At 40.5% G+C, this 57,671-nt stretch carries 55 protein-coding genes (1 of these 55 running past the window's edge); 6 read left to right on the forward strand and 49 right to left on the reverse strand.

Going from position 1 to position 57,671, the window contains the following annotated elements; all coding sequences use genetic code 11:
- Positions 1-79 precede the first annotated feature (79 nt).
- The 12 genes from LRA01S_RS04415 to gdhA form a co-directional block, all read right to left on the reverse strand.
- Positions 80-2,416 carry an endonuclease MutS2 gene (locus LRA01S_RS04415; protein WP_061774410.1) on the reverse strand — a complete coding sequence of 779 codons (2,337 nt, stop codon included), beginning with the start codon at positions 2,414-2,416 and terminating at the stop codon, positions 80-82.
- A gap of 8 nt (positions 2,417-2,424) precedes the next feature.
- Positions 2,425-2,985 (reverse strand): CvpA family protein, encoded by a 561-nt coding sequence (locus tag LRA01S_RS04420; RefSeq protein ID WP_061774411.1) that lies wholly within the window; start codon positions 2,983-2,985, stop codon positions 2,425-2,427.
- A gap of 154 nt (positions 2,986-3,139) precedes the next feature.
- On the reverse strand, positions 3,140-3,604 hold the full coding sequence (locus tag LRA01S_RS11210; RefSeq protein WP_303620937.1) for an FAD-dependent oxidoreductase: 465 nt from the start codon (positions 3,602-3,604) through the stop codon (positions 3,140-3,142).
- A gap of 421 nt (positions 3,605-4,025) precedes the next feature.
- Positions 4,026-4,454 carry an iron-sulfur cluster-binding protein gene (locus LRA01S_RS11400; RefSeq protein WP_082785386.1) on the reverse strand — a complete coding sequence of 143 codons (429 nt, stop codon included), beginning with the start codon at positions 4,452-4,454 and terminating at the stop codon, positions 4,026-4,028.
- Positions 4,455-4,527: 73 nt separating this feature from the next.
- Positions 4,528-5,307, reverse strand: coding sequence for a DUF4097 family beta strand repeat-containing protein (locus LRA01S_RS04440; protein WP_061774414.1), 780 nt, complete (start codon positions 5,305-5,307; stop codon positions 4,528-4,530).
- A gap of 66 nt (positions 5,308-5,373) precedes the next feature.
- Positions 5,374-5,892 (reverse strand): DUF1700 domain-containing protein, encoded by a 519-nt coding sequence (locus LRA01S_RS04445; RefSeq protein ID WP_061774415.1) that lies wholly within the window; start codon positions 5,890-5,892, stop codon positions 5,374-5,376.
- Positions 5,889-6,200, reverse strand: a complete 312-nt coding sequence (locus LRA01S_RS04450) for a PadR family transcriptional regulator (protein ID WP_061774416.1) — start codon at positions 6,198-6,200, stop codon at positions 5,889-5,891. Before LRA01S_RS04450 ends, LRA01S_RS04445 begins: the two co-directional genes overlap by 4 nt.
- Positions 6,201-6,375: 175 nt before the next feature.
- A complete protein-coding gene (locus LRA01S_RS04455) occupies positions 6,376-6,975 on the reverse strand; it encodes an SdpI family protein (RefSeq protein ID WP_061774417.1) in 600 nt (199 codons plus the stop codon).
- Positions 6,965-7,246, reverse strand: coding sequence for an autorepressor SdpR family transcription factor (locus tag LRA01S_RS04460; protein WP_061774418.1), 282 nt, complete (start codon positions 7,244-7,246; stop codon positions 6,965-6,967). Before LRA01S_RS04460 ends, LRA01S_RS04455 begins: the two co-directional genes overlap by 11 nt.
- A gap of 101 nt (positions 7,247-7,347) precedes the next feature.
- Entirely contained in the window at positions 7,348-8,511 is a 1,164-nt protein-coding gene (locus LRA01S_RS04465) for an MFS transporter (RefSeq protein ID WP_061774419.1), read from the reverse strand.
- Between the two features lie 355 nt (positions 8,512-8,866).
- Positions 8,867-9,865, reverse strand: coding sequence for a catabolite control protein A (gene ccpA, locus LRA01S_RS04470; RefSeq protein ID WP_061774420.1), 999 nt, complete (start codon positions 9,863-9,865; stop codon positions 8,867-8,869).
- Between the two features lie 296 nt (positions 9,866-10,161).
- On the reverse strand, positions 10,162-11,511 hold the full coding sequence (gdhA, locus tag LRA01S_RS04475) for an NADP-specific glutamate dehydrogenase (RefSeq protein ID WP_061774421.1): 1,350 nt from the start codon (positions 11,509-11,511) through the stop codon (positions 10,162-10,164).
- 157 nt (positions 11,512-11,668) lie between these two features.
- Between gdhA and LRA01S_RS04480 the strand changes: the two genes are divergently transcribed.
- From LRA01S_RS04480 to LRA01S_RS04490, 3 genes are all read left to right on the forward strand, one after another.
- Positions 11,669-12,757, forward strand: a complete 1,089-nt coding sequence (locus LRA01S_RS04480; RefSeq protein WP_061774422.1) for a M24 family metallopeptidase — start codon at positions 11,669-11,671, stop codon at positions 12,755-12,757.
- A 204-nt stretch (positions 12,758-12,961) separates the two neighbouring features.
- Complete coding sequence (locus tag LRA01S_RS04485; RefSeq protein WP_061774423.1) at positions 12,962-15,097, forward strand: ABC transporter substrate-binding protein/permease; 2,136 nt, start codon at positions 12,962-12,964, stop codon at positions 15,095-15,097.
- Positions 15,097-15,837, forward strand: a complete 741-nt coding sequence (locus LRA01S_RS04490; protein WP_061774424.1) for an amino acid ABC transporter ATP-binding protein — start codon at positions 15,097-15,099, stop codon at positions 15,835-15,837. The genes LRA01S_RS04485 and LRA01S_RS04490 overlap by 1 nt, the downstream gene beginning before the upstream one ends.
- A 169-nt stretch (positions 15,838-16,006) precedes the next feature.
- Here the strand turns inward: LRA01S_RS04490 and LRA01S_RS04495 are convergent, their stop codons facing one another.
- Positions 16,007-16,711 carry a glucosamine-6-phosphate deaminase gene (locus LRA01S_RS04495; RefSeq protein WP_061774425.1) on the reverse strand — a complete coding sequence of 235 codons (705 nt, stop codon included), beginning with the start codon at positions 16,709-16,711 and terminating at the stop codon, positions 16,007-16,009.
- Between the two features lie 108 nt (positions 16,712-16,819).
- On the opposite strand from LRA01S_RS04495, the gene queA reads away from it, so the two are divergent.
- Positions 16,820-17,851, forward strand: a complete 1,032-nt coding sequence (queA, locus tag LRA01S_RS04500) for a tRNA preQ1(34) S-adenosylmethionine ribosyltransferase-isomerase QueA (protein ID WP_061774426.1) — start codon at positions 16,820-16,822, stop codon at positions 17,849-17,851.
- 86 nt (positions 17,852-17,937) lie between these two features.
- On the opposite strand, the gene LRA01S_RS04505 is transcribed toward queA, so the two are convergent.
- The 5 genes from LRA01S_RS04505 to LRA01S_RS04525 all read right to left on the reverse strand — a co-directional run bounded on the left by LRA01S_RS04505 (position 17,938) and on the right by LRA01S_RS04525 (position 24,646).
- Positions 17,938-18,846 (reverse strand): DMT family transporter, encoded by a 909-nt coding sequence (locus LRA01S_RS04505; RefSeq protein ID WP_061774427.1) that lies wholly within the window; start codon positions 18,844-18,846, stop codon positions 17,938-17,940.
- Between the two features lie 54 nt (positions 18,847-18,900).
- Entirely contained in the window at positions 18,901-19,896 is a 996-nt protein-coding gene (locus LRA01S_RS04510) for an aromatic acid exporter family protein (protein ID WP_061774428.1), read from the reverse strand.
- Between the two features lie 126 nt (positions 19,897-20,022).
- Entirely contained in the window at positions 20,023-21,450 is a 1,428-nt protein-coding gene (gene purF / locus LRA01S_RS04515; RefSeq protein ID WP_061774429.1) for an amidophosphoribosyltransferase, read from the reverse strand.
- A 461-nt stretch (positions 21,451-21,911) separates the two neighbouring features.
- The gene (gene ispG, locus LRA01S_RS04520; protein ID WP_082785387.1) at positions 21,912-23,048 is read right to left on the reverse strand and encodes a flavodoxin-dependent (E)-4-hydroxy-3-methylbut-2-enyl-diphosphate synthase; all 1,137 of its coding nucleotides are present in this window, start codon (positions 23,046-23,048) and stop codon (positions 21,912-21,914) included.
- A gap of 158 nt (positions 23,049-23,206) precedes the next feature.
- Positions 23,207-24,646: an NCS2 family permease gene (locus LRA01S_RS04525; RefSeq protein WP_061774431.1), complete on the reverse strand. Its 1,440-nt coding sequence runs from the start codon at positions 24,644-24,646 to the stop codon at positions 23,207-23,209.
- A 262-nt stretch (positions 24,647-24,908) separates the two neighbouring features.
- On the opposite strand from LRA01S_RS04525, the gene LRA01S_RS04530 reads away from it, so the two are divergent.
- The gene (locus tag LRA01S_RS04530; RefSeq protein ID WP_061774432.1) at positions 24,909-25,721 is read left to right on the forward strand and encodes a Cof-type HAD-IIB family hydrolase; all 813 of its coding nucleotides are present in this window, start codon (positions 24,909-24,911) and stop codon (positions 25,719-25,721) included.
- A gap of 261 nt (positions 25,722-25,982) precedes the next feature.
- On the opposite strand, the gene LRA01S_RS04535 is transcribed toward LRA01S_RS04530, so the two are convergent.
- Positions 25,983-28,382, reverse strand: a complete 2,400-nt coding sequence (locus LRA01S_RS04535) for a YhgE/Pip domain-containing protein (RefSeq protein ID WP_061774433.1) — start codon at positions 28,380-28,382, stop codon at positions 25,983-25,985.
- Between the two features lie 152 nt (positions 28,383-28,534).
- On the opposite strand from LRA01S_RS04535, the gene LRA01S_RS04540 reads away from it, so the two are divergent.
- A complete protein-coding gene (locus LRA01S_RS04540) occupies positions 28,535-29,071 on the forward strand; it encodes a TetR/AcrR family transcriptional regulator (RefSeq protein ID WP_061774434.1) in 537 nt (178 codons plus the stop codon).
- 7 nt (positions 29,072-29,078) lie between these two features.
- On the opposite strand, the gene LRA01S_RS04545 is transcribed toward LRA01S_RS04540, so the two are convergent.
- The 30 genes from LRA01S_RS04545 to LRA01S_RS04690 form a co-directional block, all read right to left on the reverse strand.
- Entirely contained in the window at positions 29,079-29,675 is a 597-nt protein-coding gene (locus tag LRA01S_RS04545; RefSeq protein ID WP_061774435.1) for a 3'-5' exonuclease, read from the reverse strand.
- Between the two features lie 132 nt (positions 29,676-29,807).
- A complete protein-coding gene (locus LRA01S_RS04550) occupies positions 29,808-30,173 on the reverse strand; it encodes a DUF1304 domain-containing protein (RefSeq protein ID WP_061774436.1) in 366 nt (121 codons plus the stop codon).
- A gap of 223 nt (positions 30,174-30,396) precedes the next feature.
- Positions 30,397-31,032 (reverse strand): nitroreductase family protein, encoded by a 636-nt coding sequence (locus tag LRA01S_RS04555; protein WP_061774437.1) that lies wholly within the window; start codon positions 31,030-31,032, stop codon positions 30,397-30,399.
- 13 nt (positions 31,033-31,045) lie between these two features.
- Positions 31,046-31,453 (reverse strand): MarR family winged helix-turn-helix transcriptional regulator, encoded by a 408-nt coding sequence (locus LRA01S_RS04560; protein ID WP_061774438.1) that lies wholly within the window; start codon positions 31,451-31,453, stop codon positions 31,046-31,048.
- Positions 31,454-31,553: 100 nt separating this feature from the next.
- The gene (locus LRA01S_RS04565; RefSeq protein ID WP_061774439.1) at positions 31,554-32,660 is read right to left on the reverse strand and encodes an SLC13 family permease; all 1,107 of its coding nucleotides are present in this window, start codon (positions 32,658-32,660) and stop codon (positions 31,554-31,556) included.
- Between the two features lie 337 nt (positions 32,661-32,997).
- Positions 32,998-33,651 (reverse strand): phosphate signaling complex protein PhoU, encoded by a 654-nt coding sequence (gene phoU / locus LRA01S_RS04570; protein WP_061774440.1) that lies wholly within the window; start codon positions 33,649-33,651, stop codon positions 32,998-33,000.
- A gap of 30 nt (positions 33,652-33,681) precedes the next feature.
- Positions 33,682-34,308, reverse strand: coding sequence for a class I SAM-dependent methyltransferase (locus LRA01S_RS04575; protein WP_096824044.1), 627 nt, complete (start codon positions 34,306-34,308; stop codon positions 33,682-33,684).
- Positions 34,301-35,059 carry a phosphate ABC transporter ATP-binding protein PstB gene (gene pstB, locus LRA01S_RS04580; RefSeq protein ID WP_061774442.1) on the reverse strand — a complete coding sequence of 253 codons (759 nt, stop codon included), beginning with the start codon at positions 35,057-35,059 and terminating at the stop codon, positions 34,301-34,303. Before pstB (LRA01S_RS04580) ends, LRA01S_RS04575 begins: the two co-directional genes overlap by 8 nt.
- Before the next feature lie 80 nt (positions 35,060-35,139).
- A complete protein-coding gene (gene pstB, locus LRA01S_RS04585; protein ID WP_061774443.1) occupies positions 35,140-35,943 on the reverse strand; it encodes a phosphate ABC transporter ATP-binding protein PstB in 804 nt (267 codons plus the stop codon).
- A 134-nt stretch (positions 35,944-36,077) separates the two neighbouring features.
- A complete protein-coding gene (gene pstA / locus LRA01S_RS04590; RefSeq protein WP_061774444.1) occupies positions 36,078-36,965 on the reverse strand; it encodes a phosphate ABC transporter permease PstA in 888 nt (295 codons plus the stop codon).
- Positions 36,965-37,888 carry a phosphate ABC transporter permease subunit PstC gene (pstC, locus tag LRA01S_RS04595; protein WP_061774445.1) on the reverse strand — a complete coding sequence of 308 codons (924 nt, stop codon included), beginning with the start codon at positions 37,886-37,888 and terminating at the stop codon, positions 36,965-36,967. The genes pstA and pstC overlap by 1 nt, the downstream gene beginning before the upstream one ends.
- 81 nt (positions 37,889-37,969) lie before the next feature.
- Complete coding sequence (locus tag LRA01S_RS04600; RefSeq protein ID WP_061774446.1) at positions 37,970-38,830, reverse strand: phosphate ABC transporter substrate-binding protein PstS; 861 nt, start codon at positions 38,828-38,830, stop codon at positions 37,970-37,972.
- 179 nt (positions 38,831-39,009) lie between these two features.
- Complete coding sequence (locus tag LRA01S_RS04605; RefSeq protein ID WP_061774447.1) at positions 39,010-39,885, reverse strand: phosphate ABC transporter substrate-binding protein; 876 nt, start codon at positions 39,883-39,885, stop codon at positions 39,010-39,012.
- A gap of 247 nt (positions 39,886-40,132) precedes the next feature.
- Positions 40,133-41,146 carry an NAD(P)/FAD-dependent oxidoreductase gene (locus tag LRA01S_RS04610; protein WP_061774448.1) on the reverse strand — a complete coding sequence of 338 codons (1,014 nt, stop codon included), beginning with the start codon at positions 41,144-41,146 and terminating at the stop codon, positions 40,133-40,135.
- Positions 41,147-41,159: 13 nt separating this feature from the next.
- Positions 41,160-42,200, reverse strand: a complete 1,041-nt coding sequence (locus LRA01S_RS04615; protein WP_061774449.1) for an ABC transporter substrate-binding protein — start codon at positions 42,198-42,200, stop codon at positions 41,160-41,162.
- A gap of 31 nt (positions 42,201-42,231) precedes the next feature.
- Positions 42,232-42,993 carry an ABC transporter ATP-binding protein gene (locus LRA01S_RS04620; RefSeq protein WP_061774450.1) on the reverse strand — a complete coding sequence of 254 codons (762 nt, stop codon included), beginning with the start codon at positions 42,991-42,993 and terminating at the stop codon, positions 42,232-42,234.
- A 2-nt stretch (positions 42,994-42,995) separates the two neighbouring features.
- A complete protein-coding gene (locus tag LRA01S_RS04625; RefSeq protein ID WP_061774451.1) occupies positions 42,996-44,063 on the reverse strand; it encodes a FecCD family ABC transporter permease in 1,068 nt (355 codons plus the stop codon).
- A 392-nt stretch (positions 44,064-44,455) separates the two neighbouring features.
- Positions 44,456-46,096 carry a glycosyltransferase gene (locus LRA01S_RS04630; RefSeq protein ID WP_061774452.1) on the reverse strand — a complete coding sequence of 547 codons (1,641 nt, stop codon included), beginning with the start codon at positions 46,094-46,096 and terminating at the stop codon, positions 44,456-44,458.
- Positions 46,097-46,109: 13 nt separating this feature from the next.
- Positions 46,110-47,279, reverse strand: a complete 1,170-nt coding sequence (locus tag LRA01S_RS04635; protein WP_061774453.1) for a nucleotide sugar dehydrogenase — start codon at positions 47,277-47,279, stop codon at positions 46,110-46,112.
- A 326-nt stretch (positions 47,280-47,605) separates the two neighbouring features.
- Positions 47,606-48,076 carry an SsrA-binding protein SmpB gene (smpB, locus tag LRA01S_RS04640; protein ID WP_061774454.1) on the reverse strand — a complete coding sequence of 157 codons (471 nt, stop codon included), beginning with the start codon at positions 48,074-48,076 and terminating at the stop codon, positions 47,606-47,608.
- Positions 48,077-48,090: 14 nt separating this feature from the next.
- A complete protein-coding gene (gene rnr, locus LRA01S_RS04645; RefSeq protein ID WP_061774455.1) occupies positions 48,091-50,394 on the reverse strand; it encodes a ribonuclease R in 2,304 nt (767 codons plus the stop codon).
- Between the two features lie 212 nt (positions 50,395-50,606).
- Positions 50,607-50,843, reverse strand: a complete 237-nt coding sequence (gene secG / locus LRA01S_RS04650) for a preprotein translocase subunit SecG (protein WP_031365773.1) — start codon at positions 50,841-50,843, stop codon at positions 50,607-50,609.
- Positions 50,844-51,026: 183 nt separating this feature from the next.
- Positions 51,027-51,950 (reverse strand): thioredoxin-disulfide reductase, encoded by a 924-nt coding sequence (gene trxB / locus LRA01S_RS04655; RefSeq protein ID WP_061774456.1) that lies wholly within the window; start codon positions 51,948-51,950, stop codon positions 51,027-51,029.
- Positions 51,951-52,193: 243 nt separating this feature from the next.
- Positions 52,194-52,418, reverse strand: a complete 225-nt coding sequence (locus LRA01S_RS04660) for a DUF4059 family protein (RefSeq protein ID WP_061774457.1) — start codon at positions 52,416-52,418, stop codon at positions 52,194-52,196.
- On the reverse strand, positions 52,418-53,179 hold the full coding sequence (locus tag LRA01S_RS04665) for an amino acid ABC transporter ATP-binding protein (RefSeq protein ID WP_061774458.1): 762 nt from the start codon (positions 53,177-53,179) through the stop codon (positions 52,418-52,420). The genes LRA01S_RS04660 and LRA01S_RS04665 overlap by 1 nt, the downstream gene beginning before the upstream one ends.
- Positions 53,176-54,018, reverse strand: coding sequence for an amino acid ABC transporter permease (locus LRA01S_RS04670; protein ID WP_239519177.1), 843 nt, complete (start codon positions 54,016-54,018; stop codon positions 53,176-53,178). Before LRA01S_RS04670 ends, LRA01S_RS04665 begins: the two co-directional genes overlap by 4 nt.
- A 127-nt stretch (positions 54,019-54,145) precedes the next feature.
- Positions 54,146-55,009 carry a transporter substrate-binding domain-containing protein gene (locus LRA01S_RS04675; protein ID WP_061774460.1) on the reverse strand — a complete coding sequence of 288 codons (864 nt, stop codon included), beginning with the start codon at positions 55,007-55,009 and terminating at the stop codon, positions 54,146-54,148.
- Between the two features lie 143 nt (positions 55,010-55,152).
- On the reverse strand, positions 55,153-56,319 hold the full coding sequence (locus LRA01S_RS04680) for an ABC transporter permease (RefSeq protein ID WP_061774461.1): 1,167 nt from the start codon (positions 56,317-56,319) through the stop codon (positions 55,153-55,155).
- Positions 56,306-57,445: an ABC transporter permease gene (locus LRA01S_RS04685; RefSeq protein WP_061774462.1), complete on the reverse strand. Its 1,140-nt coding sequence runs from the start codon at positions 57,443-57,445 to the stop codon at positions 56,306-56,308. Before LRA01S_RS04685 ends, LRA01S_RS04680 begins: the two co-directional genes overlap by 14 nt.
- 69 nt (positions 57,446-57,514) lie before the next feature.
- Positions 57,515-57,671, reverse strand: the final stretch of a protein-coding gene (locus LRA01S_RS04690; protein WP_061774463.1) for an ABC transporter ATP-binding protein. It continues 773 nt past the right edge of the window; the window shows 157 of its 930 coding nt (coding positions 774-930); its start codon lies off the right edge, out of view; its stop codon occupies positions 57,515-57,517.

Consider the following 57,671-nt stretch of genomic DNA (forward strand, 5'->3'; position numbering starts at 1 on the left):
CTTGACTTAACGTCAGTACTCTCAATATAATTACACGATAAAAACACTGGAAAATAATCCAGCGTTCCTAATCAATTCTTTATTTCAAAGTAACAATACTAGCCCCACTACCTCCAGCATTCTGCGGTGCATAGGTATAAGACTTGACATGGCGTGAGCGTTGCAAATACTCTCTTACCATATCACGAATAACACCCGTCCCTATACCGTGGACAATCGTAATCTGGTGAAGATTGGCAAGCAGCGCCTGATCCATATAGTCATCCAACATCTTCTGTGCTTCCTCATAGCGGACGCCACGCAGATCAAGTTGGGCTTTGATGTTAGAGGTAACTGTCTTTTTAACAGCCTTGGTCTTAACTTTCTTAACTGTCTCTTCTGGTTCAACCGGCTCAAACTCGTCCTCTGAAAGTTTGGTCGTGATCAAGCCCATCTGAACTTCCCAACGGCCGTCTTTTGCCAGTCTGACCAAATTCCCGCGTTGATTATAGGACAGAACCAAGACTTCGACACCTGGCTTGAGACCACGTTTGGCCTTAGCTTTTTTGAGGACTTTATTTTTCGATAAGTCGACAATTTCAGGTGCTAACTCACCTAATTGGTGCTTGGCATCGATGATTTCATGCGGTTTGAGTAAGGATTTTTCCTGCAAGTTTTTCAGGATATGATCAGCTTCTTCAACGGCTACTTTAACGATATCTTGCGCCTCTTGGCGCGCTTTATTGAGCTCTTTTTCGCGGTCGCGGTTAAAGTTTTCAAGCGCTCGTGTCAAGTCGTGATGCAAGAGTTGATTGTCTTTTTCTAGCGACTTGATCTGTCTCGCTGACTCGGTCATCTCTTGATTTTTTTGTTCTAACGAGGCGATCATGACGTTGACGTCGTGTTCATCCTCGGTCAAAAAGCCTGCGGCTTCCTCCAAAATCTGAGATGGCAAGCCTAAGCGCCGTGAAATTTCAAGCGCGTTCGAGCGTCCAGGTACACCTTGAACCAAACGATAGGTTGGGCGGAAGTTATCCAAATCGAAGGCCATTGAGGCATTCTCCACGCCGACTGATTCGACACCATAGGCTTTTAACTCGGGATAATGGGTGGTGGCTAGCGTTTTCGCATGTTTCGTTTTGAGAAAGTCTAGGATTGAAATTGCTAGGGCTGCGCCCTCTTTAGGGTCGGTTCCTGCACCTAGTTCGTCGAAGAGGACAAGGCTCTTGGCATCCACCTGATCCAAAATCTTAACGATATTGGTCATGTGACTTGAGAAGGTCGACAGGCTTTGGGCAATCGACTGCTCGTCGCCGATGTCAGCGAAGATTTCAGTGAAGATCCCGACTTGACTGCCCAGATCAGCCAGAATCGGCAGGCCAGACTGTGCCATCAACTGTGCGACACCCAGCGTTTTCAGAGTGATCGTTTTACCACCGGTATTTGGCCCTGTGATGACAATCGTTTCAAGCGTCTGATCGAATAGAAGATCGTTTGCCACAACGATTTTAGGATCAATCAAGGGATGTCTTGCAGCATAAAGCTTGATGGCTTTATGGTCAGAAATTTGAGGAACAGTTGCTTTTTGGGCGATTTGATAACGATACTTGGCATTAATGAGATCGATCTGACCGATCAACCATGTGTTCTGACGAATGTCATCAATATGAGGTTTAATCGCTTCAGCTAGTTCTCGCAAGATACGCGCCACTTCGTTTTTTTCTTCGATTTTCTTTTGAGCGATGTCGTTATTGAGCTGAACAACACGGTTAGGCTCGATATAGAAGGTTTGACCTGAGGCACTCATATCATGCACTATCCCAGGGATTTTATTTTTACTGTCACTTCTAACTGGTAAAACGGGACGGCCTTGACGGATGGTAATGATACTTTCTGTCAGACTTGCTTGAGATTTAGAGAGGATTTCTGCTAGAATCTTCTTGACTTCAGCATCACCTTTCTTGATATTTTGGCGCAGGGTAAAGAGTTTATCTGAAGCTGTATCTGAAAGCGCGCCTGCAGCATCAATAACTTGTAAAATCCCTAAAAGATATGAGACATCTACAAATTTGTCGATGGTCTGACCTAATATAGGGAAGCTGACGTTAACGGCTTGCTCAAAAAAACGCCGCGTTTCATTGGCTAAACGCAGAACTTTTTTGATTTTCGCAAATTCTTGACTGGCCAGACTCGCATCCAACTCAATTCGACGGAGGATTTCCGTCAAATCAGCTGTATTGGACAAGGGGACTGGACCATTTTCTTGGACGATTGTCCCAAATTCTGAAAGTTCATCAAACCATTTCTGGATGCGAACTTTGTCAGAAATAGGAGAGAGGTTTGCCATTTCTGCTTGACCTTGTGATGTCGAAAGCGACTGCGCAAGCTGTGCTTTGATCTGGTCAAACTCTAAAATGTCTAGTATTTTTTTATTCATCGTTATTTCTATACTTTAATGTGTGTGATCTGTGTGATAAAGGTTTCTTGTAGCCAACCAGAGAAAAACGGCGTGTTCACTAGCATAACGCGGGCTAGCCCGCTGCCCGCCAATTGATTTTGAACTAAGGGAATCGGAATAGTCGACAAGACCATCAAACCAAGTGACAAAACAAAATAAACGCAGCAAACCGCCAAGGCGCCAGCGATGATGTTGCCTCCCTTACCAAGGATGATTTTATTTTCAAGGGCACTCAGAAAAATACCAATTAAGCGCACGATACCATAGACAATAAGGAAGACAACCAAAAATGCTAAGGTAGCATAAAAAACATGATCAATCTCAAAAAGGAGCTTTGATGTATAAAAAGCTAATTTACTGTCTGATGTGGCTGAGGCAAATGGCACCCACAAGATTATTTTTTCACCTAGGGATTGGTAATTTTTGAGGGCGATAAAAATCGCTACCCATGACCCTAGCGTATAGTAGCCTTGCAGTGCAAGCCCACGCGACTGACCAACTAAGTAGGCCCAAATTAAAATTGCTAAAATTAAAATCGTAATAATCATAGCATTATTATATCACAAAAGGCTAGGATATGCGATTTCTGAACAAATAAAAGAAGCCACAGTTTGCGATTTCATTTAAAACATCTAATAGCTAACATCAAATTAAAACTAGCCTATATTTTGCAAATAATCATCAATCGCCTTAGCCGATTTCTTACTTGCACCCGTTTCTTCCTCGACGATAATCCCGACTTGACGGGTCTATCCGTTTCTGGGAACTGTAGGCTTTCATCAGAGTTAATACGAGCCAGAAATTCCTTAGCAAATAAACGCCATTGAGATTTTCACCTGGAATCTTCATAAAGCTCGGTAGACCTGCACCAGAACCAACAAGGATGCCTTCGTAACCTTCTACTGTTAAGTCAACCAAAGATAGTACCGTACCGATGACCATGTTTGTTCTGATGGTCACGCCTAGTTGCTTGACTGCATCTATTTCTTTTTGTACCAAGGCTTTAGGCAGTCTAACTTCTGGAATACCGTACATCAGCACACCACCAGGCACATGAAAAGCTTCAAATATAGTAACTTGATAGCCGGCTTTTGCTAGATCAGCTGCAAAAGACAAACCTGCAGGACCTGAGCTTATAACCGCTACTTTTTTACCATTTGATGGAATATTTTCTGCCTTAACTGGTCGATTAGCTAGGTTCTAGTCGGCAACAAATTGCTCCAACCGTCCAATGCCAACTGCTTCTCCACGTCTCGATCGAACACAAAACTTTTCACACTAACCTTCCTGAGGACAAACCCTACCACATACAGCTGGTAAATTATTGGTTGCTTGATTTTATCGTATGCCCATTCAAAATCTCCTGCTGCGACAAGCTTAATAAATTCCGGAATCCAGACATTGATGGTGCCCCCCAACGTATGGTTTAGCTTTACATTGCAGACATCTTTTGGCTTCTTTTGTAGCCATTTCTTAAGTGTAACCTACGGATACTTCTAAAAAGTTTTTATTTCTGATATTAGAGGCTTGTTCAGCCATTTTTCGCCTCCTTTCCTTGGCAAATGTGTCCTGCTACTGCTTCTTTTTCTTACTGCTGATACATGGTCTGTCTTCTCATGGCCTCATCAAAATCAACTTGATGCCCATCAAAATCTGGTCCATCAACACATGCAAATTTAATTTTACCATCAACTGTGACGCGACACCCCCCACACATGCCCGTACCATCTACCATGACTTGATTCATGCTCACAATTGTCTTAATGCCATAGGTTTTCGTGAGCTGACTGACCATTTTCATCATTATGATAGAACCGATGGCGATGACAAGATCATAGTCTGCACCTTCATCTATACATTGCTTTAACATATCTGTATCAAATTCTTTATAAGTATTGACCCAATGATGAATTTTCTTTCTATCTTTCACATGGTATTTTTCAGTTAAGAACCGATAACCTCCTGAAAGATAAACATTCACAACTTTGAGATTAAACTCAAAAGAGTATTTTGTCATAAGAAAAGACCTCCAAATGTTAGTTGTTTAATCTAACTTTTGGAGGTCACATCAAAATCGGTTGGAACTTTACTTAGTCAATCTCAATATCACCATTTTGGGCTGTCACTACAAAATTGGCCTGACTTTGCTCACTCTGTCTCGGAGCACCAGACACTCGGATATCTTCATCGCCCCATTTGGTCTTAGCATAAAAATCAGGCAACCGACTATCCTTAATCTCAATATCACCATTTTGGTTGGTAATTTTACCACCAAACGCAATCGTCGTTTGTTTCAACTGGATATCTCCGTTGGTATTACTCACAGTCAAGTTATCAAACTTAGCTCGTTCAAACTTTGCATCTGCATTTGTAGCCGTGATTTCTGCCGCCTTAACAGACACATGGTCAAAATCCAGATCACCGTTGCGACTTTTAGCAAGAATTAGTGAAAGATACTGTGACTCAGGTAAGGTAATGGTAATTTGGTTAGATCTAATGACAATTCCAATACCAAAATTAAGACGTCTCACTTCACTTTCGCTATCTTTAACGGTTAACTGACCATCATCAAAACTGAATTGGGTTGTAACTTTCGATGACCAGTTTTGTGTCGTCACCTTAAATTGTTCGCCCTTTACAACTTTAACATCTGCATTTTTAACATCAATCGCAAGGGATGCAATTTTTGAAGGATCTACTGGCAGTTCATGCCTTACAAGTTTACCTGGCATTTTTTGCTCAGTCTGATACTTAAAGCCATGATCCCAAACCAAGCTACCTGGTTTTTCAAATTGCCAAATTACAATAGCAGCAAGTGTACCTAATGTGAGTAACAGGGCACCTATAATCATCTTTCTTTTATGCGTCATGGTGTAACCCCTTTCTGCCTATTGTTTTTTTGCCAATCCAACGAATCATCACGAACACTCCTTGCTTCAGCCTTTAACCATGGCTGTAACGGCTGGACAAAGCAAGATTAGACCACCAATCACGGAGATACCTGCCGAGATATAGAAGAGACCTCCTAATAGAGATTGCGTTAGGATGAAGATCCCGCCAACGATACCGAGCACTGCTGCAAAACCTAATGCCCCGAGGGTCACAACGATTGAAAAAGCGAGAGCCGCAAACGTCACAACGATGGCGAAAATTAGAGCGACAACAGTAATCGCAACAGGTATCAAAATCGGTGAAGCGAGTAGGGCAAGAGTAATAATCTTAGCCAGCCCAAGTGGCGATTTCTGATTTTCCTCTGGGATATCACGCGCCTCATCCATATAATAATCTGCAACCAAGCGGCGCGCCAGATTTTTAGGCGTGCCAAACTCCGCCACGGCCTGCCCATCTGATAGATGACCTTCATAGAAATACTGCTCATAATAGAGCATGGCGTCTTTGATCTCTGCCTTGGGTAAGGCCTTCAAATTCGTTTCCAAATCCTGTAAATATGTCATTTTGCACCTCCTAAAATCTCACTGATGCCCCTTGAAAAGGCTTGCCACTCCTGCTTTATCTCTGCTAAATGTTGCTGGCCCAATGGTGTAATCTGATAGTACCGTCGCATACGTCCCTCAAAGGGTTCATCGTATGTGATTAAGTCGCCATTTTTTTGTAGCCGGCGCAGGACGGGATACATGGTGGATTCAGACACATTGACGTGTTTTTGGATCTCTTTGGTCAAGAGATAGCCATACATATCTTGGCTGTCAAGAATCGCAAGTACACTACCGTCTAATAGACCCGTTGGTATTTGAATCGTCATATGATACACCTTTCTATACTAATTTCTATACAATATAATACTATACAATAAATAGTATAATGTCAAGTATAAACATAGACTAAAACTATAAAAAAACAGCTCAAAATCAAGACTTTGAACTATTTTTAAGTTGACGATTTTTAAACTGTCATTTTCTAGCTAATCTAATCGAATATCATAAGGGTACTAGGATAATCAAAAATAAAATGACAATAAATGTTAAAACAGCGACTATTGGATACCACGTACTGATGACCCCTCCTAAGATCATTATAATACCAGAAATAACAAGCATCATCCCACCTAAACGGTTCGTTTTTTGCCAATTGTCTGGATTAGACAAAGTCATCGGAAAACGGAATCCAGCGACTCTATTTTGAGATGTCTTAGGTATATAGTTACCTAAGAGGATGAAGATGATACCGACCGTCACCATCGTAATCAAAGCAATATCTAAGTGATAGCCAAGCGCTTGACTCAAGGTTAAAGACTGAAATGTCACTGAAAGGATTGGTAATAACCAGAGCATCAATTTTTCCAGTTTAAGATTTTTTTTTGATGCCGATTCTAGGCTAAATTGAACGATAACGTTAACCCCAACCATGATCAACGGTAAAATCAAAATCCCTGCCAATCTCGTCGCATAGCCATTGGGTTCGCCATCTAATCCCCAATGTATGGGCATCTTCTCTGGTAATTTCGAATAAACAGCCAAGCCCATTAAAATGGGGAGTAAGCCAATCACCGTTGGCCATAACAATTTTTTATATTTCATCAGTCTCTCCTTCTCCTGTAAAACCTTTCAACCACAGCATGGTTTCTTCAAACACACTGAGATTCAACTCATAATAGATAAAATTTTTATACTTACTTTCACGAATCAAATCGGCAACTTTCAACTGTTTCAAATGATTTGAAATCGTGGCGCTGCTCAAACTAAACTGCTCACTAATCTCACCAGCAGATAAACGGCCTGACTTTAGCAGCGTCAAAATATCTCGACGAACTGGATTTGATATTGCCTTAAGGGTTACTTGTAAACTCATCAACCATTCCCTCCTATTCTATTTCGTTTTGTATCTAAATAGATTATAACACTATTTAGATACAAGTCAAAATAGAATGTCAAAAAAATAGCTTTGGTGAGCTATTTTTTCTGTTGTTGATTAATCAAGAGGACTAAGGCTGATAAAATCACCGTTAAGAGCAAGATTAAAGCAGGAAAAATGCTAAAATTCATGACTTTAAATAAGGCCCCAAATAACAAGGGAAAGACAAGAATCCCTAACATACAAAATCCGACATTATAAGAGATGACCTTTTGCGCAATGGGCTCTGGATACATTTGATTGGGTAACATCATCATCAACGGATAGAGGGGCGCCATCGCCAAACCTATCAAAAAGACTGATGCCATTGTATAAAAACCAGGTGGGAAGAAGAGGGTTATGCTCATCAACAGCAAAAGTCCTAAATGACTGTAAATGATTGTTTTATCCGTCATGAAGCGCGTTAGCGCACCTGTAACGAATCGTCCAACCATCAGGCCTAACCAAAATAGGGTAGTATAGAAGGCAGCCTGGGCACTGTTGACCTGAAAATTTTCCACATAGTAGGTCGCTAGGAAGATCCCCATAACTGCTTCTATGGCATAAAAGAAATAAAAAATAGGATTGATGAGATGTCTGAGCTGAAAAGTCTGACTTAAACCCGCATCTGGTTTATCCTCACGCTCAGAGGTAGCAACATCACGTTCAGCGAAGTGACTGCGATAGACAAAAATCAGCAACAAGATCAATATTTCAAGCAAGGCAATGGTACCGATAGCTAAACACCAACTTGAAAAACTAGATAGGAAGAATGTCAAAATTGCAGCACTCATGCTGACGCCAACCCCGTAAAATCCATGGAGAAGACTCATAAGTGAGCTGGGTAAATGTTTGGCCGCAAAGTGATTGACGGTAACATCAATTGCCCCTTGTCCGATGCCCATAAAGGGTGTGCATATGAAAAGTACGATGGGGTTTGAGCTCACGATCATGAGGATTAAGCCAATAATGACACAAAGCATGCTCATCAAGATGACTTGGGCTACCGTTAAATATTTCGCAATTTTAGTATAGAGCATGCTAGAGAAGAATGAAAAGAGGAGCATGATTGTGGTCAGGTAGCTGACTTGACTAGCACCCATGGCATAGCTCTGACGCATACTGGGCCAGGCACTCCCTAAAATAGAGTCTGGCAAGCCTAGGGAGATGTAGATGATGAAATTTAAAACAACAAGTGTTGAAAGTGTGACTTTTTTAGACATGATAACCTCTGTCAATCTATGGGGGAGTTAATATAATCGTTCCAATAGCAATAAAGCGCTTTCCATCATTATAACATGAATGTCAGTCATTTTTCTTTCAATTTTATAAATATAGTAGACATTGTGTTCCCTCTATGCTCTCACTTTGTTATATAACCTTCTACTCGACTTACCTTATCATTTCAATGAAAGAGTGTTTTTACCAATTTCGTATTGTTTCTCACGATTCATCATGCTAATTTTCAATTTGTCGAAAGTTACACAAAAATAGGCTATGAATGATTTTCGATAATCATCGGAAATCATTCATAGCCTATTATTTAGAAGAATTTTAACTTAATCTTCTAATCTTAATTTATTTACTTGAGCCACGTTTGACAAAACCGTGTGGTAAAATCACACGCTTGCCCTCAACTTCTTCTTTATTCATCATTTTAGTCAAGAGACGCATTGATACTGCACCTAAGTCATATAATGGTTGCTCAATAGATGATAGCGTCGGACGTGTGAATTCTGTGATGACTGAGTTGTTGGCTGTGATGATTTCAAAGTCTTCAGGGACATTCACACCACTATTAACCAAGCCATTTAACAAGCCAACGGCTACTTCATCATCCGTTACGACAGCTGCAGTAGCGCCAGAAGCCTTAACCCGTTCTGCCAATTTCAAACCTGCAGGATAGCTGTAAGTTGTTTCAAAAACAAGTCCTTCAGAAAAAGTCAGGCCAGCCTCAGCCAAAGCCGCTTGGTAGCCGGACAAACGTTCTTTACCATTGATTGCGTTAACCATCGGACCCGCAACCAGCGCAATTTTTTGATTGTTTTTCGCAAGCTCTAAGGTCACTTCCTTAGTTGCTACCGTATAGTCGATATTAACAGACGGAATTTGATCTTCTGGATCAACAGCTCCAGCCAAAACAATCGGCGTACGTGTACGTGAGAATTCCGCACGGATTTTATCGGACAAGTTGTGCGCGAGGAAAACCAACCCATCAACCTGCTTGGCAAGCAAAGTATTGACTACGTTGATTTCTTTACCATCATCACCGTCTGAATTTGCAATGACGATATTATATTTATACATGGTCGCGATGTCATCAATCCCACGCGCCAAACTCGCAAAATAGCTGTTGGCAATGTCGGGTATCACGACACCAACAGTTGTTGTTTTTTTAGAGGCCAGACCACGAGCCACTGCATTTGGGCGGTAGTCTAAACGTTCGATGACGTCTAAAACCTTGCGGCGTGTTGTTTCTTTCACATTTTGATTACCATTGACAACACGGCTGACCGTTGCCATCGAGACGCCAGCTTCACGCGCGACATCGTATATTGTAATTGTTTCGCTTTCCATTTTTACATACTCCTTATTTATATTGTATCTCTTTTCATGAAAATAATATTTTCATTTCATTCCTATATATTTTATCACTTTATGAAAAGGTTTTCAAGAACTTTTGCATCTTTTTTTCAAAAAAATTCAATTTTTAATTAAAATAACTCCTTAGACAAGAATATCCTTGTTATCAGAGTGCTTTACCGTTAAAAAATACACAAAAACACGCCTTGCAAAAGTGTCATCGTGATTCAAACAAAACCACTCTAACACCTCTCCGAACTGCGTGTCTGTTATTTGATTATACTTTGTTCTTAAACGAGGCCTTGGGCTAGCATCGCTTCAGAAACTTTTCTGAAACCAGCGATATTGGCACCAGCCAATAAATTATGATCCAAACAAAATTCTTGGGCCGTATCGCGACAGTTTTCGTAGATCATTTTCATGATTTTGTCTAATTCTTGATCTACTGTTTCAAATGTCCATGATAAACGTGCGGAGTTTTGGCTCATTTCCAAGGCTGACACAGCAACGCCACCTGCATTTGCTGCTTTACCAGGACAGTAAACTACTTCAGCTACTTGCAGAAGTTCAACCGCTTCTAGTGTCGTAGGCATATTAGCGCCTTCAGCGACAATCTTAACCCCATTTGCTATCAAGCCAGCCACATGTTCAGGTAAAATTTCATTTTGTGTGGCACATGGTAGCGCAATTTCAGCAGCGACTTGATGCGTCCAAACAGATTGATCTGCAATATATTCAGCTTCAGGTCTAGCTTTAACGTACTCTGTCAAACGCGCACGCTTCACTTCTTTAATCTCTTTCAAGAGGGCCAGATCAATCCCAGCTGGATCATAGATATAACCAGAAGAATCTGATACCGTCACAACAAGTCCACCGAGTTCATGGACTTTCTCAATCGCATAGATGGCAACATTTCCACTACCTGAAACCATGACTTTTTTATCTTTAAAGCTATCCCCTTGATCTGCTAAGAGATGTTTTACAAAATAAACGAGGCCATATCCAGTCGCTTCTGTTCGTGCTAAAGAGCCACCAAAAGTTAAACCTTTACCTGTCAGAACGCCTTGGTCGTTACCACGCAAGCGTTTATATTGGCCGTACATGTAACCAATTTCACGTCCGCCCACACCGATGTCACCAGCTGGGACGTCCAAGTTAGGACCGATATGACGGTGCAATTCTGTCATAAAGCTCTGACAAAAGCGCATGATCTCAGCGTCAGACTTGCCTTTAGGATCGAAATCTGACCCACCTTTACCGCCACCAATTGGGAGACCAGTTAGGGCGTTTTTAAAAATTTGCTCAAAACCTAAAAACTTCAGGATGGACAAGTTAACTGATGGATGAAATCTCAAACCACCTTTATACGGACCGATTGCTGAATTGAATTGCACACGGAAGCCACGGTTGACTTGCCATTTTCCAGCATCATCTTGCCAAGGCACGCGAAATTGGATGGCACGCTCAGGTTCCGTAATCATCTCGACTAAATTATGTTCTAAAATTTCTGGATGTTCTTCCAAAAATGGTGTGAGGTTAGCAAAAAATTCATCAATGGCTTGCAAAAATTCTGGCTGATTTGGATCTTTAGCATGAATCTTGGCTTGTAATGCTGCTAGTGTTGTCGTTGTCTGTGACATAAGGCCCCCTTCGATTTGTAAAACATGATTGACAATTTTATTATAACATACGATCTACCTAAAAACCATTCTATTTGTTTCAATTTTCAATCTTTATTAGATAACTATGACGTATTTTAGTATGGCAATTTGAGTCACAAAGTGGCAAAATAGAGGTATGACAAAACTTACTGAAATTGCCACATATCTCGGCAAAGAAAATTGGGATATGACTTTTATCACCAATCCAACGACTGTTAATTATTTGACAGGTTTTGCGATGGATCCTCATGAACGGATTTTAGGCTTGATGATTTTCCCTGATCGCACACCACTACTTTTCACGCCTGAGCTTGAAGTTGAAAAAGCCAAGGCTCATGTTAATTTTGATGTCATCGGTTATGCGGACAGCGAAAATCCTTGGGCAAAAATTAAGGCCCACTTAGCTAGTCTCAACATCAAAACAATTGCAGTCGAATATGATCACCTGATTCTCAGTAAATCTGACGGTTTGAAATCCGTCTTTGACGGCATCTCTTTTGAAAACCTGACACCATTGATCAACCGGATGCGCCTGATTAAGTCAGATGATGAGATCCAAAAAATGATCGTCGCGGGTGATTATGCGGATAGATGCTTTGACATCGGATTTCAGTTTGCTTCCTCTGAGCAGGGGTTGACTGAGATGGATGTGGTCGCAAAGATCGAGTTTGAAATGAAGCGTCAGGGCATTTCTGAGATGAGTTTTGATACCATGGTTTTAACTGGTGCGCGTGCAGCTAATCCGCATGGTGTGCCTGAAGCAGTTGCCATTCAGCAAAATAAACTCTTACTTTTTGACTTGGGTGTCATGTCTAATGGCTATGCTTCTGATGCCAGCCGGACGATTGCCATTGGTCAGCCGAGTGACTTTGATCGGAAAATCTATGAGATTACACGTGAGGCGCAACAAGCTGCTTTTGATTTTGTGAAACCTGGTGTGACGGCTTTTGAAGTCGATAAAGTGGCGCGTGATGTGATCACGAAAGCTGGTTATGGCGAGTACTTCACACATCGGACTGGCCATGGGATTGGTATGGATGTGCATGAGTTTCCGTCTATTGGTGGTAGCGAAGATATTACCATCGAAAAAGGCATGTGTTTCTCTATTGAACCTGGTATTTATATTCCTAACCAAGTGGGTGTGCGCATCGAGGACTGCCTCTATGTGGCAGAAACTGGTGCTAAAAGTTTTACTCAAACATCCAAAGATTTACTCATTTTTTAAAAATAACACTGAGCACCCACTCAAGGTGCTTTTTGTTTACTTTTTTGTCAATGACTGCAATGTATTCGAAATTTTTGACAATGATAAAATTAACAAGAGATGTCAGGAAAAGTGACATACCATAAAAAACCTTCTTTATTTTCACGCATTTTTATGATAGAATGGGAAGGAATATAGTTTGAATATTTTGAAAGGGAACCAAACATGAAGAAGAAATTATTGATACTCCTCACGGTTTTCATCGCCTTGTTCTCGGCAACTGCAGTTAAAGCCGAAAATAAAGTGGTAAAAATAGCTAGTGACTCAACCTATGCACCTTTCGAGTTCCAAGATGCCAATAAAAATTACGTCGGCATTGATGTTGATTTGATGCAAAAAATCTCTGAGATGAATGGTTGGCAACTTGACCAATCTTTCCCTGGCTTCCAAGCTGCTCTAGATCAACTTAATGCTGGTCAGACAGATGGTGTCATTGCTGGGATGTCCATCACAGATGAACGGAAAAAAGTCTTCTATTTTTCTGATTCTTATTATGCGTCATCAGTCGTCATTGCCACGAAACAAGGCAATAAAGTTACGGCCTATAAACAGCTAAAAGGTAAAACAGTTGGCGTTAAAAACGGCACGGCGTCACAAGATTTTCTGACAAAAAACAAAGATAAATATGGCTATACAATCAAGACCTACGATGAAGGCTCTCAACTCTATGAAAGCTTAAAAGTTGGTGCAGTTGATGCCATTATGGATGATGAACCTGTTCTCAAATATGCCATCAATCAAGGGCAAGCCTTTGAAATCAATATGGATGGTGAAAAAATTGGTGACTACGGTTTTGCTGTCAAAAAAGGAACGCATGCTGATCTGATTACTGGCTTTAATAAGGCCTTGAAAGAACTCAGAGCTAATGGCGGCTATGATGCGATTTTAAATAAATACACTGCTACTGATGCTGATAAAGAGATTAAACCTCTTAAGTCAGAGTATCGGATTGCATCTGATTCGCTTTTTGCCCCATTTGAATTCCAGAACTCAGCTAAAAAATATGTTGGTATTGACGTTGATTTAATGAAGGCGATTGCCAAAAAACAAAAATTCAATGTTAGTTTAGATTTCGTTGGCTTCCAAACTGCCGTTGACCAAACACAAGCTGGTCATGCTGATGGTATGATTGCTGGAATGTCCATCACAGACGAACGTAAAAATGTTTTCGATTTCTCAGATCCTTACTTCACAGCCAATGCAACGGTTGCAGTTAAAAGTACAACCACTGATATCAAATCTTATAAGGATTTGAAAGGCAAAACAGTCGGTGTCAAAAACGGAACAGCGTCACAAGCTTTTATTGATAAAAATAAAGATAAATATGGTTACAACGTTAAAGTTTTCGATGCCGCTGACACCATGTACGAAAGCTTGAACACTGGCTCTATTGATGCCTTCATGGATGATGAGCCTGTTGTCAAATATGCGATTTTACAAGGTAAGAAGTTTGCAACACCTATCGAGCCTGAAAAAATTGGGGAATACGGATTTGCTGTTAAAAAAGGCACAAATCCTGAATTACTCGCCATGTTCAATGCTGGTCTCGCTAAACTCAAAGCGAACGGTGACTACGATAAAATCGTTGAAAAATATATGGGGAATACAGATTCTGACGATAATAAAGTCGACGAATCTACGATGATCGGTATCATCAAAAACAACTGGCAACAACTAGCACAAGGCCTTGGTTATACACTTTCTTTAACCATCGTTTCCTTTGTTTTAGCTTTACTGATTGGTGTCATCTTCGGGCTCTTTAGCGTTTCACCAAGCAAGTTTTTGAAAGGCTTCACAAGAGTCTATGTCGATCTTGTCCGTGGTGTGCCACTTATGGTTTTGGCTATTTTCATCTTCTACGGTGTACCAAACCTAATCGAATCAATTACAGGACATTCTAGCCCACTTAACGATTATGTTGCAGGTGTCATTGCCCTCACTTTAAATGCTTCAGCCTACATAGCTGAAATCGTCCGTGGTGGTGTAAACTCTGTGCCAATCGGTCAAATGGAAGCCTCACGCTCTCTCGGGATTTCTTATGTTAAAACGATGCGTCGCGTCATTCTCCCACAAGCGGTTAAAATTACCATTCCAAGTTTGGTTAACCAATTCATCATTTCACTGAAAGATACAACGATTATCTCAGCGATTGGTTTGATTGAATTACTCCAAACGGGTAAAATCATCGTTGCCCGCAACTTCCAATCATTTAAAGTTTACGGCTTAATCGCAATCATCTATCTCGTCGTCATTCTTGCTTTAACCATCTTTGCACGTCGACTTGAAAGGAATATGAAATAATGGCAAAATTAAAAATTGATGTCACAGATTTGCATAAATCTTATGGCAATAATGAAGTCTTAAAAGGCATTACAACCCGCTTTAACGAAGGCGATGTCGTGTGTATCATTGGTCCTTCTGGTTCTGGTAAATCAACCTTCTTAAGAACCTTAAACGGGTTAGAAGAAATCACATCTGGGACAGTCATTGTAGATGGTTATGATTTGACCAATAAAAAGACTAATCTCAACCAAGTGCGTCAAGAGGTTGGAATGGTCTTCCAGCAGTTCAATCTTTTCCCTAATATGTCGGTAATCGACAATATCACTTATGCACCACTTGAGCTTAAGAAAATGACCAAGGATGAGGCGCATTCCAAAGCCCTCGACTTACTTGAAAAAGTTGGTCTTTCTGATAAGGCAGATGCTATGCCTGAGAGCTTGTCTGGTGGTCAAAAGCAACGTGTTGCGATTGCGCGTGCACTTGCTATGGATCCTGATCTCATGCTTTTTGATGAGCCAACTTCAGCGCTTGATCCAGAAATGGTTGGCGATGTGCTTGAAGTCATGCAAGAACTTGCAAAAGAAGGCATGACCATGCTGATTGTTACCCACGAAATGGGCTTTGCACGTAAGGTTGCCAACCGTGTCATCTTTACTGATGGTGGTGAAATCTTAGAAGACAGCACGCCCGATCAAGTCTTTGAAAATCCACAACATCCACGCTTGAAAGACTTTTTGAATAAGGTTTTGAATGTTTAATTGAAAAATCTCTTTGCAATTTTGAATTGCAAGGAGATTTTTTATATTATCATCTGTCTAAAATTCGTATGACTAACTCAAAAATCCAGACAATATCTGAAATTTTACTAATTTGTTTATGTAAAAAAACACCTGATTAATATCAAATGTTTAATAGACTAACTTGATTTTATTTCAACAACTTAGCAGCTGCTTCGTCCACAATCACGATAACATCATCATGTTTTTGGAGGATTGAGGCTGGCATGCTTTCAGTAATTTCGCCTTCAACCATTGCTTGGATGGCTTCAGATTTACCTTCACCCCAAGCCATGAGGACGATTGTTTTAGATTTCATGATGCTTGCGATTCCCATAGAGACCGCTTTTTTAGGCACATCTGCTTCACACTCAAAGTAACGGGCGTTGGCATTGATTGTGCTTTCAGTTAAATCTACAACATGTGTTGTACTATCAAATGGTGTACCAGGTTCGTTGAATCCGATGTGACCATTGTGACCGATACCCAAAATTTGGAAATCAATTGGATGTGCATCGATAATAGAATCGTAGTGTTTTGTCTCAGCTTCTAAATCTGCTGCTTTACCATCAGGCAAGAAGTTTTCTTTAAATGGTTTTTCGTTGAACAAATGTTGGCTCATGAAGTAACGGTATGATTGTTCATCAGAACCATCAAGACCGACGTACTCATCTAGGTTGATAGATGTTTTATCAGAAAAATCAAGGTCGCTGTTGATGACTTGGTTGTAAAATTCAACGGGTGTTGAGCCTGTAGCCAAACCAAATGTTTGCGCACCAGCGGCGATTTGTTCTTTTAAAATGTCAAGGCCGACTTTAGCCCCTTCGAGTTGATCTTTAACTTTAATGATTTTCATAGTCTCTCCTTCATGCGAAGCTTTATTAATTATTGGTATAGACCAATTATAATACTTTTGCGTTAATTTGTCAAGCATTTACATCTCAAAAGTGATATAATTTATTTTATGAATATTGAAGACTTTAATTTTGATTTACCCGAAGCCCTGATCGCCCAAACTCCTCTAGAGAAACGCTCTGAAAGCCGCCTGCTTATTATTGACAAGGCGACGCAGACGATGACGGATCAACATTTTTATAACATCATCGATGAGTTAGAGACTGGTGATACACTGGTGCTGAATAATACCCGCGTCCTACCTGCCCGTCTCCATGGTCAAAAAGCCGATACGGGCGGTCATATCGAGCTTCTCCTCCTAAAAAATACGGTGGACGACACCTGGGAAGTGCTTGCTAAACCCGCTAAGAAGCTGAAAAATGGCACTGTGATTTCATTTGGTGATGGTCGTTTGACAGCAACGGTTGTTGACGACACCCTAGACCATGGTGGCCGCATCGTCACTTTTAACTACGATGGCATCTTCTTAGAAGTCCTCGAAAGTCTGGGTGAAATGCCGCTCCCACCTTATATCCACGAAAAACTCAAAGATCAAGGCCGCTACCAGACCGTCTACGCTAAAGAAAATGGTTCCGCAGCCGCACCAACAGCTGGTCTTCACTTTACGGATGACCTCTTGGCTCAGATTAAAGCCAAAGGTGTGAACATTGCTTGGGTGACCTTGCATGTTGGTCTCGGTACCTTCCGTCCTGTCAGCGTTGATAACATTGAAGAACATGATATGCATAGTGAATTTTATATCCTACCTGAAGAAACTGCTGCCATTATCAATGCCACAAAAACTGCGGGCAAACGTGTGATTGCCGTTGGGACAACATCAATCCGTACGCTTGAATCTGTTGCCCAAAAATTTGGTGGTAAAGTCCAAGCCGATAGCGACTGGACGAATATTTTCATTAAGCCAGGCTACAAATTCCAAGTCGTTGATGCCTTTTCAACCAACTTCCACTTGCCTAAGTCTACTTTGGTTATGTTAGTTTCCGCCTTTGCTGGCCGTGAATTTGTCTTAGAAGCCTACCAACACGCCATTGATGAACACTACCGCTTCTTTAGTTTTGGTGACGCCATGTTTGTCAAGTAAGGTAGTTTTGGCCTTATCATAAAAATCCCCTATCTGAGTCATGCTGTCTAGCTGACTGGGATAGCGGATTTTTTCTTGTCTTGATTTTAAAGCATCTCTGTCATGATGTCTGTCTTAGCATTGGCCGACTTGGTCGGCAGTTGGGCTAGGATAATGGCGGTAAAGACGAGCGCACAGCCGATGAGTTCGCGACTAGATAAGCGGTCTCCTAGGATGATAAAGCCTGCAAGAAGCGAAAAGACGTCTTCTAGGCTCATGATCATGGAAGCCACAACAGGTTTGACATGCTTTTGGGCGATAATCTGTAAGGTATAGCCGATCCCTGCTGAAATTAAACCAGCGTAGAGGATTGAGACCCTAGCTGAGATGATCCCTGATAGTTCAAGGGGCTCAAAAAAGGGCAGTAAAATGAGGGAGATCAGCGCAGCGACGAAGAACTGGGTCATAGCGAAGTAAATCGGCTCGACTTTGGGCAGGTAATAATCTATAAAAAGGATTTGGCAGGCAAAGCCGATGGCACAAAAGAAAATATAGAAATCACCGGTTTGCACAGTGAAGCTACCACCCGCTAGACAAAGAAGATACATGCCCAGTAGTGCAATGGCTACACTCACCCAGATGCGTAGACTGACTTTTTTCTTGAAGCCTAGCCCGATCAAGGGGATGATGATGATATAAAGCGTGGTGATGAAACCAGCCTTGCCAACAGTCGTGTACTGAATCCCGATTTGTTGGAGGAAGCTCGCGATGAACAAAAGGACACCACAAAAACTTCCTGCTAGTAAAGACGTTTTGAGTTTAGCCTTAGTCATGTTTTTGTCGGCAAAGAAATAGGCGCAGAGTAAGACGGCAAGCCCACCTAGAAAATAACGGCTAGCACTAAAGGTCAGTGGGCCAACATCTGTCGTACCGACTTTCTGGGCGACAAAGGCGATACCCCAGATAAATGCTGTTAATATCAGCAGTAAACAAGATTCGATTTGTTTTTTAGTCATGGTACTGAGGTTTCACTTTCTAATATATAGAGTCAATTAATCAAATATTTTGAGCTATTTTTGTTGTCTTTCTTGACTTAAATGCATATAATCGCGTTTAATTTGGACAAAGGTCTGGATTAGCTGTAAAATTTGAAAAAGTCTGGCGCGGGCTTCAAATTCTTCCCGTGTTTTAGGTAGGTCACTCGCTCGATAGGTATCTAAGGTTTCTTCAACTTGCTGCATGAGGGCTTGGCCATCGTTTTCTTTGGCATAGTTTTTACCAATCGCTTTAAATAGTTGGGCCAGGGCTGTCAGTTGTTCTTTTTGTACGGTGACTTCAATTTGCAGTAAAATCTCAGTGATTTCACGAAAAATTTCAACTTGTGTCGCACGCATGGCAAAGTAATCATAACTTGCCCCTGCACCATCACCAAAACGGTTATCCATATGAGTTCTTGCTAAGACCAAGCTATCAGAAATATACAGTTCTAAATCTTCTACCTTATGTAAAAAATGAACTTGCTCAGTTTGTTTGGCCATGATAAAACTCAAACGCTTAAACAAATCCCGAAAATGGTGCTCCACGCGCTTTTCTCGTTCTGATAATTCTGCTTGAAAATTGGGCATCTTGATATTAACAATAAAGGCTAAGGAAATGGCGATAAAATTCAGGAGAAATTCATTGAACAAAAGTTGTGGCGTGATTTGGGGTGCAATTAAAAGATGCGTGACCAAAACAGCATTAGGTGCGATGCCTTCTGACATGCCACATGCCGCCGAATAGGGGATGAAAATCAGGAGAAAAACACCAAAGACCCAAACTGAATGCCCTAAGATTGAGAACAAAATAACTGACAAAACCATGGCAGCTAAAAAATTAAGCAGGCGATTTTTGCCGCTTTTAAAAGTTGATTTTTTGGTATTGCCAACACTCAAAATCGCGATCACTCCAGCAGCTGTAGCATATTGTAGATGGAATAGATTGGCAATGATAATGGCTAGACTTGCTGCAATGACTGTCTTAACCGTCCGTGCCCCAATCTTAAAGTCTTTCGGTAAAATATTCATAATTTATTATAGCATATCCCTTTTCATGAGTTGCCAGAATTGCACTCAGCGACTGTTTGCTTGGTCTGCAAGTCTCTAGATGATAAAAATGCAGTCTGAGCATGAACTCAGACTACATTTTCCAGCTTAATAAAAGGATACTTTTTCTTTCAACCCGAGATTATAATCGTGTTCGTAATCATAGAGTGGGGTTGGGTAGATGCCATCGAAGTAAGAGGTGCAGATTTGATCACCTAAGCCGATAGCGTCTTTGAGGCCGTCAATCGACAAGAAATGGAGGCTGTCTGAGCCGATGATTTCATTGATTTCCGGCACGGTGTGGTTGGCTGCAATCAGCTCCTGGCGTGTTTGGATATCAATGCCATAGAAACATGGATAGGCAAGGGGCGGGCTTGCGATGACGACGTGAACTTCTGCTGCGCCTGCTTCTTTAAGGAGTTTGACGATTCGTTTTGAGGTTGTGCCACGCACGATCGAATCATCTACCATAACGACGCGTTTGCCTGCGACGACACTGCGAACACCAGAGAGTTTCATCCGAACGCCTTGTTCACGCAATTCCTGGGTGGGCTGGATGAAGGTGCGTTGGATGTACTGGTTTTTAACCAAGCCCATCTCGTAAGGGAGCCCTGATTCTTCTGCAAAACCTGAGGCTGCAGAAAGCGATGAATTAGGCACACCGACGACGATATCTGCTTCAATATGTGGGTTTTCTTTGGCTAGGAGACGACCCATATTTTTTCTAGCGGTATGGATATTGACGCCATTGATATTGCTATCAGGGCGCGCAAAATAGATGAATTCCATGCTACAGATTTTCATGTCTACATCAGTCGTATAGGTATCCACATGGACACCTTTAGCGTCAATGGTCACGACTTGACCAGGCAAGACGTCTTGAACAAAGGTTGCACCAACAACATCCAAGGCACAGGTTTCGCTAGCAATAACGTAGGCACCATTCGTCAGTTGCCCGATTGAGAGTGGACGAAAGCCGTTTGGATCGAGGGCTGCAATGATTTTATCATCTGTCATCAAGAGGTAGGCGAATCCGCCTTTTACCGTGTTAAGTGCAGATTTGACATTATCCATAAGGTTGGTCGAAAATCCCCGACGGATGAGGTGCATGAGGATCTCCGTGTCTGAGTTACTGTGGAAAATCGCGCCTTTGGATTCTAACTCACGTTTTAATGTTCGCGTATTGGTCAAATTACCATTATGGCAAAGGCCAAGCTGACCATCGTAGAAATTAAAGAGAAATGGCTGCACATTATCAATTGATGCTGAACCTGCTGTGGCATAGCGGACGTGGCCGATTGCGGATTGACCTGTTAATTTTTCAAGATGTTTTTCATCTCTGAAGACTTCTGATAAGAGACCCAGATCACGATGACCTTTGAGTTTCCCATTGTCATTTGAAATGATGCCAGCACCTTCTTGGCCTCGATGTTGCAAGGCATGCAGACCAAAATAAGTCAGTCTAGCAGCTTCGGGATGGCCCCAAACACCAAATAGACCACATTCTTCGTTAAGTGATTTTACTTCGTAAGTCATTTTGCACCATTCTTTAAATTTTTCTGTGATTCCTAAATGTCTGTTAATTGAAATAATATGACTTTAGAAACATCTCATGACCTTTATTTTACACTTATTACGAAGTAAAATATAGTAAAATACTATGATTTTGAAGATAATCCAAAGCAATTGTTCGGTTTTTACTTATTTTTGTTTTTACTGTTGACATGCTACAAAGAGACTATAAAAAATGTCTCTATAATTAGACAATGAATGATTTTTGATGTTGATTGAAATTAATCATAGTCTATTTTTGTGTCACTTTTTGATACCTTGTAAAGTAACTTGGTTAAAAACTTGCTGATTTTATACCAAATCGGTATTATTTTTCTGTAAAACAAGAAAAAAGCAAATTAGCCCAATCAAATTTGATTACCTAATTTGCTTCTCTCTTTCAGTGACTGAGAACCATTGTCTCAATCTCTTTGATTATTTTAGACTTAATTCTCTTCTGTAGCATCAACTGTTTCATCGTCATGCAATTTACCGGTTTCTTGGTAATGTTTGTACATGGCATCAATTTCAGCTTTAAATTCTTCTAACATAACCGCTTCATCCACGGTCTTGATGATCTTACCTTTTTTGAAAAGCATGCCTTTACCAGCACCACCTGCAAGACCAATGTCAGCTTCACGCGCTTCACCAGGACCATTAACCCCACAACCAAGAATCGCTACGGTGATTGGCGCCTTAATGTTGGCGATATATTCTTCAAGCTCTTGCGCAATTGGAATCAAATCAATTTCAATCCGACCACAAGTTGGGCAAGATACAAGTGTTGCTGCGTTATCAATCAAACCAAATGATTTAATGACTTCACGACCTACTTTGATCTCCTCACGTGGATCAGCCGACAAGGAAATCCGCATGGTATCGCCGATACCAAGTGACAAAAGCGCCCCCATACCAGCAGCTGATTTAACAGAGCCAGAGAATAAAGGACCTGCCTCTGTAATCCCCAAATGAAGGGGGTAGTCAAAGCGTTCAGCAGCTAATTTATAAGCTTCAAGTGCCAACTCAACATTGGATGCTTTCATTGAGATGATGATATCATGGAAATCCAATTCTTCTAGGATTTCAACGTGCTCAATCGCAGATTCCAACATCCCTTGGGCAGTTGGATAACCATATTTTTGCAAAAATTTCTTCTCAAGTGAACCAGCATTGACCCCGATACGAATCGGAATATTGTGTGCTTTACAAGCTTCAACAACTTTAGCCACACGGTCTTTACGACCAATATTACCTGGATTAATTCGAATTTTATCAACACCTGACTCGATGGCCTGCAAAGCCAAGCGGTAGTCAAAGTGAATATCTGCTACTAAAGGAATATTGATTTGAGCTTTGATCTCTTTAATCGCAATTGCTGCTTCCATATCAGGCACAGCAACACGGACTAATTGACAGCCCGCTTCTTCCAGTTGATTGATCTGCTCAACCGTCGCTGCAACATCTTGTGTCTTCGTCGTACACATGGACTGCAAAATCACTTTGTTTCGACCACCAATAATGACGGCATTTGGCCCCTCACCAACCATGACAGCACGGGTCTTTCTTCTATGTGTTAAAGTCAAAATCTGACCTACTTTCTTTCTTAACTATACTCATACAAGTATAAAATCGTTACCTACTAAATTATAACAAAAAAACGTCGTAATAGTTTACGAACGCTTTAAGATTTTGTCACAATTTGGTAAGGCTTAGCGAAATGCTCAGCTCTTCCAAAAAGAGATTAGATGATTGCCAAGATAATAAAGTTAAGAATAAACAAAGCATTGACCACCCAGATGATTGGGCTAACTTCTTTGGCTTTACCAGTCGCAACTTTTGTGATGGCAAAGAAGATGAAGCCTGCTGCGATACCGTAAGAGATGCTGTAAGCCAATCCCATGAAGATTGATGCGAAGAATGCTGGGATTGCTTCTTCCAAATCTGTCCAGTTGATATCTTTAAATGAACCAAGCATCATCACACCAACGATGATTAAAACAGGTGCTGTTGCTGCATTAGGTACGATTGAAATGAATGGGAGTAAAACTGATGACAAGAGGAAACAGATGGCTGTCACAACAGATGTCAAACCAGTACGTCCACCAGCACCAATACCTGCTGCTGATTCCACGTAAGTTGTTGTATTAGATGTTCCGAAAATCGCACCGATTGACGTAGCTGCCGCATCTGCAAACAAGGCTTTATCCATTTTAGATGAGAAGCCAGAACCATTTTCAAGTGCCGCTTCGTCTTCTGCTGAAAAAATACCAGTACGACGACCAGTTCCGATAAATGTCCCAATGGTATCAAAAGTATCAGACAATGAGAAGGCTAAAATTGTCATCAAGACTTGTGGAATTTTAGCTGAATCTGAGAACAATGAGCCCATACCTTTTGAGCTGAAAGCAGCACCGAAAGTTTGACCTAATTCATTAAAAGCTGAACCAAGAGAATTGGCTTTGAAATCAATGGCGCTCAAGTCAACTACACCGGCAAGGATAGCCAAAATAGTTGTCCCGACGATTGAGATTAAGATGGCACCTTTAACATTTTTAACAACCAAGACTGTTGTGATTACAATCCCTACAATTGCCACCAAAACAGCTGGACTAGTAAAGTTAACCAAGGCTGGTACTGCTGATGCTGCACCTTCAATAGTTGCGGTTCCTTTGTCTGCACCTTTACCAACGACTGTATAAGTCCCTGGGTCAAGCGTGAATTTCAAGAGACCAGCATTTTTAATTCCGATATAAGCGATGAAAACCCCAATACCGCCACCGATGGCGTGTTGGATGCTTTCAGGAATAGATTTGATGATCATTTTACGGATTTTAGTCACTGTGATCAAGATGTTAATGATCCCACAGATGAACACCATCGCAAGCGCTTCTTGCCAAGAATAACCAAGGCCAAAAACGACGGTAAACGTAAAGAAAGCATTAAGCCCCATACCTGGTGCTTGTGCATAAGGCACATTAGCGAAAAGTCCCATGATAAGTGTCCCGATGATTGACGCAATGATAGTTGCGAGGAACACTGCTTGATATGGCATGCCTGTTTGTGACAAAATTGACGGATTGACAAACAAAATGTAACTCATGGCAAAAAATGTTGTCACACCTGCCATAATCTCGCGACTTACTGTTGTGCCGCTTTCCTTAAGTTTAAAAAACTTATCCATAATATCCTTCTTCCATTAAAAAATAAATTATTAATACTTACCTATTCTAATGGATGCGATACGGACTTTCAAGAGAGAATCAGAGAATTACCCTACCTTTCTGATTAAATGTTCGGATTTTTATAAGATAATGTCACTTTCTGAAATTCTTTTGTCATAACTGACGATAGTTATGAAAAATGTTATACTAGACAAAGAGCACTTAAATCAACACTAGAAAGGTTTGAGTTTAACCTCAAGTTAACTCACACAAACGCAACTCATGACAAACAAAAAATTAATTGCCATTGACCTCGATGGCACAACCCTACAATCTGATGGTGTGACCATCTCAGATTATACCAAAAATATTTTCCAATCCGTCAGAAAAGAAGGCCATCAGATAGTCATCGCGACTGGTCGTCCTTATCGTATGGCGATTCAAATTTACAACGATTTAAATCTTGAAACACCGATGATCAACTTTAATGGTGCCATGACCACAGTTCCTGGTAAACACTGGGAACATGCTGTGTCTAAGCACATCAACAGATCCCTCGTTTTTGACTTGATTAAAAAACAACAGGCCTTTAAACTTGACTTCCTAGCAGCAGAATTTCGCCGTAAATTCTTCATTAACTCTTTTGAACATGCTAGCCCTAGTCTTTTCGGGATCAACAACTTCGAACCCTATCATCAGATGCGGATAGAAAAACTGGATGACGATCCTAATGCTATCCTACTTCAGACGCGCTTTACTGATAAATTGCAGTTAGCCAGCCACATCGACGATTATTTCAGCAATCAGGTCAGCGTCAGCGCCTGGGGTGGGCAAAATGGGATTTTAGAAGTCGTCCCTAAAGGTGTCAGCAAAGCTTCTGCACTTAAACATCTGCTCAAAATCAACGGTCAAGACACTTCAGACCTCATTGCCTTTGGTGATGAACACAATGATATTGAAATGCTCAAGCTTGCAGGCACTGGCTACGCCATGAAAAATGCCAGTGATACACTCCTTGCTCATGCAGATCAACAGATTGCTTATAGCAATGATGAAGATGGTGTCGCAAAAACACTTGAAAGTTTATTCCTATAAATAATATAAGACTGGGACAAAAGGTCTTCAGCCACATATAGAGAAATACAAACTGCCTCATTTGAACTTGCCAGTTTGTATTTCTCTTTTATATAAATTTACAGAACTGATACTGATATGGTTAAAAGCAGCACATTTTTTACCGATCCCGCATACTTTCTTACAACATGATCACGCTAAACAGCAATCTATCGAAAAGTGACACAAAAATAGGCTGTGAACGATTCTGAGTAATACCAGAAATCAGTCACAGCCTATTATTTATTTGACTTTTGTCTTTGCTTCTTTTTTAATGCCAACAAAGGCTAAAAGAACTACTGAAACGATAGACAAAATAAGTAGAATACCCGTTTCATGGTCAATGTGGCCTGCTAACGAAATCACTTGTCTGAACCCTGTGACAGCGTAAGTCATTGGCATCCAAGGATTGATTTTTTGGAAGAAGCTACCTGTCAGGGCAAGTGGATAAGTTCCTGCACTAGCTGCTAATTGTAACAAGAGCAGGATCAGCATAAGGAAAGCACCTGGTTTGCCTAGCCAAGTATTAAAGAAGGAGACAATGAACATGAAGGTGAAGGCGACCAGTATCGTGAAGCCAAACATAGCGAATTCATGATTGGCAGATAGGCCTAGCACGTGCACCGCTAGAAAGACAAGCACACCTTCTCCAACTGCAATAACACCATTGACAGCCAATCGACCAAGGATATAATCCCGACGATTTTTAGCCTTTTCACCAGATAAAGTACCTGCGATAATCATGTTGGTCGCAACTGCACCAACGAACAAGGCAACAGACATCATGTAAGGTGCCATCCCAACACCATTTTTAGGTGAATTATCCTTATCGCTATGGGTAATTTTAAGCGGTTTAGCAATCTTTTCAGCATTGCTTTGGTTGGTTTGATTTTCAGCGAGTTTAGTTTTCGCTTCACCAAGACCTGATGCTAATGTCGTTGCACCATTTTGCAGTGTTCCAATGCCAGTTGTTAAAGTATTCGCACCTGTTGCAAGTTGTGTAGAACCATTTGAAATTTGACCTGCACCATTAGCTAACTGTCCAGAACCATCTATTAGTTGGCCTGAGTTTTGGTTCAATTGGTTGGCACCAGTCGCAAGTTTAGCGGCACCAGCTGTGAGCTGAGCGTTGTTGCTGACTAAATTTTGAGCACCAGTATTTAATTTCGCAGTTGCTGCGCTAAATTGTGAGACGCCTGCTGTTAATTTGGTTGCGCCTGTTGTTAATTCATTTTTAAGCTGAGCGGTGCCGGTGCTGATTTGTTGCGCACCCGGTAAAAGACCAGTATCAATACCTGTTTTAGCTTTTTCTATACCTAATTTCAACGCTGTTAATCCTAAGTTTGAACCGGATAATACTGAATTACTACCAGTCGCAAGCCCAGAAATTTTTGTCTGTTCCCCTTGCAAAGCAGTAATCTGAGTTTGCAAATCAGTGACAGCACTTTGTATCGCCTGAGTTTCAGTTGGATTAAGCGATACTAAACTTTCAAGTTTTGTTTGTTCATCAGGTGTAGCACCCGTATAAGCTGCTGTTGCTTTAAGCTCAGTCATTTTACTTGCTTCTTGTGTTACTAACTGCTGAAGTGCTGTATTGATTGCTGTAAAATCTTGTTGCAACTTATCTGGAATCCCTGCTGATTGAACATCGTTATTATAATTTTGTATCGACGTATTGAGCACGCCTAGTTGTGTTTGTAGGGCAGTTATTTGTTTAGAGACATCTAGTCCTGTAGAAAGGTCACTTAAGCCTTGACTAAGTTCTTGACTGCCTGCGACTAATTTATCTACTTCTTGCGTTTTAGTTGAGAATTCAGAGAGACCTGCTGATAACTGACCAGATGCCGCATTCAGTTGGCTATTACCATTGGCGATTTGTGTCGCACCGTTGGTGTAGTTAGTAACGGCTTGTGATAAGTCGTTAGCACCAGTTGCTAGCGTTGAAACACCTGCGGTGTATTTACCAAGACCAACATTCAAGGTCTCTGCGCCATCTTTAAAGGTCAAACTTGATGATGAGAGCTTATCTAAGTTTATCGCAATTTGATCAGCGCCCGATTTTAACTCACCACTACCATTGACCAATTGAGCGCTACCATCTGCTGCTTTTGTTACACCATCTGACAAGGTTGTCAGATTTTCAAAAATTGTTTTGGTGTAGGTTTTGGTAATGTTTTCGGAAACTTTTTCTTTGAGCTTTTCCATTGCAGAGTCGCTCATTTTGCTGGCGATGAAATTATGACCGACTGATGTTTGGTAGTGGATCACGGCATTCATCGGATCGTTACTTACGAGACTACCAGCATTTTTTGAAAAATCACTTGGAATCGTGATTTGCATATAGTACTTGTCATCTTTGAGACCTTTTTGTGCAGTTTTGTTACTCACAAAATGATAATCCAAATCATGACTTTTACCTAATTCATCAACTAGGTCATCGCCTAAATTAACTGTTTTGCCGTTAACGGTTGCTGACTTATCTTCATTAACCACGGCTACTGGTAAGTCTGATATTTTACCATATGGATCCCACATGGAACTGAGGAATATCAGATTATAAAGTGCCGGTATCGTTGCCAGTGCAACAATAATGACGATAAAAAATTTATTTTTTAAAATTGCCTGCCATTCTTTTTTGATCATTACTATCTCCTTTAATGTATGTTTTTGGACACCTTGTCTTTCTTTACCTTTTTTATTATAATACTTGTAGATGAGATATCAAGTATTTAATACAAGAAAATGGACACTCTGTTCATTATTGTTTTAAAAAATAGATAGAAAAGGCTTTCAACATGACTGATATTCGAATTATCAAAACCCGTCAGGCCATTGAAATGGCGATGAGCGACTTACTCAAAGAAAAAACGTTTGACCAAATTACAACAACAGAATTAGTCAAACGTGCCGGGATTAGCCGCTCTAGCTTTTACACCCACTACCAAGATAAATATGAGATGATTGATCAGTATCAAAGCGTTTTTTTCACGAAAGTCGAAACGATTTTTGATCAAAATGGTACGGATGTCCGCAATGCCATCTTTGAAATTTTTGATTTTCTCTATCAGGAATCCGTTTTATCAGCCCTGCTTTCTGAAAATGGCACTCGTGAGATTCATATCTACCTACGACAAAAACTCAAAACCTTGTTAACCACGGTCATACCACCACATTTGTCCCCTAAAAAAATGGATCAGGTCAGGATTGACTATCAAACCACTTATTCTGCCCATGCCATTTTCGGGATGGTTCAGTTGTGGATCAAACGAGGAAAAAAAGAAAGTCCGAAAGAAATTACGGACACTTTAATTGCGATTGTTGGACATTTCTAAGTCACGCCTAAAACAAACCAGCCAGACCAGCAAAGGGATTATCGTCATCGTTAATCTCTTTTTCATTTTGCTTACTCAACAGTTTCTCAGCCTCTTGCGTATCTTTCATGGCCTCGTAAACACGCGCTGTCATCCTAGCATCGGCCAAAGCATTGTGCGCATTTTTCTCCGCAACATTAAAAAACTCAGCCAAAGATTTTAACTGGAAGTTCTTCATACCGTGCAGTTTATTGTCGCGCATGCTATCAGCAATTTCATAGACGTCTAAAGCATAAGCATCGGTTAAATCGAGACCTTTCGCTAGTAGTATCGGAAGGTCGGATTTATTGGCATTATAGCCGATTACTGGCAAGTCTCCAACGAAAGCTTTTAAGTCTGCTAAGACAGTTTCTGCCTTTGCTGCTGTCAAAACCTTTTCTTGCGTAATGCCAGTCAACCCGACAACAAAAGAGTTAAGTGGGACATCCGAGTAAACAAAAGCATCGAAATCTGCCGTTTCAGTGCCATTGTCAAAACGAACTGCCGACACTTGAATCAGATGCTCAACCTCATCTACTGTATTAAATTCCAAGTCAAATGCGATATATTGATCTAAACTTTCCATTTTTACCTCATCATTTCATTTTCGTTTGGCTGTCTGCGCTAGATCAACCTTTTTCCTACATATTTTACCATATTTCAGGCAAAATTGTGGGGAGCAAAAAAAGCACCGAAGCGCTTTTTCAGATGCTGTTGCTTAAAAGTTAATAAAAGTTGCGATTAGCGCAAGGATTGCCAAACCGCCTTGGGTTAAAATGATTTTTTTATTGCTGGTCACGCTACCATAGAGGGCAACTAGGATGACGTTAATCAAGATAAGGCGCGTCATTTCAAGTGATGCTGATGAAATGTAGATGCTGTAAAGCAAGCCCAAACCAATTAAACCGTTGTAAACCCCTTGGTTTTTTAAGAGGACATTAATCGTCTCGTTTTTAAGGTCTGCTTTGGCGATGTTAAAAGTACGGCTCGTTGCGTCAGATGTTGTCGCGATAGTTTCGATATACAGAATATAAAAGAATTCAATCGCCACTAAAGTAGCGAGTACAGTAGATAAAATAGTCATTTTAATTTCCCCTTTTTAAATGAAAGTGATTATTTGAACTTCAAGCTAACTTCTTAGGAAAATAGATGATTTATGAACCTGCGCAAGCGCAGAAGTTTCACCAGCGACGAGTAATCGCAGGAGCACCTTAAATCCCTAATTTTCTACAGAAGTTTGTGGCTGCGATTACTCGCCACAGAAAAACCATATGCGACTTCGTCGCACCACCTTCAGTATCATGCTATTACTTAAATGTTGTAAATTTATCAGCAGCCAAGCGGACTGAATCGTAGCCGACTTCTGCTGCTTTACCGAGTGACAAGACCATAACAGGTACGAAACGTTCTGGATCCAAGTCAAATGCTGCAGCGATTTGATCCGCTTCAAAACCACCGATTGGGTTGGTATCGTAGCCGTGTGCACGTGCGCTCAACATCAATTGCATCGCAGCCAAACTTGCGTCAATTTTAACCACATCGTTCATTTGCGCTTTTGTAAAGTTTTTGTAGTAAGGAATGATTGCGCCGATTTGTTGGTCGCGCACTTCTTGTGACATCTTGCCTTCAGCAACTGCTTTGTCATAGATTTCTTCACCAAATTCGTAACATTGCATATCGCCAAAGATCAAGATCATAGCTGATGATGTGTCGTTTTGGCGTGTGTTGAAACGGATCAATGGTTTCAAAGTCGCTTTTGCTTCATCGCTTTCAACGATGACAAAGCGCCAAGGTTGCATATTCACTGAAGAAGGTGCAAGCGTTGCTTCTTCGATCATTTCCAACATTTCTTCACGAGAAATTTTAACCGTTTCATCGTAAACACGGATCGATTTTCTGTTGTAGGCGATATCTGAAAAATCATTATTTTTTAAAGTTGTCATTATATAGCTTCTTTCATTTATTTATTTTATTTAACAAGGTTAAGAGTTGCACTTCTTCTTCATCACTGAGGCCGAAGTATAGGTCCTTTTCCAAGGACTCATGGTGCTGCTCACAGTCAGCGAGTTCTTTTTGAGCCAGATCAGTAATCTGAACATAGATTTCACGATTGTTGAGATCATTTCGTTTACGTGTGACATAGGATAAATCCTGTAGTCGTTTGAGATGACGTGTCACAGCCGCACGATCAATACCTAACTCCTGCTGCAGTTGCGTTTGCGAACAAGGCCCCTGCGCATTAATAAATAAGAGCATTTCATAGCGTGTGATACTAAAACCAGTACTCTTTTCAAATCGACTCACCAATTCTTGATTGGCAAGTTTTAATTGATAGAGTAACTTACTTTTATTGACAAGTGTCAAGGCAATCTCTCCTCTCTCCAACTATTATTGACCGGTCAACAGTTGATGAGTCAATAATACCATGTGCTCCATTTTTTGTAAAGATATTTAACTCGAAAAATTAAATTGTCACTAAAACAAATCCAATACCGAAAAAGATAACCAGATAGACAACATTGATCAAGGTAAATTGCCGGATAAATTTTTTGACTGTGCCATCATGAACAAATGCCTGATACTGTCTGAGCGCAAGGAGATTGGCTAGAGAGGCAATAAAAGTACCCAGACCACCCACTGTAACACCTAGATAGAGAGCTGCTACATGATCAGTAAATTTTGACAGAAGCACTGCAGCAGGGACATTACTGATGACCTGACTCATGCCTACCGACGTGGTAAAGACTGAAGTGTTATGCGTCATATAAGTCGCCAGAAAATCATGAATCAAGGGAATCCGACTGACCGCACCCACGATGATAAAGAAGTTGATAAAAGTCAAAATGATGCCATAGTCCACTTCTGCTACAATCTCACCCTTAATCCAGAAAGCGCAGGCTAAACTAGCAATCAAGGCAAACCAAATCGAGATGACTGATAAAACACCCATAAGGACGATCAAGGTCGTCACAACTAATATGATAACTTGGGTAAGATTTATGGCGATATGAGGTGTTTTTACAGCGGCTATTTTAGCTTTTGAAAAACCGAACAGAACGATAAAAAGCGTTGCCAAACTAATCAAGCCAATCGGTAGCGACAGCTTTAAAAAAGCCAAGATGTCCAAATGAAAATAAGACACCAGATAAAGATTTTGAGGATTGCCAAAAGGCGTCATAGCACTGCCAAGATTGGCATAAACCGTCATCAGACTCACCAACCCAATCGTCGGCAACTTGACCTGCCTTCTGATATTAAAAACAATCGGAATCAGTGTTAAAATCGCGACATCATTGGTAAACAGCATGGCCCCGAAAAATGAAAATAGCAGAATCACCATAACAATCGCCCTAATTGACTGACATTTCTCGATGATCACATTTGCCATATATCTAAGCAGATGTAACTTCTCGTAGATGGCAATCGTGATCATGAGAGTAAGCAAGGCGAGAATCGTTTTCAAATCAATATCCGCTAGGTGAATAGTGCCAAGGCTTAAAGCCAAAATGGCTAAAACTAGCGTTACTAAAAATGTTTTATCCGTGAAAATTCGTTTTATATTTGATATCATATCCTGTCCTTATGCCTTAATCACTGATGAAGCTATCTGTTATTTTATCACATTATAAAGCCGAAAACAGGTTTTCTTGTCTAATAAATCATACAATCACATAAAAACTAGTAATCAAAGAAAGAATACTAAATTGATATCCTTCCTGTCAACGAAGTATTGCTAAATTAGCAAAAGAGCCATTAACATTTTTAAAATAAGTCAAAACGACTAGATAAGAGATTGAATTAGTCGATTTAGCAACCAGTTATACAATCACATCACAATTTGATTCACAAAGCATACAAAAAACACAACTGCTGTGACTGACAAAGCAATTGTGCTATCTTTTTCTAACTTACAATTCAACAATCTTACCAGTTTTCAGATAAACGATCCACTCACAAAGGTTTTTCGCGTAGTCGCTGATCCGTTTCAAGTACATAATTGTCAACAAGTAATCTTTACCTGTCGTAATCGTTTCCTTGTTTTCTTCCATAGCTGATAATGTTTTGTTTTGAATCTCACCATACATTTGGTCAACCGTGTCATCCCAGAGTGCGATTTCGCGTGCGCGATCAGCATCACCTTGAATGTAGGCATTGAGTGCCGCATCCACGATTGATTTAACACGCTCACCCATAAGTGAAATGTCTTCCTCAACAACATGAATCCGTTCTTCACCTTTTAAGCTAATCGTAGCTTTGGCGATTGAAACCGCGTGGTCTCCCATACGTTCCAAATCTGATGAAGCTTTCAAGACAGTAATAATCGTCCGCAAATCATGTGAAACAGGTTGCTGTAAGGCAATCATTTCTAGTGATTTCGTTTCCAATTTTGTTTCTTGATCATTGATTTGTTGATCAGCTTCTATCACGTCTTCTGCCAAATCACGATCGTGACTGACGAAAGCACGGACAGAACGATTCACCTGAGCAGACACTTGCGTACCCATCGAATAAAACTGATTGTGTAGTTTATTAAGTTCTTCTTCAAATTGTGTTCTTAACATAAACGCTCCTTATTCTTACTTTCATTAGCATTATTTTTTCTCAAAAATCAAACAACAAGCACCCTTTTTCTGTACCGTTTGACTTAAAGCTAGACCATTGGCTTCCGCCAAAGCAACCAAGACGTCAATCGTATATAATGTAAAACCATACTTGGTCATCGGTATTTTATTTAAATAGTCGCTATCATAAAGGACATTAATAAATCTTCCATCCTTTTTTAGCACACGACAAACTTCCGACAAACATTGCGAAATATCTTGCCAAAAATAAATAGTGTTGACTGTATAGATTTTGTCGAAAAAATCGGCTTTATAAGCTAATTGCTCGACTGATCCTTTGGTTAATATCACACGATTTTCAGAAATTTTACTAGCATTTTTCTTGCTCGCAAGCGCCAACATATCATCTGAAATATCAATGCCATAAAGCTGATGAAAAGCTTGCTTTGATAGGCGACGTATCAAGGTGCCATTCCCAAAACCAACTTCTAAAACTGTATCCTGAGATGAAAGCGCTAAGTGATCTTCTACCATCCGATACTGTTTTCGGTTCATCTGGTTCATGACATAACTCACCATTACTCCTGTCAAACCATCTGGCTTAGCAAATTTTTGGCGATGAATGCTGTGATTTTCATGGCTTGTTTTCCTAACCAAATTTACCTGTCACATAGTCCGATGTTGACTGTTCTTTTGGATCCAAGAAAATTTTCTTAGTTTTGTCATACTCGATCAGCTCACCATTTAGGAAAAAGGCTGTCCGATCAGAAATCCGGCTGGCTTGTTGCATCGAGTGAGTCACGATTAAAATCGTATAACGCTCTTTTAAGTCTAACAGCATGGTCTCAATTTTACCAGCGGAAATTGGATCGAGTGCTGATGTCGGTTCATCTAGCAAGAGAATATCAGGATTAACAGCTAGAACCCGTGCGATACAAACACGTTGCTGTTGTCCACCTGAAAGTCCTAGTGCTGAACTGTGGAGTTTATCCTTAACTTCATCCCAGATATTTGCGGCTTTCAAAGATTCTTCCACCGCTTCATCTAAAATCGCCTTGTCCTTCACGCCCTTGAGACGCAAGCCATAAATCACATTTTCATAGATAGAAAAGGGAAAAGGATTAGGCTGTTGAAAAACCATACCGATTTCCTTACGCAGCTCAACCATATCCGTTTTCGGACTATAAATATCACCGTCCTTATACATGATTTTGCCCGTCACTTTAGCAGATGGCACCAAATCATTCATCCGATTAATAGACCGTAAAAGCGTCGACTTGCCTGATCCCGAAGGTCCAATCAAGGCAGTGATCTCGCCCGGATAAAAATCCATGTTAATATCAAATAAAGATTGCTTTTTGCCATAGAAAAGCGACAAATCTTTCACTTGTAAAATAGGTTCTGTCATAATGTTTCCTTAATCTTTTTGCTCAGGCGCATTTGTGGCGCTTTGACGTTTTAATGTCTTCAGCCATGCGACCTAAGATTTTAACCGAAATGTCCTGATACGTAATCCCCAGTAGATTTAAGCTCAGGGCGCGTAAAGATTTTTGCTGTCTTATCGTATTCGATTAAATCACCTGAATAGAAAAATCCAGTATAATCACTCGCCCGTGCCGCTTGTTGCATGTTGTGCGTCACGATAATGATCGTATAATTTTCCTTGAGAGTCATCATCGTTTCTTCAAGCTGCATCGTCGAAATCGGATCAAGTGCTGATGCTGGTTCGTCCATTAATAAAATATCTGGCTTAACCGCAATCGCACGTGCGATACACAAGCGCTGTTGCTGACCACCTGAGAGCGCCAAAGCTGACTTGTCTAAATCGTCTTTAACCTGGTCCCAAAGGGCTGCTTGTTTAAGTGACGTTTCAACAGCCTCATCTAAAATTTTCTTATCTTTAATCCCTTGACGTTCTAGGGCGAAAGTAATATTGCGATAAATCGATTTAGAAAAGGGGTTGGGGCGTTGGAAAACCATGCCAATGTGTTTGCGCATTTCATAAACATTGACGTTTTGTTTATTCACATCCACACCTTGATAGTTAATCTCGCCTGTGACTTTTGCAATAGCAATCGTATCATTCATCCGATTCAGACTACGCAGATAAGTTGATTTACCAGAACCAGAAGGTCCAATCAAAGCCGTAATTTTATTTTTTTCAAACTTCATATCAATTCCCTTGATAGATTCGTTGCTACCGTAGTAGACATGTAAATCTTTTGTTTCAAGGGCAATTTCACGGCCATCAAGACCAATGATATGACGTTCTTGCCAATCATAAGTTGCCATTATATCGTCATTTCCTTTCTTCGACTTCACTACGTGAAATCTTGAAACTTGACCTCCGCTGATGCTCCTGCCAAGCAAGGTCATCGCGAACTTACGTCCGCTCAAAGTCTTTCTTCCTGTTTCTTTTTCCTGTTTTACGATGCTGTCAATTTGCTATGAATTTTCTTGCCGATAAAGCGTGCACCGAAATTGAACAAAAGCACAAAGATAATGAGGACTGCACTAGCTCCTGCAGAAACTGCTGCACCGTCTGGTACAGTACCTTCACCGTTAACTTTCCAGATGTGAACGGCCAATGTTTCTGCCTGACGGAAAATCGAAATGGGTGAGCTGACTGACATGGGATTCCAGTTTGACCAGTCAAGCGCTGGGGCTGATTGACCAGCTGTATAGATGAGCGCTGCGGCTTCCCCGAAGATACGACCAGATGACAAGACAACGCCTGTCACGATACCCGGCAATGCTTCTGGTACAATAACATGTAAAACTGTTTCCCAACGCGACAAGCCCAAAGCTAAGCCACCCTCACGTTGCGTATGATGCACCGCTTTTAGCGATTCTTCGACATTACGTGTCATCAAAGGAAGGTTGAAGACAGTCAAGGCCAAGGCTCCTGAGATAATCGAGAAGCCATAACCGAACTGGACAACGAAGATCAAGAAACCAAACAAACCAACGACTACTGAAGGGAGTGAGCTCAAGATTTCAATCGATGTTCTAACCAAGTTAGTTACCCAAGAATTTTGGTTGGCATACTCAGATAGATAAATTCCTGCACCAAGTGACAAAGGAAATGAAATAATCATCGTAATCACGAGTAGGAAAATACTGTTAAAGAGCTGGATACCAATCCCGCCACCGACTTCATAAGCCTTTGACGGACTAGTCAAGAAATGCCAAGAAATATGTGGTAAACCACGGACAAGAATGTACAGAAGTAAAGAGGCCAGAATCACAACGATAATGCCCGAAATCACATAGAGGACACTTGTTGCCATTTTATCAGCTTTTTTAGGATTCATTATAGTCTTCCTCTCTTCGCAATAGCGCGCATTCCAATATTAAATAATAAAGACATGAGTAATAGAATCAGCGCGAGTGACCAAAGGACATTGTTTTGAACTGTGCCCATGATCGTATTCCCGATACCTTGCGTCAAGACAGAAGTCAAGGTTGACGCAGGGGATGTTAAACTTGTTGGCAAAATTGCGGCGTTACCGACAACCATTTGAATGGCTAAGGCTTCACCAAAGGCTCTGGCCATGCCAAATACGACAGCGGTAAGAATACCTGGTGTTGCTGCACGAAGCAATACACGCCAAATTGTCTGCCACCGTGTGGCACCTAAACCAAGTGAGGCTTCTTTATAAAAGCTAGGCACGGCTTTCATGGCATCAACGGTCATTGAGGTAACAGTTGGTAAAATCATCACAAAGAGAACGAAGATACCTGACAAAAGACCAAAACCAGTACCGCCAAAGACACCACGAATGGCTGGTACAACGACAGTCAAGCCGATGAAACCATAAACAACAGAAGGAATCCCAACCAATAACTCAATAACTGGTTGCAATAGTTTTGCCCCACGATTTGGTGAAATTTCTGTCATGAAGACAGCAGCGCCAATGGCGAATGGTGTCGCCAAAATCGCTGATAGAACCGTCACGATCAGTGAGCCCGTAATCATCGGAAGCGCACCAACCAAAGGTTTACCATCAGGACCAAGCTCTGATGGATTCCAAGTCGTCCCAAACAGGAATTTGAAAGGATTGATTTTGTCTACAAAAAAGGTTGAGAACCCTTTTTGTGCCACGAAGAAGAAAATCATAGCAACAACAAAGACAATCACAGCAATACAAAAGAAAGTAATTGTCTTGCCAAATTTCTCAAGTTGGGAATTTTTTGATTTAGAAAGTAACTTTTCTTGAATATTTTCTTTTTTCATTCGATTTAATTTCTATATTAAATGTTGAGACAACTAGATTTGTAACTCTAGAATAATCGTCTCATTTAGTGTTTTGCAGTGTTATTTTGTCGTGACACGACCATCGGCATCACGTTCAACGTTCATCTGATTAACAGAAATATACCCCATCTTTTGAACAAGACTATCTTGAACTGCATCAGACAAGACGTAATCTAAAAATGATTTTGTCAGGCTATTAGGTTGCCCTTTGGTATACATGTGCTCATACGCCCAAATCGGCCAATGGTTATCAGCAACATTGGCCGTTGTCGGGTCATATCCATCGAGTGAGACTTTCGTCACTGATGTATCGATATTTGAAAAAGCTAGGTAGCTAATGGCACCAGGTGTTTGGGCAACGATTGATTTGACCATACCAGATGAATCTTGCTCTTGAGAATTTTTGGCTTGCTTGCCATCCATAATCCAACGTTCAAATGTTGAACGAGTCCCAGATCCAGCAGCTCTGTTGATCAAGACAATTTTTAAATCCTTGCCACCGACATCTTTCCAGTTGGTGATTTCACCAGTGAAAATTTGACGTAGCTGATCAGTTGTGAGCGCCTTGATGCCTACTTTATTGTTGACAATCGGTGCAATCCCTACGACTGCAACACGATGATCGACTAATTTTTTAGCATCAATCCCATCTTTTTCTTCAGCGAATAAATCCGAATTCCCAATTTGAACAGCGCCAGACTGAACTTGTGACAAGCCAGTTCCTGAGCCACCACCCTGGACATTGATAAATTTTCCAGGATTTTCTTGGGCAAATGTTTCAGCTGCAGACTCAACTAAAGGCTGTAAGGCACTAGATCCTACAGCCGTTATTGATTCACCTTTGTCTATCCACTTGGCACAACCTGATAATGTCGCAAGGACTACCAAGGCTGAGGCCAAAAGTACTATCTTTTTCCTCATAACTCCTCCAAATCGTTCAATACTTCTATTTTAACATTTATGCCACGGATAAATGTAAATTTTGTGTAAAAACTTTTGGGAGTTATGCTATGTACCCGCAAATTTGATAGGTCAAACTTGCTTCGTTGATAAGTTGTTAATTTGACGCATGAACGATTTGAAGCTTGAGTGAATTAGAATTATTTGATTTTACCGTCTTGATCGCGAGTTACTTTCATATCTTCGATAGAGAGGTAGCCTAATTTTTCAAGGAGTGTTTTATTTTTAGTCACAGCAGTGATGAATTTTTCTTGACCGTCTGTTGTGTTGCCTTTTTCTGTATACATATGTTCGTAAGACCAGATTTTCCAGTCATTTTTCGCAACATTTTTCTCAGTTGGTTTCACACCGTCGAGTTCAAGTGCTTTAATGGTGTCTTTAATGTTTGAGAAGGCAACATAGCTGATCGCACCTGGTGTTTGAGAAACCATTTGAACAACTGCACCTGATGAATCTTGTTCGCTTGCTTTGACAACTTTTGTATTGTCAAGACCATATTTTTCGAAGTTGAAACGTGTGCCTGAACCTTCTGCACGGTTGATTACTGTGATGGCTTGATCTTGTCCGCCGACTTCTTTCCAGTTGGTTACTTTACCTGAGAAGATGTCTTTCAATTGTGCTGATGTCAAACCATCAACTTTTATATCTTTATTAACAATCGGTGCAAAACCAACAACTGCTACTTTATGATCTTTAACTTTTTCTGCTAAGCTCGCATCTTTTTCTTCTGCGAAGAGGTCAGAATTCCCAATCTGAATCGCGCCGCTTGACACTTGTGACAAACCAAGACCTGAACCACCACCTTGAACAGTGATTTGCAAGTTTGTGTTTTCTTGTGTAAAGCTCTCAACGTTAGCTTCGACCAACGGTTGCAAAGCAGTTGAGCCTGCGACCGTAATTTTTTCAGACTTAGCTGTTGATGATGAAGAAGATGTTGTGCCTGATGATTTTTGTCCGCAAGCTGCGAGTGCAAAAAGTGATACGGCTGCTGCTGCGATCAAAACTGATTTTTTCATAATTTTTTCCCTTTACATATCTAACACCCACTAAGATCAGAAGACTCATCACCTAAACTTGGATTGGCTTAGGCTAGCGATTTTTTCTTTTTAGTGTTTGTCATTTCTTTATTTGTCGTAGGCACCATTGCCTTACAAAAATAATTATACCGCTGAACTGCCAAATCTTGTGTAAAAGTTACGACGATTTTTTGTAAAAAACATGTAAAAGAATGGTAAAAGGACGCTTCATAGGCGTCCTTTAGGTTTAAGAGAAGTATTGCGAGACCAAGGCTTGATTCTTTGTTTTAAAAACTTCGTTATGCGTTGAAACGATGAGGTTTGCCTCTGCCGACTCATCCAAATAGCGGGCAACTTGACCAGCTGCATTTGATCCTTCTGCCATACACGCTGCTAACATATAGTTCTTGTCAGGATAGCTCCCTAAATCACCGACAACATATAGCCCTTCAGTACTTGTTGTCGTATTTGTATCATTTTGAATGAAATCATGTCCGTGCTGCTCAACTGTTGCTAAGTCGAAGTTCTCAAACGTGATTGTATTGCCTTCTCGCTTCATACCTAGATGGATCAAGACTTGAGAAACTGGGATGACTTGGCCATCGGATATAGTAACGGCAGAGATGAGGTCACCTTCCGATGCAAAATCACTGATTTCAACTTGCGTCAAGGCAGTCACATTTTCCGAAAACTTTTCGGCATTTGGAAAGTCTGTTTTTTTCGTGACTAAAATCACCGCTTTAGCGACTTGTTGGAGCAAAAGCGCATAGCTAGATAGACTCTCGGGATTCCCATAGAGGAGGACGGTTTGATTTGTGTAAGCCTTGAAGTTGATAACTTCGCTCACTGGGTAATGTAAGTTCTCATAGGCATCTGGTATTTTCAGTTTTCTAGGTTGAATGATTCCTAAAGCTGAAGCTAAGATGACTGTTTTTGCTCGATGGTTTTGACCATCTTGACTTGTTAAGGTAAAGCCGGTCGCTTCTTTTTTGATAGTCTTAACTTGTTGGTTGTAGACAATATCTGGTGAGAATTGCTGGGCAGCATCTAATAGATTATTTGCGATATCACTAGCTAGCTTGCCTTGTGCACCCCCTAAGTCCCAGATAATATTCTCCTGGTATAAGGGAATTCTGCCCCCGAGTGTTGCGCGCGCTTCAAGTAGCTTAACTTTTAAGCCACGGATACCACACGAAAAACTACTATAAAGACCAGATGGTCCACCGCCTACAATCACCACATCATAAATTGTTTCTATCATTAGATTACCTCGTCTATTTTTTGGTAAGATCAGGATATACGACTTTGGCAAAATCTTCAAATCCAGCAAGAGATTGGTAACCATAGCCAAACATATAATTATAGTTCAAGATGTAAACTTTTTTGTTTTTAATCGCTTTTAAATTTGATACCTTATCGCTGTTGTAGAGGCCTTTAACCGTTTTTTCAGCGTTATTGGTGTCATCCCATTTTGGAATGATGATGATATCTGGATCAGATTCGATGATCTTTTCGATACTGACTGTTCCTGTTGGTGCATCGTAGGCTTGTTTTAATTTCAACATGTTGAACAAACTCACTGAAAAAGTATCGCCAGTTAATGAATAGCCACTGATATCCGCAGGGTCATTGGAATGGATATAAGCAAAAGTCTGCGTTTTCTTGACATCTTTCAGACTGTCTTTCAGCGCTGCTTCACGTGCTTTTAACTCCCCTTTAAATTTATCGGCAGCAGATTTCACATCAAAAATCTTACCCAGGTTGTCAATGTCCCCATAAATGGAGTCAAATGTCCCACCTTTGATAGAAGTCTTCATGATATAGGTCGGAATGTTCATCTCATTTAATGACTCAACTGTCCCAACGCCCCACTCAGATTTTTCAAACAAGCCACCACGACCAAAGACCATGTCAGGGTTGACAGATAAAGCTGTTTCCTGCGGAATATAGTTATCGCCTAGACTTTTAAGTTTGTCAAATTCGGCTTCAACACTTTCATCTTTTTCGCCAAAGACAGCGCCTACACCAGCGATTGATTTTTCAAGTCCGAGATGGAGTAAAAGTTCAGCCATCGGACGGGTGTTGGCTAGTACTTTTTTAGGTGCGTGCGTAAAAGTTTGCGTGCTTTCAGGCCATGTCGGATCCGCTTTGGAATCACTGCCGACGCTTTTTTTGTAATTCTTAATCCTTAGCGGATAAGTCGTTTGATCTGATTGACTTGATGATGTTGTTGACTTTTCTGCAGCCTTCTGACCACAAGCTGCTAGTGTCAAAGCAGATAGCCCTAAAACGGCTGCTGTTATAATTTTTTTCATTTTCTTTCCTTTAGTCCTTTATACATTTATATTATATTGAATAATGAAACCCCAGTTGATGCGTAATCGGATTTTCATAAATTTGACACTTGACCTGGTAAATCTCAGCGATTAACGCCTCTGTCAAGACTACCTCAGGCGTCCCTTGCGCGATAACTTCCCCATTTTTCAGGGCATAGATATAATCACAATAGCACGCCGTCAGCTCCAAATCATGCAGGGCAACAAAGGTCGTGATATTGAGATCCTTAACCGCCGTCAAAATCTCCAACTGATAGCGTATATCCAGATGGTTGGTCGGCTCATCCAAGATCATGACCTGAGGCTCTTGGGCAATGGTTCTGGCTAGGATCACCCGCTGCTTTTCCCCACCAGACAAGGAGATGTAACTCCTGTCTTTGTAGTTCATCAGATTCGTTCTTAAGAGTGCTTCCTGAACGCGTTGGTGATCATAGAGATTAGCTGCTTCCATCATCTTCTTATGGGGTGTTCGCCCTAAGAGAACCATCTGCTCAACCGTCAAGTCAAAATTCAGTTCATTAAACTGGCCGACGACGCCAAGATGTTTGGCTACCTTTTTATTAGGCGAGTTCAAAACATCGATGTCATCGATATAAATCGTCCCTTGTGTTGGGGCGATACTCTTGTAAATGCTTCTTAACAATGTCGATTTGCCTGACCCATTGGCACCAATGAGACCGACTGTTTTTTGATCTGGTACCTCGAGAGAAACCTGGCGCACAATCGACTGATGTGCCACTTCTATCTCAAGATTTCGAATGGATAATTTCATCTTTAGCCCCCAAAACTGTACCCTTTTTTGATGATAATGTAGATAAATAAAGGTGCACCAATCATGGCTGTGATAATCCCAATCGGTAGCTCCACATTATGGATCAAAATCCGAGAAATTAAATCCGCCCAAATCATAAATAAGGCACCACAAACGGCTGTTAACGGTAGCGTCACCTTGTGGTCACTGCCAAACAAGCCACGAACAATATGTGGCACGATGAGGCCGACAAAACCGATCATGCCTGAATTTGCGACGATGAGTCCTGTTATCAGCGAGGTCATAGCCATATAGACCCGGCGGTATTTGCCGAGTGACACGCCTAGTGTAATCGCTGCCTCATCTCCCAAAAGCATGACATTTAAGATTCTTGACTGGGTCAAGAAGAAAGCCAAAACCAGTAAAACCGGCGCAATCACCATGCCCAACTTAGACCATGAGGCTGATGCCAAGCTTCCCATCAGCCAAAACTGAATCGTTTTGATGCCTTCAGAGTTACCCGCTAGATAGACAATTAAGTTCGAGATCGAGCCAAATAGACTGCTAATGACTGAACCTGATAAAATCAGCTTGACACTGGTCATCCGACCACCAATATTGGATAGCATCAAAACTGATAAGGTCGCAAGCATGGCGCCAACAAAAGCCCCCAGGCCAACGCCAAACTGAGACAAGACTGAGCCTGACCCAAAGCCAATCAAAATAGCAAAGGTTGTCCCTAAAGAAGAACCTGATGAAATCCCAAGGATATAGGGATCAGCAAGTGGGTTCTGGACGACTGCTTGCATGACTGTGCCACACAAGGCCAAACCCAAACCGACAAAAATCGCTAGTAAAATCCTTGGCATCCGGATAAACCAGATAATGTTGACAGATGAGACTGGTAGATCTTTAATGGTGCTAATGGTGCCATGACTGAATTTGTTGACTAAAATTCGACCAACATCCCAAAATGAAATCTCAGCTTGCCCATTACTAACCGACACGATCACAGATAGCACGATCAGCATCAGAAACAGACCAACCCACACAATCATCGGTATTCTCCGTTTCTTGTTGATGGCGAGCATATCTTCCCCCTTTATATATAAAACTTCAAGCTGACTACTAAAGAAGTCAATAACATTATCGTTTTGCTTCTAGTGGTATTACTTAAAATATTTTTTATTTTTGTAACTATTTTAGTATAGCCGACTTTCGATAAAATGTAAATACTATTTTACATTTTGTGTCAAAATATTTTGTCAATTCACTGTATCTAATGACAGAAAAATAACTTGCGCAAGCAAGTTATCCTTTAAAAATTTCTTTTATTTAGATAGATGAGACTTATTCTATCATCGTTTTTATAAAAACTATGCCGAACATATAATCAAATGATTTAACTCATCAAATAGTGATGCAAATACGGAAAAACTGAAGATATATAATGGCTTTTGTTAGCACATTCTAATTTAAAACCTTATAGTTCAACTTTTTCTCGCGTTCCCCATCCTGTCTGTTTGTGAGTCAAATACCCAATCAGACGAATTGTTCTTAAAACGAAAAAATTCCAAACCATCGCTAATGGAAAAAGTGCAAAAATTTTAAATTTCTGCTTAATTTGCATACCTTCTCGATGAATTGCAAAATATGAAAGTGAAAGCAACATATTGAGTATCAAAGGAATGATTAGCATAAATAATAATGTCAAAAATGTGCCTTGCGTTACGAAAAAAACAATAATTTGCATACTCAAAACAGTGGTAATCGCAAATGTCAACCATGTCAAAAGTTGGCGCCAGAAAACAAAACTTGTCACGTTAAAAAATGCAATTCTCCAAAATCCTCGAATAAAACTTCCTCGCATCCAACGAAGTTGCTGTCTCAATAAATGACTAAATTTATTTGGAAAGTCTGTATAGCCAACTGATGAAAATTGTGCAACACAGCGCCCTAACATTAAACCACAAGCAGTTAAAAAACTGTCATCAGAAAACTCAATTCGTTGTCCTCTGAAAGTTTCACTCGTAAATTTCATCTCTTTAGCAAGATCAAAGACTTCCATACGATAAAAAGCAATTGGTCCATTTTTTACAGGAACGCTACCAAAAAAACTAGCCGTAGCACGCTCTATTAATTGTTGATGACCTACAAGTATTAATTCCATGATACCTGTCATGAGATTATCATTCATGTTTCTACTAGCAATAACACCTGCGACAGAGTAAACCTGTTCATCTTGAAAAGGAATAATTCCTTCAGAAATAGCTTTTTTATCCAGAGTTGTATCCGAATCAATCGTAAAAATAATATTTTCTGGACTTTCTTTGAGTCCTAAAGCATCGTATGCTTTTACTAAAGCAGCGCGCTTACCTTTGTTTTCTTGATTTATTAATTTAAAGAAAATACCTTTTTGATTAAAAATCTCTTCAAATCGATTTGATAATTGATTGTAGTTAAATAACGTACTACCATCATTGACCAAAATAATCGAAGTTGGTAAAGTTTCTTGGTGCAAAAGCGACTCAAAAGTCTTTTCTAAATTTTCAACTGGTTCATTATATGCTGGAATTAAAGCATGAACTTTTCGTTTTATTCTACTTTCCTTTTCTAAAACATAAGGTGTGTAGAACAGGGAAATTAAAAAATGAAAAACAGCTAAACCACCACAAAGTAGAAAGAAAGGAATAATGTTAACTAGAGCATGTCTACTAGAAATAGAAACACGATGATAGATATAAGCAGAAATGAGAGAAAACGTTAGTACAAACAAGAAAAACAAAACAAAACCATGACGATGAAAATAATCATGTTTTTTACTATTTGATACAGTAGTACCCCAATATCCTAATTTATATTTTCGCTTATGGAAATGACAGAGACGGGATTTAGCAATACGCCTTAAATCCGGCTTAAAACTAAAATGTACAATTAAACTGATCAATATAACTAAAACCGTTACTAATAAGGGTAATTTCCCTGATAAGATAAATTCAATAATATCTTGATGTAAAAAATGCCGCAACTCCAAATAAGTACTGCGTCCAAGAATAAAAACAGGTAAGCTAAATAATGCTATAACCAATAGGAATTCCAGTGGAATCATGACTAATTTCTTCATCTTCTTATCTCCATTAATCTCTTACAAATACATCATTCGTGTGCACTTTATCTGCGACATCGCGCAGACATTCATCCCAGCGATTTGCGACAATAATCTCTGCCACTTTTTTAAAATCTTCTAAACTATGTACAATTTTATTCTCATTAAAATGTGCGGTATTCAAAGTTGGTTCGTAAATAACTATTTCAACACCCTTAGATTTTAGTCTCGCCATGACATCTTGAATCGCACTAGATCTAAAATTATCGCTACCATGCTTCATCGTTAAACGATAAATCCCGACTGTTTTAGGATTTTTCGCCATAATCTTATCGGCTACAAAATCTTTTCGAACATCATTTGACGCAACAATCGCTGAAATTAATCTCTCTGGGACTTGACGATAATTTTGTTTTAACTGTTTGGTATCTTTAGGCAAGCAATAACCACCATAACCAAAACTTGGGTTGTTATAGTGGGAACCAATGCGCCCATCTAATCCCATTCCTTCAATAATTTCCTTAGATTCAAGTCCATTGATTTGAGCAAAAGTATCCAATTCGTTAAAATATGCGACACGAAGTGCTAAGTAAGTATTAGCAAATAACTTAATAGCCTCCGCTTCTGTCTCACCAGTATATAACACTGTTACTTCTTCATCCCACACATTTCGCAAAAATAATGCACCGATTTCTTTAGCTACGTCAGTCGTATCCCCAATGATAATTCTAGACGGATAAAGATTATCATATAGCGCTGTTCCTTCTCTCAAAAATTCAGGACAAAAGATGATGGTTTGAACATTTGGGAACATTTTTTTTAATGAAGCCACATAGCCAATCGGGATCGTAGATTTGATAATGAACTTCGCATCAGGCTTGATTCGAATTGCCTTCCCAATCACTTCTTCAATAGATGATGTATCAAAATAGTCTGTTGACTCATCATAATCTGTCGGCGTTGCAATCACCAAGTACTCACCGTGTAAGACTGCCTGCTCAAAGTCACTAGTATAGCTCACATTTGAACGTTTCTCTTTAATAAATGACTCGATGTGATCATCTACTAAAGGTGAGCATCCTTGCTGTAATAATGATATTTTATGACTATCAGTATCATAGCCTACCACCTCATCATGCTGCCCTAATAATAATGAATTTGCTAGGCCAACATAGCCTAAGCCAAATACCGATATCCTCATGTTTTCATTTATCCCTAATCTTATTTTTCTTTAGTTTTTTTAAAATAAGTAATACAACCTATTATAGGATAATATTATCCTATATGTTCCTTCTTTTTTTAACACAATAAATATAAAAAAAGGAACGTATTGAAAATTATAGACTAGAGGAGAATTTCAAGATATTTTAAGTTATAAAAAAACGTGTATCTCATAAGCGACGATTGAAACTCATATGTTTGTATAATAAAAGGCAATTAGTCAATTCATCTTATGGGTCCTATACTGGTAAATTTTTCACTTGTCTTATACAATATTTTTTTGATATCAAAAAAACCGTTGATTGCTCAACGGTTAAAGGCTTTCAGTTGTTTGGCGATGTCACGATTTTGTTCTTTACGTTTGATCGTTTCACGTTTGTCGTAATTTTTCTTACCTTTGGCAAGACCCATGAGGACTTTAGCAAAACCATCTTTGATGTAGACACGTAAGGGAACAAAACTCATGCCAGCCTGTGAAATTTCAGCTTCAATTTTTGCGATTTGTTTTTTATGCAATAAAAGTTTACGACTCCGAGTCGGATCAACATTCCAGATATTACCTTCATCGAAAGGAGAGATATGGACGTTACTGAGCCAAACTTCACCATTTCGCACCCGCGCAAATCCATCTCTGATATTGATACGTGCCTGTCTGACTGACTTGATTTCTGTGCCAGTCAGGACAATGCCCGCCTCAAATGTTTCAGTAATCTCATAGTCATAATGCGCCTTTTTATTTTGGGCGACAACATTATCTTTGACTTTATCTTTTGCCATTTACAAACGTCCTCCTATTTTTTTCTAGCAGGTTTGCCGCCTTTTTTATGAAAAGGTTTCTTGTCTTTATCTTTATTTTTCTTCCAGTCAGGGCGTTTATCACGTGAATCACGTCCGCCCCGGCTCTCTCTACTACGTTTCTCAACAGCTTCAACGACGTCTAAATCGCTGTCGACATGTTCAAAGTCAATATCACCGGTGATTTTATCCGCTTTCACCAACTTGACTTTAACAGGCTGTCCCATGCGGAACACTTTGCCCGTGCGCTCGCCTTTGAGGGTCAGATCGCGCTCGTTAAAGTTGTAGAAATCATCACCCAGCGTCGACATGTGGACCAAGCCTTCAATGGTGTTCGGAAGCGACACGAAGAAACCAAAGCGTGTCACAGATGAAATCGTCACGTCGTACTCGGTACCCACATAACTTTCCATGTACTCTGCTTTTTTCATAGCTTCAACGGCACGTTCCGCATCGATGGCGCGGCGTTCACGAGACGATGTGAGCTTAGCCACTTCAGGGATAATTTCTTCGAAATGCTCGATGACTTCAGTCGTCGGATGGCTTTCAGCACGGATCAAGCGATGCACCAGTAAATCTGGGTAACGGCGAATCGGTGATGTGAAATGCGTGTAGTACTCCGCAGCTAGACCGAAGTGACCAAGGTTATCCTCATCATAACGTGCTTGTTGCATTGAGCGCAAAAGCATGGTAGAGAGCACAATTTCACCAGGTTGACCTTTGATTTGAAGCATGAAATCTTGCAAGTCTTTTGACTGCATTTTTTCAGGTGTCCCTTTCAAAGGAATACCAAAGACTGATGCAAAATCAATAAAACGGGTTAATTTGTCAGCTTTTGGATGCTCATGCACCCGGTAGATAAATGGCAATTCACGAGTCGCAAAGCTACGCGCGACCGTTTCATTGGCAATCAGCATGAAGGACTCGATCATCATCTCAGCTGTTCCGCGTTTGCGAACTTGAATCTCGATTGGTTTACCAAGTTTGTCGACGATAATTTTCGCTTCTTGCGTTTCAAAGTCGATTGACCCACGACGGGCACGCATGCCGAGTAAAATGGCATGGAGTTTGGCCATTTGTTCTACTGATTCAGCAATCGCCGCAAATTTTTCCAAAAATTCTTGATTGCCAGCAAGCATTTCGTTGACATCAGAATAGGTCATACGTTCCGTTGTTTTAATGACAGACTGAGAAATTTTGTAATTAACAACATGGCCGTCAGGGTTAATTTCCATGACACATGACTGCGTGAAGCGATTCACACGTGGATTCAGTGAACAGATACCATTTGACAAGCGTTCAGGTAACATTGGTACGACACGGTCTGTGACGTAAGTCGATGTCCCACGGTTGAGGGCTTCTCGGTCAAGGGCAGAACCTTCAGTCACATAGTAGCTGACGTCGGCGATATGCACACCCAGCTCAATGTTGCCATTATCAAGCGCTTTGATATGAACGGCATCATCCAAGTCTTTCGCATCTGCGCCATCGATGGTGAAAGTAATTTCATCACGATAGTCAACACGATCGATGATATCTTTTTCTTCGATTTCATCTGGAACAGCATTAGCTTCAGCAATCACGTCTTCTGGGAATGGTGATGGAATACCGAGCGATTCCAAAACTTCTAAAACGTCAATCCCTGTATCCGTTGCTTTACCAATAATCTCAGTAACTAAGCCTTGGAGCACCTCTGGAAAGTCACGGTCAGGATAGTGGGTAATATCCACACGAACAATATCCCCGACTTCTGGGTGCAAGCCTTTTTTAGAAATGTTGGTTCTAAACGGAATTTTCTTGTTTTTATTGACAACGTAACCTAAGAGCGAGCCGCTATTTTTTTTCTCTTCCTCGTCAAAAGCGTAAAACTCACCGACTATGCTTGTCACAGCGCGAGACTTAATAGCCACGACTTTACCTTCGGCTTCATTGCCTTTAAGTGGATTAGCTGGTGACGTGATTTTAACTTCTACAACATCTTCGTTCATGGCAAATTTCGTGTTGCCACGTTTCACAAAGACGTCCGGTTCATTTTCACCGATTCTGACGAAACCAAAACCACGCGGATTGGCAGAGAAAGTTCCTTCTAGAACTTCTGCTTCTGGCTGTGGTAGGGCAATATTGCCCGCAGCTGTCACTTCGATGGCTTTACTTTCTTCTAATTGGGCAATTGTTTTGAGCAAATGCTTATAATCGCCAGCATCATCAGCTAATCCAAGATTGTTTGCTAACATTTTTGGCGAGATTGATTTTGAAGGCATCTGAGCCAAAAAATCAGTTACTTTTTTACTTAATTTCATATATTCTTTCTATTTTTTAGAGTTTGAAACTCATATTATTTCGTTGTGATAACACAAAAAGCCGAGATTTTATCCCAGCCTTTCTTTAGGGTCACCTATTACTCGCTGCTCAGATTGTTTTTGACAATGGCGTGATAGGTTAAGCAATTACCGCTTTCTCTATCCAGTCTCGTTAAACGGCCATCAAGCACAAAGTTTTGAGATTCCCATCATTATCTGGTAGATAAAACAACTAGTGCAAAACCAACAAGCAACCAAAGTCCAATCATCACACCAGTAAAACGTTGCATCACGGCTTCAAAACCTCGAGCTTTACGGCGTTCAAATAATTCATCGCCACCACCTGTAAAGGCACTTGCAGCGCTGTCTTGTTTAGAGGGTTGAATCATAATTGACACAATCAAAACTGCTGACAATATAAGTAAGACTGCAATTAAAATATCATAAATAACTTTTATCATCTTCTCCGACTTTCTACATCCAACATTTGGTTATTTCTGTCTTAATCAGGTCGGATGAGTAGCATCCTTTAAGATCCTGATGCTAGAAATAGCCATCACATTTTCATTATAACATAAAAATCATGACATTGCTCAAAATAAAAAAAGAACCTTTCGATTCTTCTTCATTTATCAAGCATTATCTGTGATATATTTGTAAACGCCTTGACCTGCAAGTGCACCTTCTCCGACAGCTGTCGTGATCTGGCGTAGGTCTTTTTGGCGGACATCTCCGACTGCGAAAATACCAGGTACTTTAGTCTGCATGCCTTGATCAGTGATAATCCAGCCAATTTCATCCGTGATTCCTAAATCTTTCACTGTATCTGTCATCGGATCAATACCGATATAGACAAACAAGCCACCGAATTCTTTTTCACTGATTTCACCCGTCTTAAGATTTTTAATCCGAACGCCTGTAATCTTCATGTCATTGCCCAAAACTTCTTCAACCGCTGAATCCCAGATGAATGAAATCTTTTCATTTGAGTAAGCACGTTCTTGGATGATTTTTTGAGCTCGAAGTTCATCACGACGGTGTAAAATGGTCACGGAGCTACCAAAACGAGTTAGGAAAATTGCTTCTTCTACGGCAGAGTCGCCACCACCGACAACCAAGATATCTTGGTTACGGAAGAAAGCACCGTCACAAACCGCACAGTAAGATACGCCACGCGCACCGTACTCTTCTTCACCAGGGACATTAAGATGACGATGTTGCGCGCCTGTTGCGATAATCACAGTTTTCGCTTCAAAGACCTCATCTTCAGTGATGACTTGTTTGATACCATCAGCATTGACGGTAACATTTTGGACGATGCCATAGGCATTTTCAACACCGAGTCCTTCAAGCGGTTCATGCATTTTCATCGACAAATCAGGTCCCATGATCGTTTCATAGCCTGGGTAGTTTTCGATTTCAGCAGTATTATTCATTTGGCCACCAGGTGCGCCACGTTCAAGTAATAATACTTTCAGTTCACTACGTGCTGCGTACATTGCTGCTGTCATCCCACCAGGACCAGCACCGATAACAACTGTATCATATAAAGTCATTTTTTTTCCTCACTTTTTTTAATATGCCCTTGATCACAATCTCAGGAATATAAATGGTAATTACATTCTATATTTCTCCCGTTGAATATGCAAGTATATGGTATTAAATATTCTAGGTTGTTTTTAAACCCTGTATTTTACTGTAATTTATCCTTAAAAATAGCCGCCAAATGCTAGATGTCTCTTATCTAACTTTTGACGGTTATACTTACCTCAGGTACTGCTATACTCTATATCTAGCACTTATCTAGACTTCAAAATAATCAAAACAGCCAAAACTGCGAAACTCAAGATTGGAATCGTCAAGATGTCAATCAACAACACGTCAAAAATTTTGTTTTGACGGACGCTTAAGGGCTTATCGTAATTTCTGGAAATGGTACCTAACATATAGAGACCACTGAGAACTAGGACAAGGACAGCTGAGATCAACAAAGATTTAAGATAGATGGCTAAAATAGCTTGCATTAAAGAAAACTCCCCATTTCGAGATTTTTAGTGTGACGCGCGAGAAAGGCTTTCGTTCTTGGATGTTTTGGCGCATAGAAAACGTCTTCTGGTGTACCAGACTCGATAATTTTCCCCTGTTCTAAAAAAATCACCTTGGTCGCTACGTTATAAACGAAATCCATTTCATGGCTGACGATAATCATAGTTTGCCCTGATTTTGCAGCTTGGACGATTGACTCTTGTACTTCACTGACTAGCTCTGGATCAAGGGCTGATGTTGGCTCATCTAGAAGTAATAACTCTGGTTTCATAGCGAGTGCTCGCGCGATACCAACCCGTTGCTTTTGCCCACCTGATAAAAATTTTGGATAGTAATCCATACGATCTGATAGGCCAACCTTGGCTAGTTCTTGCGCGGCTTGTGTTGCTGCTGCTACTTTATCTAGTTTTTTAACCTGGATCAAGCCTTCCATGACATTTTCAAGTGCCGTCCGACGCTCAAAAAGATTGAACTGCTGAAAGACCATGGCTGTCTTACGGCGAAGGTTCAAAATATCTGCTTTACTGATCGCTGCAAAATCTAGATGTAAGCCATCAATGTTAACCTTGCCTGAGTCAGGTGCTTCTAGGTAGTTAATCGAACGCAAAAAAGTCGATTTTCCGGCACCAGATGCACCGATCAGTGCAATCACATCTCCTGGTGCAACTTCTAAAGACACATCATCCAAGACGACTGTGTCCCCAAATTTTTTCGATAAATTTGATAGTTTGATGGTCATGCGGCATTTCCTCCACCATTGTCCACGTAGCCGTGATCAAAAGGATTACCAGTTTGAATCAAGCGGCTTTTATTTTTCTGTTTGGGTGTAATCTGTAATTTTTTCTCCAAAAGGCGAATCAAGTTTTCAAAGACGAGGTTAATGGCCCAGTAAACAAAGGCAACGGCAAGATAGCTTTCGAAGACACGGAAGCTAGAGCCACCGATGATTTTAGCTTCGGCAGTCATCTCAATAACCCCTGCGACAAAAGCAAGAGAGGTGCCTTTGAGCAAGCCCATGAGCGCATTGCCAAGTGGTGCGACAGCAACTGTTGCTGCCTCTGGCAAGGTCACGCGTTTAAAAACTTGAAAATTTGTCATGCCAAGGGACTTTGCAGCTTCAATCTGACCGACATCAACAGACTCAATCGCTGCTCGTATCGTTTCGGAGTTATAAGCTGCTTCATTAAAAGCGAAGGTTAAAATGACAAAAAGCATCGGCGAAATATCGTTGATATTATAAGCCGTGCCATAATTTAGATTGATTGATTTGAGGATCAAGGGAATCCCTGTATAAGTCAATAAAAGTTGGACGTAAATCGGTGTGCCGCGGATAAAGCTGACCGCGAGCGCACGAATTTGATTCAAGACGGGAATTCGATTGAGTTTGATCAAGGCTAGGAATAAACCTAAAACAAGGCCTATTGCCATAGCAATCAAAGTGATGATGAATGACGTTGGCACACGACTGATGATGGGTTTAAAGGCACTAACAAAGGCCTCCCAGTTAAAAATCTTGTCGAAAAACATCGTCCAAAAGTCGGTAAAGGTGTACTGCCCTTTGACTGTGACACTAATCATCACAATCACTAATACAAGGATTGCCAATATCCCCAAGGCTATTTTGCTTGCTTTTTTCATGGTGTATCAAAACTTTCTATACTATAGGGTTATGGCCTTATGATGATGACCTCTGCTGACAGTTAGATTACTTGTAGGCATCAGCTGATGGGACAAAGTCGCCACCGAAATATTTTTCTGATAACTCTTTGAGTGTACCATTTGATTGTAGCTTTTTCAAGACCTTGTCAACCTTAGTTTGTAGTTCCTTGCCTTTTTCATCTTTCGTATATAAGAAATACTCGAACCCATCGTGAGGATCTGTTGATTCTGATTCTATATTATTAACCTTAAGCGTGTCTAAACCCTTGTCCTTGATAATCGTTTTAAGGGAAATAGCATCGTATAAAAGGAAATCGATTTTGCCAGAGTCTACATCCGCTAATCGGCTGGCAGTTGGATAGCTACCATCAACATAGTTTAATTTAACTTGTTTATCTGGGTTAGCATCATTGTATTTTGATAAAATGGTTGTGAAATTGGCAGATGGGAGTACTTCTGTAGATTTACCTGCTAAATCGCCCAAGGTTTTGACTTTGAGATCAGATTTGACCGCAACGGCATTATTCGATTTAGACAAGGGTGCTGAGAAGTAATATTTTTCTGCACGATCCTTGTTCCAACCGATATCATTCGCCGCAAGCTGATAGCGTCCTGAATCAACGCCTGCGACAACACTGTCAAAATCTGTAATCTCTACTTTGAGTTTGTATTCGGGTAGTTCCTTGAAAACGGCACGCGCCACTTCTACATCATAGCCTGTTGCTTGATTATTCTCAGAATAAGTGAAGGGTTTTGTATCCGCATCCGTTGCCACGGTAATGGTCGTGACATTATCCGCTTTAGATGATTCATTTTTTTCCGCCTTCGTTGTCGACTTGCCGCATGCTACTAAGGCCACCGTTGCACTTAAAACGAAAGTTGATACAATAAATTTTTGATATGTTTTCATTTAAAAAATCTCCTTTTTCCATATTAAATCAAGATAATTTAATTTTAACATACTTCATTTGTTACCATCATAATCAAAGATTATGACCGCCATAAAAAAAATAAAACCCCTACGGATTTTATTTTGTATGTTGGACGTATCATTTAAATTTTCTGCTCTCTTAGCTTACCAACGAGCATTCCTAGACTTAGAAGTGCAATGACAAACAGTAGCTGAATGCCAAAGCCTTTGTAGAGGTCTAATTTTTGTGAAGCAGTAAACGTCGTCTGATACCCGATTAAACCGTTTGTCTCTTCATACCAATAAACCGGTAGAAATTGGGTAAATTTCTTAATAGATGGACTTAGCATCGACAGGGGAACAAATACCCCACAGAGGAAACTCATCCCTAGTCCAAGAACGTTGGTGACGCTGGAAATAATATTAGCCCTTTGGATGAATTTACTCATCAAGTAAGAAAGTGCCAACGAAACCAAAATCATCAAAGCAACATTGACCAAATAATAGGGAAGATTAGGATCTGCCAAAAATGATTTAGCACTTAGAAGGGTCGGAAGGATTATCGCACAGAGCAACCAGAGTCCGCCTCCAATAATACCCGCTCCCAACATGAGCTGCAAATTCATAGACCGATAGGAAACTGGGGCGCAAAGCATTCTTCTTTTCTTATCTGGTTCTGCGTAGATGATTAAGATGATACCGAGCGAGTAGCTTGTCATGGAAATCAAAATATAGGGCAGGTACTGAAAGAGATAATTATGAAATGGCATTTCGCCACCACTCTTATTTTTAGCGACCAATGTCACTTTTGATTTTTGATTATCATAGCGCTCAACTTTTTGCACAGCTTGTGCTACTGAGTCACCACTTTCGTGTAGGACTTTAACACTTTTTAAGAAGTTATTGACTTGATTGGTCACATAGGTACTATCAAAGCCTGGTTTGTTGATTAAAGTTAAGGGCGTCTGCTTGTCAAAATATGCCTTTTCAAAGCCTTCAGGAATTTTGATGACACTATAGACATTACTATAATAGAGATTTTCCTGGATCCTATCTGGCGTACTGATATCTAAATCACTTTTGACACTTTGTGTTTGCTTCAGATAGCTGACCAAGCTTTTAGAAAGTGCACTCTGATCTTGATCTTCTATGGCAATGCGGGTTTCAGAGCTTTTAAAGACTGCAGTTGGTTGATTGTCCCCCATTGAAAATTGTACGACAATCGCCATTGCGATAAAGATAACGAGATAAAGGCTAACGGACTTAGATTCTCGTTTGAGTAAAAGTAGAAATCCTTTAAATACTGTCATAGCGTTCCCTCCTTAACAAGCTAAAGGCGATAGCAATGCAGATCACACTCATAATGGCTAAGGTCCACATATCACGAGCATAGCGGGCGGGATTGTCGTAGACACTCAAACAATAAAAGGCATCTGCGAGAACGGCTGCGGGATTGATCCGATTAAGTAGCGGGCAGTATTTTTCGACAATGATGCCCATATTTTGAAACATGAGGCCTGCTAAAAATGACGGCACCAAGGTCAAGGCGACAGTCAAGCCCATTTTCAGATTGATGGAGGCCTTGTTTGAAGCACCTAACACAATACCCAGAGAAACACCAATCACACAACCCATGAGTACTGTGACGATAATCCCAAACAGATTATCTCCCAAACTAATGCCGAATCCCTTGGTGATATAAAGCGTGAGCAGCAGAACACTGATAAAATCAACCATCAAAATCACGATGAAATCAACTAGAATCAACGTGAGTTTAGGCGTTGGTGAAATACTCCGTCTCGCGCCTAGGGCAGATAGATTAGCTTGGGTTTCAAAGCTATTATTAACCCCTAAAAAGACGCCAGATAAACAAGCATAAGCGATCAGCGCAAAGAAACATTGCAGAAAACCTGAGGTGGTTTTACCATTTGGTGCTACAGCTTTGACAGTAGGTTTCAAATCAGACATTGTGGCAATGGCTGCAGGGAGCTTTTCTGGATGTTCTTTTGCAATATCGGAAATCATCGCAACATTTTTATTGTAGCTATCTAAGATAAGCTTTAAAATACTGGCATTCAAGTCAGATCTAGTGACAGTCAGACTTAAATCCTGATCAAGATAGAATAATCCACTGATTTTCCCATCTTCTAATTTTTCCTCGGCTGCCTTTTCTGTTGAATAAGACTTAATCGCAATCAACTTTTCCTTTTGCACTTCGGCCAGGAATGCTTTTTGTGTCTCAGTCTGAGCTGACTGAGCACGCACGACCATGGCAATCGGAATCTCAGTTGCGATTTCATCATGCTTAGCCGAGTCGCCAAAACCAAAAGACATGAAGAAAAATGTGCCTAAAATCATGGGAAAGGCAATCGTCCAAAAGAGAATTGAGCGATCTCTTAAGGTTTGTTTCAAACGATATATGAGTAAATGTCTCATGTGTATGCTTCCCTTCCTTTCTTTTATATATATGTTAATGTCGGCTTCATATCATTCAATCACCTAACTTCAATCTCTGAGTTGTTTACCAGTGATTTCTAAAAAGACATCGTTCAGTGTTGGTAATTCCGATAAGACGCGACCAAATGTCATGCCTGCTTCCTGCAGATGGGCAAGAATCCGCACCAGATTATGCTGCGAACCGGTACAGCGAATCACTAGAGTT

Origin of the sequence: Pseudolactococcus raffinolactis NBRC 100932 (assembly GCF_001591765.1) — a bacterium.
Classification (GTDB): Bacteria; Bacillota; Bacilli; order Lactobacillales; family Streptococcaceae; genus Pseudolactococcus; species Pseudolactococcus raffinolactis.

What these genes read in the sequence shown, in the direction of transcription:
- LRA01S_RS04415 (WP_061774410.1), bottom strand. Translation starts at nt 2,416, where the DNA reads ATGAATAAAAAAATACTAGACATTTTAGAGTTTGACCAGATCAAAGCA.
- LRA01S_RS04420 (WP_061774411.1), bottom strand. Translation starts at nt 2,985, where the DNA reads ATGATTATTACGATTTTAATTTTAGCAATTTTAATTTGGGCCTACTTA.
- LRA01S_RS11400 (WP_082785386.1), bottom strand. Translation starts at nt 4,454, where the DNA reads ATGACAAAATACTCTTTTGAGTTTAATCTCAAAGTTGTGAATGTTTAT.
- LRA01S_RS04440 (WP_061774414.1), bottom strand. Translation starts at nt 5,307, where the DNA reads ATGACGCATAAAAGAAAGATGATTATAGGTGCCCTGTTACTCACATTA.
- LRA01S_RS04445 (WP_061774415.1), bottom strand. Translation starts at nt 5,892, where the DNA reads ATGACATATTTACAGGATTTGGAAACGAATTTGAAGGCCTTACCCAAG.
- LRA01S_RS04450 (WP_061774416.1), bottom strand. Translation starts at nt 6,200, where the DNA reads ATGACGATTCAAATACCAACGGGTCTATTAGACGGTAGTGTACTTGCG.
- LRA01S_RS04455 (WP_061774417.1), bottom strand. Translation starts at nt 6,975, where the DNA reads ATGAAATATAAAAAATTGTTATGGCCAACGGTGATTGGCTTACTCCCC.
- LRA01S_RS04460 (WP_061774418.1), bottom strand. Translation starts at nt 7,246, where the DNA reads ATGAGTTTACAAGTAACCCTTAAGGCAATATCAAATCCAGTTCGTCGA.
- LRA01S_RS04465 (WP_061774419.1), bottom strand. Translation starts at nt 8,511, where the DNA reads ATGTCTAAAAAAGTCACACTTTCAACACTTGTTGTTTTAAATTTCATC.
- ccpA (WP_061774420.1), bottom strand. Translation starts at nt 9,865, where the DNA reads ATGGAAAGCGAAACAATTACAATATACGATGTCGCGCGTGAAGCTGGC.
- gdhA (WP_061774421.1), bottom strand. Translation starts at nt 11,511, where the DNA reads ATGTCACAGACAACGACAACACTAGCAGCATTACAAGCCAAGATTCAT.
- LRA01S_RS04480 (WP_061774422.1), top strand. Translation starts at nt 11,669, where the DNA reads ATGACAAAACTTACTGAAATTGCCACATATCTCGGCAAAGAAAATTGG.
- LRA01S_RS04485 (WP_061774423.1), top strand. Translation starts at nt 12,962, where the DNA reads ATGAAGAAGAAATTATTGATACTCCTCACGGTTTTCATCGCCTTGTTC.
- LRA01S_RS04490 (WP_061774424.1), top strand. Translation starts at nt 15,097, where the DNA reads ATGGCAAAATTAAAAATTGATGTCACAGATTTGCATAAATCTTATGGC.
- LRA01S_RS04495 (WP_061774425.1), bottom strand. Translation starts at nt 16,711, where the DNA reads ATGAAAATCATTAAAGTTAAAGATCAACTCGAAGGGGCTAAAGTCGGC.
- queA (WP_061774426.1), top strand. Translation starts at nt 16,820, where the DNA reads ATGAATATTGAAGACTTTAATTTTGATTTACCCGAAGCCCTGATCGCC.
- LRA01S_RS04505 (WP_061774427.1), bottom strand. Translation starts at nt 18,846, where the DNA reads ATGACTAAAAAACAAATCGAATCTTGTTTACTGCTGATATTAACAGCA.
- LRA01S_RS04510 (WP_061774428.1), bottom strand. Translation starts at nt 19,896, where the DNA reads ATGAATATTTTACCGAAAGACTTTAAGATTGGGGCACGGACGGTTAAG.
- purF (WP_061774429.1), bottom strand. Translation starts at nt 21,450, where the DNA reads ATGACTTACGAAGTAAAATCACTTAACGAAGAATGTGGTCTATTTGGT.
- LRA01S_RS04525 (WP_061774431.1), bottom strand. Translation starts at nt 24,646, where the DNA reads ATGGATAAGTTTTTTAAACTTAAGGAAAGCGGCACAACAGTAAGTCGC.
- LRA01S_RS04530 (WP_061774432.1), top strand. Translation starts at nt 24,909, where the DNA reads ATGACAAACAAAAAATTAATTGCCATTGACCTCGATGGCACAACCCTA.
- LRA01S_RS04535 (WP_061774433.1), bottom strand. Translation starts at nt 28,382, where the DNA reads ATGATCAAAAAAGAATGGCAGGCAATTTTAAAAAATAAATTTTTTATC.
- LRA01S_RS04540 (WP_061774434.1), top strand. Translation starts at nt 28,535, where the DNA reads ATGACTGATATTCGAATTATCAAAACCCGTCAGGCCATTGAAATGGCG.
- LRA01S_RS04545 (WP_061774435.1), bottom strand. Translation starts at nt 29,675, where the DNA reads ATGGAAAGTTTAGATCAATATATCGCATTTGACTTGGAATTTAATACA.
- LRA01S_RS04550 (WP_061774436.1), bottom strand. Translation starts at nt 30,173, where the DNA reads ATGACTATTTTATCTACTGTACTCGCTACTTTAGTGGCGATTGAATTC.
- LRA01S_RS04555 (WP_061774437.1), bottom strand. Translation starts at nt 31,032, where the DNA reads ATGACAACTTTAAAAAATAATGATTTTTCAGATATCGCCTACAACAGA.
- LRA01S_RS04565 (WP_061774439.1), bottom strand. Translation starts at nt 32,660, where the DNA reads ATGATATCAAATATAAAACGAATTTTCACGGATAAAACATTTTTAGTA.
- phoU (WP_061774440.1), bottom strand. Translation starts at nt 33,651, where the DNA reads ATGTTAAGAACACAATTTGAAGAAGAACTTAATAAACTACACAATCAG.
- pstB (WP_061774442.1), bottom strand. Translation starts at nt 35,059, where the DNA reads ATGACAGAACCTATTTTACAAGTGAAAGATTTGTCGCTTTTCTATGGC.
- pstB (WP_061774443.1), bottom strand. Translation starts at nt 35,943, where the DNA reads ATGGCAACTTATGATTGGCAAGAACGTCATATCATTGGTCTTGATGGC.
- pstA (WP_061774444.1), bottom strand. Translation starts at nt 36,965, where the DNA reads ATGAATCCTAAAAAAGCTGATAAAATGGCAACAAGTGTCCTCTATGTG.
- pstC (WP_061774445.1), bottom strand. Translation starts at nt 37,888, where the DNA reads ATGAAAAAAGAAAATATTCAAGAAAAGTTACTTTCTAAATCAAAAAAT.
- LRA01S_RS04600 (WP_061774446.1), bottom strand. Translation starts at nt 38,830, where the DNA reads ATGAGGAAAAAGATAGTACTTTTGGCCTCAGCCTTGGTAGTCCTTGCG.
- LRA01S_RS04605 (WP_061774447.1), bottom strand. Translation starts at nt 39,885, where the DNA reads ATGAAAAAATCAGTTTTGATCGCAGCAGCAGCCGTATCACTTTTTGCA.
- LRA01S_RS04610 (WP_061774448.1), bottom strand. Translation starts at nt 41,146, where the DNA reads ATGATAGAAACAATTTATGATGTGGTGATTGTAGGCGGTGGACCATCT.
- LRA01S_RS04615 (WP_061774449.1), bottom strand. Translation starts at nt 42,200, where the DNA reads ATGAAAAAAATTATAACAGCAGCCGTTTTAGGGCTATCTGCTTTGACA.
- LRA01S_RS04620 (WP_061774450.1), bottom strand. Translation starts at nt 42,993, where the DNA reads ATGAAATTATCCATTCGAAATCTTGAGATAGAAGTGGCACATCAGTCG.
- LRA01S_RS04625 (WP_061774451.1), bottom strand. Translation starts at nt 44,063, where the DNA reads ATGCTCGCCATCAACAAGAAACGGAGAATACCGATGATTGTGTGGGTT.
- LRA01S_RS04630 (WP_061774452.1), bottom strand. Translation starts at nt 46,096, where the DNA reads ATGAAGAAATTAGTCATGATTCCACTGGAATTCCTATTGGTTATAGCA.
- LRA01S_RS04635 (WP_061774453.1), bottom strand. Translation starts at nt 47,279, where the DNA reads ATGAGGATATCGGTATTTGGCTTAGGCTATGTTGGCCTAGCAAATTCA.
- smpB (WP_061774454.1), bottom strand. Translation starts at nt 48,076, where the DNA reads ATGGCAAAAGATAAAGTCAAAGATAATGTTGTCGCCCAAAATAAAAAG.
- rnr (WP_061774455.1), bottom strand. Translation starts at nt 50,394, where the DNA reads ATGAAATTAAGTAAAAAAGTAACTGATTTTTTGGCTCAGATGCCTTCA.
- trxB (WP_061774456.1), bottom strand. Translation starts at nt 51,950, where the DNA reads ATGACTTTATATGATACAGTTGTTATCGGTGCTGGTCCTGGTGGGATG.
- LRA01S_RS04660 (WP_061774457.1), bottom strand. Translation starts at nt 52,418, where the DNA reads ATGCAAGCTATTTTAGCCATCTATCTTAAATCTTTGTTGATCTCAGCT.
- LRA01S_RS04665 (WP_061774458.1), bottom strand. Translation starts at nt 53,179, where the DNA reads ATGACCATCAAACTATCAAATTTATCGAAAAAATTTGGGGACACAGTC.
- LRA01S_RS04670 (WP_239519177.1), bottom strand. Translation starts at nt 54,018, where the DNA reads ATGATTAGTGTCACAGTCAAAGGGCAGTACACCTTTACCGACTTTTGG.
- LRA01S_RS04675 (WP_061774460.1), bottom strand. Translation starts at nt 55,009, where the DNA reads ATGAAAACATATCAAAAATTTATTGTATCAACTTTCGTTTTAAGTGCA.
- LRA01S_RS04680 (WP_061774461.1), bottom strand. Translation starts at nt 56,319, where the DNA reads ATGACAGTATTTAAAGGATTTCTACTTTTACTCAAACGAGAATCTAAG.
- LRA01S_RS04685 (WP_061774462.1), bottom strand. Translation starts at nt 57,445, where the DNA reads ATGAGACATTTACTCATATATCGTTTGAAACAAACCTTAAGAGATCGC.